The 57,671-nt window shown below is 54.7% G+C and carries 48 protein-coding genes and 1 pseudogene (1 of these 49 running past the window's edge); 26 read left to right on the top strand and 23 right to left on the bottom strand.

From position 1 onward, the window contains the following. Positions 1 to 42: 42 nt before the first annotated feature. From TMES_RS11735 to TMES_RS11700, 9 genes and pseudogenes are all read left to right on the top strand, one after another. Positions 43 to 936 carry an SDR family NAD(P)-dependent oxidoreductase gene (locus TMES_RS11735; RefSeq protein WP_085582665.1) on the top strand — a complete coding sequence of 298 codons (894 nt, stop codon included), beginning with the start codon at positions 43 to 45 and terminating at the stop codon, positions 934 to 936. A gap of 192 nt (positions 937 to 1,128) precedes the next feature. Next, positions 1,129 to 2,376 carry a branched-chain amino acid ABC transporter substrate-binding protein gene (locus TMES_RS11730; protein ID WP_085582664.1) on the top strand — a complete coding sequence of 416 codons (1,248 nt, stop codon included), beginning with the start codon at positions 1,129 to 1,131 and terminating at the stop codon, positions 2,374 to 2,376. Positions 2,377 to 2,473: 97 nt separating this feature from the next. Next, positions 2,474 to 3,424, top strand: coding sequence for a branched-chain amino acid ABC transporter permease (locus TMES_RS11725; RefSeq protein ID WP_085582662.1), 951 nt, complete (start codon positions 2,474 to 2,476; stop codon positions 3,422 to 3,424). Then, positions 3,421 to 4,716, top strand: coding sequence for a branched-chain amino acid ABC transporter permease (locus TMES_RS11720; RefSeq protein ID WP_085582660.1), 1,296 nt, complete (start codon positions 3,421 to 3,423; stop codon positions 4,714 to 4,716). Before TMES_RS11725 ends, TMES_RS11720 begins: the two co-directional genes overlap by 4 nt. 86 nt (positions 4,717 to 4,802) lie before the next feature. After that, positions 4,803 to 5,246 (top strand): annotated as a pseudogene (locus TMES_RS23495) (ATP-binding cassette domain-containing protein); the annotation flags it as partial. 6 nt (positions 5,247 to 5,252) lie between these two features. Beyond that, complete coding sequence (locus TMES_RS23490; RefSeq protein ID WP_425444054.1) at positions 5,253 to 5,480, top strand: ABC transporter ATP-binding protein C-terminal domain-containing protein; 228 nt, start codon at positions 5,253 to 5,255, stop codon at positions 5,478 to 5,480. Then, positions 5,477 to 6,178 carry an ABC transporter ATP-binding protein gene (locus TMES_RS11710; protein WP_245835363.1) on the top strand — a complete coding sequence of 234 codons (702 nt, stop codon included), beginning with the start codon at positions 5,477 to 5,479 and terminating at the stop codon, positions 6,176 to 6,178. Before TMES_RS23490 ends, TMES_RS11710 begins: the two co-directional genes overlap by 4 nt. 279 nt (positions 6,179 to 6,457) lie before the next feature. Beyond that, positions 6,458 to 7,405 (top strand): 2-hydroxyacid dehydrogenase, encoded by a 948-nt coding sequence (locus TMES_RS11705; RefSeq protein WP_085582658.1) that lies wholly within the window; start codon positions 6,458 to 6,460, stop codon positions 7,403 to 7,405. Between the two features lie 235 nt (positions 7,406 to 7,640). Next, on the top strand, positions 7,641 to 8,033 hold the full coding sequence (locus TMES_RS11700) for a winged helix-turn-helix domain-containing protein (RefSeq protein WP_085582657.1): 393 nt from the start codon (positions 7,641 to 7,643) through the stop codon (positions 8,031 to 8,033). A gap of 27 nt (positions 8,034 to 8,060) precedes the next feature. On the opposite strand, the gene modC is transcribed toward TMES_RS11700, so the two are convergent. From modC to TMES_RS11680, 4 genes are all read right to left on the bottom strand, one after another. Continuing rightward, a complete protein-coding gene (gene modC / locus TMES_RS11695) occupies positions 8,061 to 9,227 on the bottom strand; it encodes a molybdenum ABC transporter ATP-binding protein (protein WP_085582655.1) in 1,167 nt (388 codons plus the stop codon). Beyond that, complete coding sequence (gene modB, locus TMES_RS11690) at positions 9,224 to 9,925, bottom strand: molybdate ABC transporter permease subunit (RefSeq protein ID WP_085582653.1); 702 nt, start codon at positions 9,923 to 9,925, stop codon at positions 9,224 to 9,226. The genes modC and modB overlap by 4 nt, the downstream gene beginning before the upstream one ends. A gap of 16 nt (positions 9,926 to 9,941) precedes the next feature. Further along, positions 9,942 to 10,727: a molybdate ABC transporter substrate-binding protein gene (modA, locus tag TMES_RS11685; protein ID WP_085582651.1), complete on the bottom strand. Its 786-nt coding sequence runs from the start codon at positions 10,725 to 10,727 to the stop codon at positions 9,942 to 9,944. Positions 10,728 to 10,947: 220 nt separating this feature from the next. Continuing rightward, complete coding sequence (locus TMES_RS11680; RefSeq protein ID WP_085582649.1) at positions 10,948 to 11,859, bottom strand: LysR family transcriptional regulator; 912 nt, start codon at positions 11,857 to 11,859, stop codon at positions 10,948 to 10,950. 137 nt (positions 11,860 to 11,996) lie between these two features. On the opposite strand from TMES_RS11680, the gene TMES_RS11675 reads away from it, so the two are divergent. Beyond that, entirely contained in the window at positions 11,997 to 13,019 is a 1,023-nt protein-coding gene (locus tag TMES_RS11675) for a zinc-dependent alcohol dehydrogenase family protein (protein WP_211275912.1), read from the top strand. Between the two features lie 30 nt (positions 13,020 to 13,049). Here the strand turns inward: TMES_RS11675 and TMES_RS11670 are convergent, their stop codons facing one another. The 5 genes from TMES_RS11670 to TMES_RS11650 all read right to left on the bottom strand — a co-directional run bounded on the left by TMES_RS11670 (position 13,050) and on the right by TMES_RS11650 (position 18,412). Then, positions 13,050 to 13,568 carry a hypothetical protein gene (locus TMES_RS11670; protein WP_085582647.1) on the bottom strand — a complete coding sequence of 173 codons (519 nt, stop codon included), beginning with the start codon at positions 13,566 to 13,568 and terminating at the stop codon, positions 13,050 to 13,052. 43 nt (positions 13,569 to 13,611) lie between these two features. Beyond that, the gene (locus TMES_RS11665) at positions 13,612 to 14,301 is read right to left on the bottom strand and encodes an exonuclease domain-containing protein (RefSeq protein WP_085582645.1); all 690 of its coding nucleotides are present in this window, start codon (positions 14,299 to 14,301) and stop codon (positions 13,612 to 13,614) included. A 27-nt stretch (positions 14,302 to 14,328) separates the two neighbouring features. Beyond that, the gene (locus tag TMES_RS11660; RefSeq protein WP_085582643.1) at positions 14,329 to 16,203 is read right to left on the bottom strand and encodes a putative nucleotidyltransferase substrate binding domain-containing protein; all 1,875 of its coding nucleotides are present in this window, start codon (positions 16,201 to 16,203) and stop codon (positions 14,329 to 14,331) included. A 146-nt stretch (positions 16,204 to 16,349) separates the two neighbouring features. Beyond that, the gene (locus TMES_RS11655) at positions 16,350 to 18,116 is read right to left on the bottom strand and encodes a sodium:solute symporter family protein (RefSeq protein WP_085582641.1); all 1,767 of its coding nucleotides are present in this window, start codon (positions 18,114 to 18,116) and stop codon (positions 16,350 to 16,352) included. A 35-nt stretch (positions 18,117 to 18,151) separates the two neighbouring features. Further along, positions 18,152 to 18,412, bottom strand: a complete 261-nt coding sequence (locus TMES_RS11650; protein WP_085582639.1) for a DUF4212 domain-containing protein — start codon at positions 18,410 to 18,412, stop codon at positions 18,152 to 18,154. Positions 18,413 to 18,951: 539 nt separating this feature from the next. On the opposite strand from TMES_RS11650, the gene ettA reads away from it, so the two are divergent. Next, positions 18,952 to 20,634 carry an energy-dependent translational throttle protein EttA gene (ettA, locus tag TMES_RS11645; protein WP_085582874.1) on the top strand — a complete coding sequence of 561 codons (1,683 nt, stop codon included), beginning with the start codon at positions 18,952 to 18,954 and terminating at the stop codon, positions 20,632 to 20,634. A gap of 226 nt (positions 20,635 to 20,860) precedes the next feature. Here the strand turns inward: ettA and TMES_RS11640 are convergent, their stop codons facing one another. Together TMES_RS11640 and TMES_RS11635 are read right to left on the bottom strand one after the other, a co-directional pair. Then, the gene (locus TMES_RS11640; protein ID WP_085582637.1) at positions 20,861 to 21,520 is read right to left on the bottom strand and encodes an MlaC/ttg2D family ABC transporter substrate-binding protein; all 660 of its coding nucleotides are present in this window, start codon (positions 21,518 to 21,520) and stop codon (positions 20,861 to 20,863) included. Further along, the gene (locus TMES_RS11635) at positions 21,517 to 22,311 is read right to left on the bottom strand and encodes an MlaA family lipoprotein (RefSeq protein WP_085582635.1); all 795 of its coding nucleotides are present in this window, start codon (positions 22,309 to 22,311) and stop codon (positions 21,517 to 21,519) included. Before TMES_RS11635 ends, TMES_RS11640 begins: the two co-directional genes overlap by 4 nt. A gap of 310 nt (positions 22,312 to 22,621) precedes the next feature. Between TMES_RS11635 and TMES_RS11630 the strand changes: the two genes are divergently transcribed. The 4 genes from TMES_RS11630 (at position 22,622) to metH (ending at position 28,475) form a co-directional block, all read left to right on the top strand. Continuing rightward, on the top strand, positions 22,622 to 23,611 hold the full coding sequence (locus TMES_RS11630) for an ArsR/SmtB family transcription factor (protein WP_085582633.1): 990 nt from the start codon (positions 22,622 to 22,624) through the stop codon (positions 23,609 to 23,611). A 155-nt stretch (positions 23,612 to 23,766) separates the two neighbouring features. Continuing rightward, positions 23,767 to 24,675, top strand: a complete 909-nt coding sequence (metF, locus tag TMES_RS11625) for a methylenetetrahydrofolate reductase (protein WP_085582872.1) — start codon at positions 23,767 to 23,769, stop codon at positions 24,673 to 24,675. A 57-nt stretch (positions 24,676 to 24,732) separates the two neighbouring features. Then, the gene (locus TMES_RS11620) at positions 24,733 to 25,797 is read left to right on the top strand and encodes a homocysteine S-methyltransferase family protein (RefSeq protein WP_085582631.1); all 1,065 of its coding nucleotides are present in this window, start codon (positions 24,733 to 24,735) and stop codon (positions 25,795 to 25,797) included. 26 nt (positions 25,798 to 25,823) lie between these two features. Then, complete coding sequence (metH, locus tag TMES_RS11615) at positions 25,824 to 28,475, top strand: methionine synthase (protein WP_085582629.1); 2,652 nt, start codon at positions 25,824 to 25,826, stop codon at positions 28,473 to 28,475. Positions 28,476 to 28,598: 123 nt separating this feature from the next. Here metH and TMES_RS11610 read toward each other — a convergent pair whose 3' ends face one another. Beyond that, the gene (locus tag TMES_RS11610; protein WP_085582627.1) at positions 28,599 to 29,849 is read right to left on the bottom strand and encodes a multidrug effflux MFS transporter; all 1,251 of its coding nucleotides are present in this window, start codon (positions 29,847 to 29,849) and stop codon (positions 28,599 to 28,601) included. Between the two features lie 278 nt (positions 29,850 to 30,127). Between TMES_RS11610 and TMES_RS11605 the strand changes: the two genes are divergently transcribed. Continuing rightward, positions 30,128 to 31,921 (top strand): chloride channel protein, encoded by a 1,794-nt coding sequence (locus TMES_RS11605; RefSeq protein ID WP_085582625.1) that lies wholly within the window; start codon positions 30,128 to 30,130, stop codon positions 31,919 to 31,921. A gap of 76 nt (positions 31,922 to 31,997) precedes the next feature. Here TMES_RS11605 and TMES_RS11600 read toward each other — a convergent pair whose 3' ends face one another. Then, positions 31,998 to 32,804: an EF-hand domain-containing protein gene (locus TMES_RS11600; protein WP_085582623.1), complete on the bottom strand. Its 807-nt coding sequence runs from the start codon at positions 32,802 to 32,804 to the stop codon at positions 31,998 to 32,000. A gap of 383 nt (positions 32,805 to 33,187) precedes the next feature. Here TMES_RS11600 and TMES_RS11590 point away from each other — a divergent pair, with 383 nt between their 5' ends. Further along, on the top strand, positions 33,188 to 35,557 hold the full coding sequence (locus TMES_RS11590) for an ATP-dependent helicase (RefSeq protein WP_085582619.1): 2,370 nt from the start codon (positions 33,188 to 33,190) through the stop codon (positions 35,555 to 35,557). Between the two features lie 89 nt (positions 35,558 to 35,646). Beyond that, positions 35,647 to 36,528 (top strand): 50S ribosomal protein L11 methyltransferase, encoded by an 882-nt coding sequence (locus TMES_RS11585; protein ID WP_085582617.1) that lies wholly within the window; start codon positions 35,647 to 35,649, stop codon positions 36,526 to 36,528. A 74-nt stretch (positions 36,529 to 36,602) separates the two neighbouring features. Here the strand turns inward: TMES_RS11585 and TMES_RS11580 are convergent, their stop codons facing one another. Together TMES_RS11580 and TMES_RS22630 are read right to left on the bottom strand one after the other, a co-directional pair. After that, complete coding sequence (locus TMES_RS11580) at positions 36,603 to 37,349, bottom strand: SDR family oxidoreductase (RefSeq protein WP_085582615.1); 747 nt, start codon at positions 37,347 to 37,349, stop codon at positions 36,603 to 36,605. A 271-nt stretch (positions 37,350 to 37,620) separates the two neighbouring features. Further along, positions 37,621 to 37,818 carry a hypothetical protein gene (locus tag TMES_RS22630; RefSeq protein WP_143589635.1) on the bottom strand — a complete coding sequence of 66 codons (198 nt, stop codon included), beginning with the start codon at positions 37,816 to 37,818 and terminating at the stop codon, positions 37,621 to 37,623. A 243-nt stretch (positions 37,819 to 38,061) separates the two neighbouring features. On the opposite strand from TMES_RS22630, the gene TMES_RS11570 reads away from it, so the two are divergent. From TMES_RS11570 to TMES_RS11545, 6 genes are all read left to right on the top strand, one after another. Next, complete coding sequence (locus TMES_RS11570) at positions 38,062 to 40,077, top strand: aminopeptidase P family protein (protein WP_085582611.1); 2,016 nt, start codon at positions 38,062 to 38,064, stop codon at positions 40,075 to 40,077. A gap of 530 nt (positions 40,078 to 40,607) precedes the next feature. After that, entirely contained in the window at positions 40,608 to 41,492 is an 885-nt protein-coding gene (locus TMES_RS11565; RefSeq protein ID WP_085582609.1) for an amidohydrolase family protein, read from the top strand. 24 nt (positions 41,493 to 41,516) lie between these two features. Next, positions 41,517 to 42,896 (top strand): MmgE/PrpD family protein, encoded by a 1,380-nt coding sequence (locus TMES_RS11560; RefSeq protein ID WP_085582607.1) that lies wholly within the window; start codon positions 41,517 to 41,519, stop codon positions 42,894 to 42,896. A gap of 43 nt (positions 42,897 to 42,939) precedes the next feature. Further along, complete coding sequence (locus TMES_RS11555) at positions 42,940 to 43,476, top strand: TRAP transporter small permease (protein ID WP_085582605.1); 537 nt, start codon at positions 42,940 to 42,942, stop codon at positions 43,474 to 43,476. Further along, positions 43,473 to 44,792: a TRAP transporter large permease gene (locus tag TMES_RS11550; protein ID WP_085582603.1), complete on the top strand. Its 1,320-nt coding sequence runs from the start codon at positions 43,473 to 43,475 to the stop codon at positions 44,790 to 44,792. The genes TMES_RS11555 and TMES_RS11550 overlap by 4 nt, the downstream gene beginning before the upstream one ends. A 64-nt stretch (positions 44,793 to 44,856) precedes the next feature. Next, complete coding sequence (locus tag TMES_RS11545) at positions 44,857 to 45,876, top strand: TRAP transporter substrate-binding protein (protein ID WP_085582600.1); 1,020 nt, start codon at positions 44,857 to 44,859, stop codon at positions 45,874 to 45,876. Positions 45,877 to 45,940: 64 nt separating this feature from the next. Here the strand turns inward: TMES_RS11545 and TMES_RS11540 are convergent, their stop codons facing one another. Beyond that, complete coding sequence (locus TMES_RS11540; protein WP_158091229.1) at positions 45,941 to 46,840, bottom strand: LysR family transcriptional regulator; 900 nt, start codon at positions 46,838 to 46,840, stop codon at positions 45,941 to 45,943. Between the two features lie 283 nt (positions 46,841 to 47,123). Between TMES_RS11540 and mgrA the strand changes: the two genes are divergently transcribed. Then, positions 47,124 to 48,170 carry an L-glyceraldehyde 3-phosphate reductase gene (gene mgrA, locus TMES_RS11535; RefSeq protein ID WP_085582596.1) on the top strand — a complete coding sequence of 349 codons (1,047 nt, stop codon included), beginning with the start codon at positions 47,124 to 47,126 and terminating at the stop codon, positions 48,168 to 48,170. A 79-nt stretch (positions 48,171 to 48,249) separates the two neighbouring features. Here the strand turns inward: mgrA and TMES_RS11530 are convergent, their stop codons facing one another. Further along, positions 48,250 to 49,152 carry a LysR family transcriptional regulator gene (locus tag TMES_RS11530; RefSeq protein ID WP_085582594.1) on the bottom strand — a complete coding sequence of 301 codons (903 nt, stop codon included), beginning with the start codon at positions 49,150 to 49,152 and terminating at the stop codon, positions 48,250 to 48,252. Between the two features lie 134 nt (positions 49,153 to 49,286). Between TMES_RS11530 and TMES_RS11525 the strand changes: the two genes are divergently transcribed. Beyond that, entirely contained in the window at positions 49,287 to 50,357 is a 1,071-nt protein-coding gene (locus TMES_RS11525; protein WP_085582593.1) for a DMT family transporter, read from the top strand. Positions 50,358 to 50,462: 105 nt separating this feature from the next. Here TMES_RS11525 and TMES_RS11520 read toward each other — a convergent pair whose 3' ends face one another. From TMES_RS11520 to lpxC, 6 genes are all read right to left on the bottom strand, one after another. Next, complete coding sequence (locus TMES_RS11520) at positions 50,463 to 51,098, bottom strand: thermonuclease family protein (protein ID WP_143589634.1); 636 nt, start codon at positions 51,096 to 51,098, stop codon at positions 50,463 to 50,465. Positions 51,099 to 51,144: 46 nt separating this feature from the next. Further along, positions 51,145 to 51,537 carry a hypothetical protein gene (locus TMES_RS11515; protein WP_085582591.1) on the bottom strand — a complete coding sequence of 131 codons (393 nt, stop codon included), beginning with the start codon at positions 51,535 to 51,537 and terminating at the stop codon, positions 51,145 to 51,147. A 42-nt stretch (positions 51,538 to 51,579) separates the two neighbouring features. Further along, positions 51,580 to 53,649 (bottom strand): NAD-dependent DNA ligase LigA, encoded by a 2,070-nt coding sequence (gene ligA, locus TMES_RS11510; RefSeq protein ID WP_085582868.1) that lies wholly within the window; start codon positions 53,647 to 53,649, stop codon positions 51,580 to 51,582. Between the two features lie 245 nt (positions 53,650 to 53,894). Next, positions 53,895 to 55,565 (bottom strand): DNA repair protein RecN, encoded by a 1,671-nt coding sequence (recN, locus tag TMES_RS11505; RefSeq protein WP_085582589.1) that lies wholly within the window; start codon positions 55,563 to 55,565, stop codon positions 53,895 to 53,897. 163 nt (positions 55,566 to 55,728) lie between these two features. Continuing rightward, on the bottom strand, positions 55,729 to 56,553 hold the full coding sequence (locus tag TMES_RS11500) for an outer membrane protein assembly factor BamD (RefSeq protein ID WP_085582587.1): 825 nt from the start codon (positions 56,551 to 56,553) through the stop codon (positions 55,729 to 55,731). A gap of 240 nt (positions 56,554 to 56,793) precedes the next feature. Further along, a protein-coding gene (gene lpxC, locus TMES_RS11490) for a UDP-3-O-acyl-N-acetylglucosamine deacetylase (RefSeq protein WP_085582583.1) crosses the window boundary here: on the bottom strand, positions 56,794 to 57,671 show its 3' portion. It continues 88 nt past the right edge of the window; only the last 878 of its 966 coding nucleotides appear in the window; its start codon lies beyond the right edge, outside the window — the gene reads right to left on this strand; it ends in the stop codon at positions 56,794 to 56,796.

Here is a 57,671-nt window from a genome sequence, read left to right as displayed (position 1 = left end):
TAGTGAGTTAATAAGTTGCCGATGACAATAAGGGATACAAAAATGGAGCTTCGGGATCGTACCGCGATTGTGACCGGCGCGGGTGGCGGATTGGGCAGATGCCATGCACTTTTGCTGGCCAGCCTTGGCGCACGGGTTGTTGTCAATGATATGGACGGCGACAGTGCAACGCGTGTTGCCAACGAAATTAACGCCAATGGCGGCGAGGCAATTGCCTTTGCGGCATCGGTAACCGACGAAGCCCGGATTGGCGAGATGGTTGAACACACCATGGCGACATGGGGCCGTGTTGACATTCTGGTCAATAATGCCGGTATCCTGCGCGACAAAAGCTTTGCCAAGATGGATCTTGCCGATTTCCGTCTGGTTGTTGATGTTCATTTAATGGGCGCTGCCATTTGCACCAAGGCGGTATGGGAAATCATGCGCCAGCAGGGCTATGGCCGCATCGTGATGACCACATCGTCCTCCGGTCTTTATGGCAATTTTGGCCAAGCCAATTACGGGGCTGCCAAAATGGCACTGGTCGGCCTGATGCAGACACTGGCGCTGGAAGGCGAGAAATACAACATTCGCGTTAACTGCCTTGCCCCGACAGCCGCCACCCAAATGACCGATGGCCTGCTGGCCCCTGATGCCCTTGCCAAACTTGCCCCGGACCTTGTCAGCCCCGGCCTTTTGGCGCTGGTGGGCGAAACTGCGCCGACACGGGCCATTATGTGCGCCGGGGCCGGTCATTTTGCCTGTGCAAATGTCACGCTTACCACCGGTGTGCAAATTGGCAGCGCTGAAGATGCGCCTGCGCGTGTGGTGGCACAGTGGGACCAGATCCGCGACCGTCAGGGCGAAATTGTTCCGGGATATGGCTTTGCCCAGGCGGAACGCGAACTGGCCGGAGCCGGTGAAGAACCCTCGGCCCTGTTTTCAAAAGCCTGATAGTTAATTTTGTTAAATTGCGCGGCCTTATGGCGGGCCGCGCATTACGACAACGAACACGAGAAGATACGCAGAAGATACGCAGAAGATACCAAGGGCCGACGTCAATGCCGACGGAACGGTCTGCGTAAAAAGGCAGTAATAACTGCAATAAAGGGGCGGATGACCCGCTTCTTAATCAGGGAGGAACCTATGAAGAAACTTGTTGCTTCGACGGTGCTTGCACTGTCTGTGATCGGGGCATCCGCTGTGCCCGCCGCTGCCGATAATATTAAAATCGGCTATGTTGACCCTCTTTCCGGTGGCGCTGCCAGCATTGGCCAGATCGGCCTTAACCAGCTTAACTTCATCGCCGACACCGCCAATAAAAATGGTGGCATTAATGGCGAACAGGTCGAGGTTATCGGTTACGACAACCAGATCAACCCGCAAACCAGCCTTGTTCAGGTGCAAAAGGCCATTGATGAAGGTGTTCGCATCATCATTCAGGGTAACGGGTCGTCGGTCGGCTCGGCCATCGAAGGGTTTGTTGCCAAATACAACCGCCGTAACCCCGACGCACACATCGTTTATCTAAATTACGGCGCGATCGACCCGGTTATGACCAATGATAATTGCAGCTATTGGCATTTTGGTTTTGATGCCAATACCAATGTCAAAATGGCCGCGTTGACCAATTTCATCAAACAGCGCGCTGAAATCAAAAAAGTCTATCTGATCGATCAGGATTATTCGTTCGGTCATGCGGTTGCCGATGCCGCCGTCAGCATGCTGAAAGAAAAACGTCCCGACATCGAAATCGTCGGTAACGAGTTCCATCCGCTGGTGAAAATTACCGACTTTTCGCCTTACATTGCCAAAATCAAGGCATCTGGTGCTGATACCGTGATCACCAGCAACTGGGGACAGGACTTTTCCCTGTTGATCAAGGCTGCCGGTCAGTCCGGGCTGGATGTGAACTGGTACACCTATTATGCCGGTGCTGCTGGTGGCCCCACCGCGATCAAGCAGGCTGACATGTCGGGTCGGGTTTTTCAGATCAACGAAGGCATCAGCAATCTTGGTTATGAGCCGGCCGAAAAGACCGCACGCGAATATGGCGCGCGTTACAAGGATGCGCCGGTATTGTTCCCGCGTATTTTCAATACGACCGCCATGCTGTTCAAGGCCATCGAAGCTGCCGGCTCGCAAGATCCGGCCGATTTCATCCCCAAGCTTGAAGGCATGAAATATGCCAGCTTCTCGGCCGGGGGGGACAGCTTTATGCGTAAAGATGACCATCAGCTGTTCCAGCCGCTTTATATTTCTTCGTTCGGGCCTCTTGCCAATGACAAGGCATTTGACGAGGAACACACCGGATGGGGCTGGAACAAGGTTGGCGAAATTGCCGCCAAAGATACCGTTGTTCCGACCACTTGCGAAATGAAGCGTCCTGGCTGACGATTGATCAAGCGGCGTTCGGTTATCACTCTGAGCGCCGCCATCTCTCAGCCGGTAACGGCCTCATGACGACGCTCGGAAGCGGGGAAACGCGATCGTGTTCGAAATCCTTTTTATTTCAACTATTAACGGTATCCTTTACGGGATGCTGCTGTTTCTTATGGCCAGCGGACTGACCGTCATCTTCAGTATGATGGGCGTTCTGAACCTGGCCCATGCCAGCTTTTATATGCTGGGCGCCTTTTTTGGTTTTGAAATTACCCAGCATATGGGCTTTTGGGCAGGTCTGGTGTTTGCACCCCTTATCGTTGCCGGTATCGGCATGGTGGTGGAGCGTTATGGCCTGCGCCATGTTCATCGTCACGGCCATGTCGCCGAACTGCTTTTCACCTTTGGTTTGACCTTTGTCATTCAGGAAGTGGTGGAAATGGTATGGGGCAAGCTGCCGGTCGATTATCGCGTGCCCGCATCGCTCGATTTTTCCGCTTTCACGGTTTTTGCCACCACCTATCCCGCCTTCAAAATGTTTGCGTTGCTGGTATCGGTCGTCATTTTCCTGGCACTGTTGCTGGTTATCCGGCGCACGCGTATCGGGCTGATTGTGCAGGCCGCCTTGTCCCACCCCGATATGGTCGGGATGCTGGGCCATAACGTTGATCGCATTTTCATGCTGGTTTTTGGTGTCGGGGTGGCGCTGGCTGCCGTTGCGGGCGTTATCGCCGGTCCGGTGCTGGTCACACAATCGAACATGGCCGGTCTTTTGGGGCCGATCCTGTTTGTTGTGGTTGTGGTGGGCGGCCTGGGCTCGCTGGGCGGGGCGTTTGTGGCATCCTTGCTGATTGGTCTGGTGCAAACCTATGCCGTTGCTTTCAACATATCCCTGGCTGACGTTTTTGGCAGTTCCCCGCTGACCGGCAATGTCGCCTTTTATCTTGACGATCTGTGGAACGTGACGGTCGCCCAGATTGCACCAATTTTGCCTTATCTGCTTTTGGTGCTGATTTTGATCTTTCGGCCGCGCGGATTGATGGGGACGAACAACCGATGAGTCAGAAAACCGATATGAAAATTCCTGCGCTGCCGTCGGGTGCGCGCGAAAGCTTTCTGGCGCGTTTTGGTATCTGGATTGTTGCCGCGATCGTGCTGGCAGGCTTGCCCTATGTTTTCAGTTCAGGGCTGTCTGTATCCACAATGTGCATGATGGGCACCATGATCATCTTTGCGCTGTCCTATAACATGCTGTTGGGGCAAACCGGTTTGCTGTCGTTTGGACATGCGGTGTTTTTTGGTCTGGGCGGTTTTTTAACCGCGTGGGCCATGAATGCCGTGGTTGGCACCGCCAGCCCGGTGCCACTGTTTTTATTTCCCATTATGGGCGGGTTTACCGGGCTTGTTTTTGGCATCATTCTGGGCGCTGTTTCAACCAAACGTTCAGGCACCGCCTTTGCCATGATCACGCTTGGCATTGCCGAACTGGTATCGTCCAGTGCGCTGATCCTGCGTCACTTTTTTGGCGGCGAAGAAGGCATCACGCTTGATCGGACCGATATGGTGCAAGTCTTCGGGTTAAGTTTTGGCCCGCAAATTCAGGTTTATTATCTGATCGCGGTCTGGTGCCTGATTTCGGTTGCGGCGATGTATGCCATAACCTGCACGCCCTTTGGCCGGATATGTAATGCCGTGCGCGATAACCCCGAACGCGTGCGTTTCATTGGCTATAACACCCAAACGGTGCGGTTTATGGCCTTTAGCCTGTCGGGCCTGTTTGCCGGTATTGGCGGCGGTTTGGCAGCGATTAATTTCGAAATCATGAACTCGGCCCAGATGGGCGTCGGGGAATCCGGTGCCGTTATTTTAATGACCTATATCGGCGGGATCGGCAATTTTGCCGGGCCGATCATTGGTGCCGTTGTTGTGACCTATCTGCAATTGATGCTCAGCGATGTTACCGATGTGTGGCAGTTGTATTTCGGGCTGTTGTTTATTGGCATGGTGATGTATGCCCCGCGCGGTTTGGCAGGGTTACTGGCCTTGCAACAGCCGCTGTTGCAAACCCGGCAGTTTCACCGCGTCGCCCCCTATTATGTTTTGGCCCTGCTGCCCGGTCTGGTGGCTATTACCGGGCTTAGCATGGTTATAGAAATGACCTATCAGCTTGCGGTTAAAACCGCCGCCGGGCCGGCCATGGCGTTCTTTTATGTTCCGTTTAATGCCAATTCGCCGCTGCCCTGGATCATTGCCGTTATTTTGTTTGCGGTGGGCACATGGTTGTTTTTGCGCGCCGCCCGCTTGGCCGGGGACGCCTATAGCGAAGCGCTTGCATGGAGGAAATTGCCATGACACAGCCCAAAAATCCCGTGCCGGCCCTTCGCTTGTCCGGGCTTGAAAAAAGCTTCGGTCCAATGAAAATCATTCGGGGGATCGATCTGGATATTCCCGCTGGTGAACGCCACGCCGTGATTGGCCCGAACGGGGCGGGGAAATCGACGCTGTTTCATCTGATCAGCGGCCATTATCAGCCAAGTGGCGGATCGGTGCGCCTGCACGGCGATGACATTACCGGCATGCCGCCGCAATTGATTGCGCGGCGCGGCCTGTCGCGCAGTTTTCAGGTGACCAACCTGTTTCCCCAGCTAACCGTTTGGGAAAATGTGCGCTGTGCGACCCTGTGGGCGCTGGGATACAAATATTCGTTCTGGCGTAATGTGGAACGTCTGGCCGATGCCCGCCAGCGCACCGAAGAAATTCTCCGCGAAATCAACCTGATCGAGCGCTGGAACATGCCCGCTGGGGTGCTGGCCTATGCCGAGCAACGGGCGCTGGAAATTGGCCTTGCCATTGCCAGCAATGCCAACACCCTTTTGCTCGACGAACCGATGGCCGGGATGAGCCACGGCGAAACCGAACATATGGTGGAACTGATCCGCAAGGTCAGTGAAAACAGGACCCTGTTGATGATTGAACACGATATGGGGGTGGTTTTTGATCTGGCCGACCGTATTTCGGTTCTGGTTTACGGCGAAGTTATTGCGTCCGATACCCCCGAACGTATCAAGGCCAATGCTTCTGTTCAGCAGGCCTATCTTGGAACGGAGGTGGCATGACGATGCTAAATGTGCGTGATCTTCATGCCTATTACGGCAAAAGCCATATCCTTCAAGGTGTTAACATGTCTGTTGGCGCCAATGAAATTGTCAGCATTCTGGGCCGCAACGGGGTCGGGCGTTCGACCACGTTAAAGGCCATTATGGGCAACCCGGTTCCGCGCGGCGATATCGAATTCAAACAGCAAAAAATTGCCGGGCGCAAACCCCACGAAATTGCCCGTCTTGGCATTGGCTACGTTCCCGAGGAACGTGCCATTTTCCCGATGCTGACGGTGGAGCAAAACCTGCTGCTTGGCATTAAATCGGGCCAGAAAGAAGCCCGCTGGAGCATCGAGGAAACCTGGAAACTGTTTCCCCAGTTGCGCGAGCGGGCCAATGCGCCGGGCGGTGCCCTTTCAGGCGGCGAGCAACAAATGCTGACCATTTGCCGCACCCTGATGGGAAATCCCGACCTGATCATGATTGACGAACCAACCGAAGGCCTGGCCCCGCAGATGGTCGAACGTATTGGCGATCTGTTGCAAGAAGTCGCCCGACGCGGCATTTCCATTTTGCTGGTCGAACAGCGCCTGGCAATTGCCATGCGTATTTCGCACCGCCTCTACGTTATGGGCCATGGCCAGATGGTGTTCGAAGGAACCCCGGACGAACTCACGGCAAATATGGATATCCGTCGCGAGTGGCTGGAAGTTTAAGGCTGCTTCCCACGATGATATCGGTACTTGTTCCTCTGCAAAACAGGGGATCCCTGCTGCCAAATGCCGGTCCGGACCTATGTTCCGGGCTGGCATTTTTGGGTGAAGACAAATTGTGTTTGATGGCGGATCGAGAAAGCCGGTCATAGCAGTGTGTGATGAAAATTCGTTACAGGGATTGCATCTTGATCCCGGTTCGGGGCATTATTGGTAATACCAATAATATTGGGCGATCCGGTCGGTCTGGCCGTTTGATCGCTTTTTCAGGAGAGTCATAATATGTCTGAAACCCGTGACGTTCTGGTTGTGTCGCCCGCGCGCCCGCACCAGATGGAAAAACTGGCGCAGGACTATAATCTGCACCGCTACGATAAAAGCGATGACCGCGACGCCCTGCTGGCGGAAGTGGCCGACAAAATCCGGCTGGTAATGACCACCGCAGGTGTAGGCATGCCAACTGATCTGCTGGGTCGTTTGCCCAACCTTGAAGTGATTGCCAGTTTCGGGGTTGGGTATGATTCAATCGATATCCCGGCCTGCACCGCGCGCGGGGTCAAGGTCACCAATACCCCCGATGTTTTGAACGATGATGTCGCCGATACCGCCATTATGCTGATGTTGTCCACCTTGCGCCGCCTTGTGGTTGGGGATCGCTGGGCACGCAGTGGCAACTGGTCGAAAAACGGGGCGATGCCGCTGACCACCACCTTGCACAGCAAAAAAGTTGGCATTGTGGGTTTGGGGCGCATTGGCAAAGCCATCGCCAGCCGGGCCGAACCGTTTGGGGTCGAGCTGGGTTATTTTGGCCGGTCGCGCCAAAACGACATTTCCTATCAGTATTTTGACGATCTGATTGCCCTTGCCACGTGGGCCGATGTGCTGGTGGTGGCGTGCCCCGGTGGCAATGCCACCCGCGATCTGATTAATATCGATGTGCTGAAGGCATTGGGTGCAACCGGCTATATCGTTAACATTGCACGGGGCAGCGTCATTGACGAACCCGCCCTGATTACCGCCTTGCAAGATGGTGTGGTTGGCGGCGCCGGGCTGGATGTTTTCCATAACGAACCGCATATGAACCCGGCCTTTGCCGCACTCGATAACGTGGTGATCTACCCGCACCATGCCAGTGGCACCGTCGAAACCCGCGATGCGATGGGGCAACTGGTTGTTGATAATCTGACAGCGTTTTTTGCCGGTCAGCCTTTAATAACGCCGGTTAATTAATCGGGGGCGATCTTGGGCAGCGGGCCGGGAAACCGGCCTTTTGTCATCTGGCTTCTCATACCGGCTTTTTATGAGGATAACTCATGAAGTGCCGGTTAGGTGCAAGGGCAGCGCGCGCGGTCTATGAAACGATTGGCAAGGACTTTTGCAAAGCCCGCCCACCGACTAAGCGCATCAGTGATCGGCTTTGATCAATGATGTTGGGTATAGGCAGGCAATCGGGTAAGCTTGGGGCATGACAAACGCCAGTGATTTGAAAATACGCCTTAAAATCGACCTTCCCGGCGGGGTGCGCCTTGGCTATGGCAAGGTGGATTTGTTGTGCGCGGTCGAGGCAGAAAAATCCATTTCGGCGGCAGCGCGCAAAATGGGCATGTCCTATCGCCGGGCTTGGTTGTTAATTGATGAGCTAAATAAAAGCTTTACCACCCCGGTTATTGCCACCAAAATTGGTGGCAAAGCTCATGGGGGGGCGGAACTCACACCTATGGGCCATAAAGTGATTGCACTTTATATCGCCGCCGAACAACAGGCTAAACAGGCCCTTGGCCCCGTTTTGGGCGACCTGGCGGCTTGTCTGGCTGACCCCGCCTTAAATGATAGCGATGAACAGGCACCGCAAACCTGATGCCAGACCAAATATCACGCGGTCACATCACGCGTCGGTATCGCGCAATTTTCCATCAACAGTTACGGATTTGATCACGGCATAAACCTGCTGCCCCGGTTGCAGGTTTAGCCTGCTGGCGGAATAGCCGGTGATACGGGCATGTATCACCGGGGCATGTTTTTGCGTATTCGCTGTATCTGTCGCCAAATGGCCCAGGTGCAGGGCGACATCCATCCCCGCATGGTCCAGCGGTTGCAAATTGCGGATGGTCACGGGCACAATATTGTTTGCACTGATGCCATCGGGAATGGTCGTGGCGATCATAACGTCGCGGGCGCGAATATGCAGGCGCGTTTGCCGGAGACGCGTGGCGGTGGCGGGTGCGGGGGCTATCGGTGTTGCGGGGCCAAGCAGCGGCACAATTAATTGATGCCCCGCACAATCGAGAAATGTAATGCCCCCGGCGGTGTCATGCCCGGTCACCGTGGCGGGAATAACCGCCCCGGTATCAAATTGCCCGGTCAACGGCGCAAGGTCGGTGCGGGCCAGAATATCAAACACCGACCCGCTGGCGCGCACGGTGCCATTTTCCATCACCACCATATTGTCGGCAAGGCGCGCGACTTCATCAATCGCGTGGCTGACATATAATATCGGCAGGCGGCGCTGATCGCGCAGCGCCTCAAGATAGGGCAGGATTTCGTCTTTGCGGGCCTGATCAAGCGCGGAAAGCGGTTCGTCTAACAACAAAATATCGGGCTTGCCAAGCAGCGCACGGCCCAACGACACCCGTTGTTTTTCTCCGCCCGAAAGTTTTATCGGGCGGCGCGATAGCAACCCGCCGATGCCCAGCATGGCAATGATTGCGTCTATTTCGCCATTTGGCAGCGGGTTTGGCGACCGCCGATGGGCAAAATAAAGGTTTTTACGTACCGTTAAATGCGGAAACAGCCGGGCATCTTGAAAAACATAACCAACACGGCGTTGGCGCGGCGGCAGGTGGATGCTGTTTTTACGGTCAAAAACAGCTGTGCCGTTAATGGTAATGGTGCCGTCATCGGGGCGGATCAACCCGGCAATGGCGTTGATCAGGGTGGTTTTACCGCTGCCCGACGGGCCAAACAGGGCGGTTATGCCGGGGCGTTCAATGGTAAAGCAGGCATCAAGGGCAAGCATCCCGGCCTGATGACGAATATCTATTTCAAGGTTCATGGCCGCACCTGACCGGTCAGTTTGCGACGAATGCCCCGCATCATCATTTCCGAAATAATCAACCCGCACAGCGCCAGCCCGATGGAAAGCATTGCCAGCCTTGCTGCGGCCAATTCACCGCCCGGGGTTTGAATGGCGGTATAAATCGCCAGTGGCAGGGTGCGGGTTTGGCCGGGAATGTTGGAAACAAAGGTAATAATCGCGCCAAATTCGCCCAGACTGGCGCTAAAGGCGGTAATTGCCCCGGCAATGATACCGGGCAGGGCCAGCGGCAAGGTCAGGTTGATAAACCGGTCAATCGGGCCTGCACCCAGCGTTTCGGCTGCCTGATGCAGGCCGGGATCAATATTTTCCAGGGCAATGCGAATGGCGCGCACCTGAAAGGGAAAGCTGACAATCGCCGAGGCCAGTGCCGCCCCCGTCCAGCTAAACACCAGCCGGATGTCAAAGCTGTGAAGCAACCATGCGCCAATCGGGGCCCGTGTGCCAAAGCTGATCAGCAGCAAATATCCCATCACCACCGGCGGTAAAATCAGGGGTAAATGCACGATGGCATCGATTAAAAACCGGCCGGGAAATCGCCCGAATGTCAAAAGGCTGGCGCAGGCGATGGCAAAGGGCAAAGCCCCGGCCACCGCCACCGCTGCAATTTTCAGGCTTAATAACAGGGCATCAATTTCGGCAGGCGACAGCGTCATGGTCGGTATTGGCCCGTTATGCCTTTGGCAGGGTGAAACCGTAATCGCCAAAAATGGCACTTGCGGTGGAGGATTTTAAAAAGTCCATCAGGCGTTGGGACGCCGGGTTTTTCATGCCCTTCATCACCGCGACCGGATAGGTAATGGCAGGATGGCTGTTTGTCGGGAAAGTGGCAACGACTTTAACGCCCTTGCTGATCGCGGCATCGGTGCCGTAAACAATACCCAGCGGGGCTTCGCCGCGTTCGACCAATGCCAGTGCCGCGCGCACATTATCGGCCCGGGCCAGGCGCGGTTCGGTTCTGTCCCACATGCCCAGCTGCGTCAGGGCCTGTTTGCCATAAATGCCTGCCGGAACATGGTCGGGGTCGCCAATGGCAATGCGGTCATCCTTGCCCATCAGCGCTGTCAGGTCGCTGTTTTTATCCAGGGTCACGGTGCCGGTTTTACTGTCTGTCGGGGCAATCAGGACCAGCGAATTACCCAAAAGATCGCTGCGGGTGCCAGCTTCAATCATGTCCTGATCGGAAAGCCAGTCCATCCACTTTTCATTGGCCGATATATAAACCTCTGCCGGGCCGCCCGCCGAAATTTGCCGGGCCAGCGTGGAAGAACTGGCAAATGACAACAGCACATGGTCATCGCCGTGGGTTTTTTCATAAGCCTTGGCGACCTCGCCCATTGCATCGGTCAGGCTGGCGGCTGCAAAAACGGTTATATCTTCGGCATGGGCCAGACCGGGCAGAGCGAACAAACTGGCGACCGCCAGGGACGATAAAATTCGACGAGGGGACAACAGCATCGGGAAGACTCCGTTTGAGGTGAATTATCGCTATATTTCATTGGATATAACGATTGGTCAAGGTCAAACTTGCCATTAAGGCCGGGCAGCGGGAGGCCTCACCCATTTGTTATGTATAGAAAATCGGTGACGGAAGATTTCAGAAGGGCCCGTTATCGTTAAAGTGCGGGTTTGGTTTTTGATTATATGTTGTGGATGATTTTGGCTGTTTTTCCATCTTTTAAAGGGGGCATAGCGCAGGACGCGACGATTTTACAAAATCGATAAAGGCGCGCAAGGCTGCGGGCATATACGGTTTGTCGGGGTAATACAGGTAAAAACCGGCAAAAGGCTGGCACCAGTTTTCAAGCACCCTGACAAGGTGGCCATCGGCTATATGGGGCTGAACGAAACTTTCAGGAAGCAGGGCAAGCCCGACGCCCTGAAGGGCCGCTTCACACAAAATATCGATGTCGTTGACGGTAACCGATTGTGAAATTTTAACCTCGACAGATTGATCACCGTTGCGAAACCGCCATGGAAAAAGAGCGCCGGTTTCGTTCCAGCGATAAGTGACACAGGAATGGTCGCGAAGATCTGCTGGCTTTGCGGGAACGGGGTGGTGCTGAAAATAGGAGGCCGATCCGACAACGGCCATGCGTAAATCCGGTGTCAGTTTAACTGCGATCATGTCTTGCGATATCAGTTCGCCGGACCGAATGCCCGCATCAAACCCCTTTGCCACCACATCCGTGATGTTGTCATCAATGATCAAATCGAGCTGAATATCGGGATATTTCGTTGTAAAATCAGCCAATATGGGCGTGATAACGCGATGAACAGCCAGACGTGGCAGGTTAAGGCGAACCGTCCCACGGGGCTGTGTTTGAAACGCCCCTACGTCTTTAACGGCCCCTTCAATATCTTGAAAGGCAGGGCCCAGTCGCTCAAACAGGGTTTGCCCCGCTTGTGTCGGGGCGACGCTGCGCGTTGTCCGGTTTAGCAGCCTTGCACCAAGGCGTTCCTCCAGTGACCGGATGGTGTGGCTTAACGCGGAGGGTGTCAGGCCAAGCGACTGTGCGGCCCGGCGAAAACTTCTTTCGCGGGTGACCGCCATAAAGGCCGTCAGTTCCGCAAATTCGGTGCCCTTCATATTAATGAATCCTGCTCAGCAAATAATCAAAATTATAACGGATTATCGCCTATAATCAATTGTGCAAAATTGTTCGATCCCTGCTGTTGCCGGCGCAAGACAACGGCATTTCAGTGATTATGAACATGGAGCACCTGATGGCCGAAACAATGAAACGCTGGGAAATGGACGAAATCGGGCGGCAGTTTTTAGAACTGCGCGATGTCCCTGTTCCGCAACCGGCGCGCGGCGAGGTTCTGGTGAAAGTGAAAGCGGTTTCACTGAACTATCGCGATAAAATGGTGATGGAAAATGGCCGGGGATTGCCGCTTTCCTTTCCGTTTACACCGGGGTCCGATATGGCCGGAACCGTTGTTGCGGTGGGCAAAGATGTTGACCGGTTCAAGGTGGGTGAGCCCGTTATTTCCACATTTACGCCAGACTGGATAGACGGCACGCGCAGTGGCAATGCCCGGACACCATCCTATAAAACGCTGGGCGGGTATTATCCCGGTGTGTTGGCGCAATATGTTGCCTTTCCGGCGGACTGGTTTGTGGCCGCGCCCGCCAGCCTTGATCATGCACAGGCCAGCACCTTGCCCTGCGCCGGGCTTACGGCGTGGTTTGCGCTAACGTGCCGGGGGTGCGTAAAGGCTGGCGATATTGTTCTGGTTGAAGGGACTGGCGGGGTGGCCCTGTTTGGTATTCAAATTGCCAAATTACACGGGGCCAATGTCATTGTTTCGGGCAGTGCCAGCAAACTTGCCTGCGCACAGGCATTAGGGGCCGATCACGTTATCGACCGGCACAACGAAGATCTGGTTGAAACGGTGTTGCGGATTACCAGGGATTATGGCGCGGACCATGTGCTGGAACTGGTGGGGGGATCGCATCTTGGCCGTGCAGTGGAACTGGCAGCGGTCGGCGGCCATATTTATCAGATCGGGGCACTGCAAGGGTTCGAGGTTTCATCCCCCCTTATGCCGATTTTGATGAAAGATCTGACACTTCACGGGATAGGCACGGGGCATCGACTTGCATTGGAAAAACTTGTCCGTGCGATCGATCACGCAAAAATCAAACCGGTGATAGATCAACGTTACCCGCTTGAAGATTTACCCGCCGCGCTGGACCGGCTGGATCAAGGGCCGTTTGGCAAAATCGTGATCGAGATGCTGTGAAATCTGGTTGGAACGTAACACCGGCACCTGTTATTCGCAGGCATAAACCATGGCGGGGTCGTTGCTTTCCAACGGTTTCGCATCGTCAATTTGCGTTGGAAAACCATTGCCATCAAGTGCCGTATCGGGGGTGATAAAGCTTGCCAATCGGGTATCGCAATCGATCAGGCGGGTGGTGGCCAAGGTGAGGTGGCTTTTTTGCAGGTAAATTGTGGTGATCTGTTTTTGGGCGGCATTGGCCGGGTTGGTAATGGTTTTATCGCCGTCAATGGCACTAAACCGGTTCACCGGTGCAACCAGCAAGGTCCAGGGTTTGTAAGGTGCGGTGGTGACATAGGTTTGGGTAATTTCCACCTGCGGCGGCAGGCGCGACGACACCCGGTCAAACCAGCTGTAATCATCCCATATCATATAGCCAAACATGCCAAGGGCCGCCGTTAGCGGGATCAGGTATTTCGGGGCTTTACGCCCGGTCAGGCGAAACCCCAGCATGATAAAACCGGCACAGGCAAAGCCAACCACGATGGTGGTAAAGATAAAGACAAACATAATACCGTGCCCTTTGGTGCTGGGGTGAAAGTGCCCTTATGGGTTAGCGCAGGACGCGGTCCAGCTCAAGTTCGCCTTTAGGATCACGCTTGTTGATCTGGGCCAAAAAAAGCTCGGCGGTGGCCATGGCATCGGTCAGGGCATTATGGGCGCGATAGGGCGGTAAATTGTGCAATTTGCGCAGGTTTTGCAGCTTTAACGCCCCGCTTTTAAACGGGATGCCCTGTCGGTGAATATCGCGTAGCGCCAATACCAGTGTATCCACCGTTGGTAATTGCAGCGATGCCCCATACAGTTTTTTGCAGGCCCGGCCCAAAAAGCCCAGTTCAATTGGCGCATGATGGGCCAGCAATACGCGCCCGGCCAACACCGGCAATAACTGGCGCAGCACGGTTTCAATATCGGGGGCATCGGCAACGTGACTGTCAAGAATGCCATGAATAACGGCGGAACTTTCGGTCACGTCTTTGGTCGGGCGGACCAGAAAATGCTGCGCGCTTGAAAAATCAACCCCGCGATTGCGGATCAACACCCAGCCAACACTGATGATTTCGTTGTTTTTCGGGTTTAGTCCGGTGGTTTCCAGATCCAGGGCGACAAACTCTATATCGGAAATATGCCGGTCCGAGGCAACCGGGGCAATATCGTAAAACTGTGCCAGCGGGCCGGTTGCGCGCTTGCGGTTCCAGCGGCGATAAACCTGGCTGTCGAGTATCTTTTCGTGCAGACCCATATTGTATCCTGTGTGCTTTACGCGTCGTCAGGTGCCGCTTTTGCCAAAACTGCTTTCAAGGGCAGTTTGCAATGTCTTTATCACGTTAAAGGCATCTTTGAGGTGGCTTCGCTCGAACGCCGACAGGCTTTCGGGGCGTAAAAAGTTATCGGGCCGTTCGCCCGCGCGAATTTGCGCGACCTGATGTTTTAACCGCGTGATGCTGATAAATTCATAGGCATCCATCAAATCGCGCGCCCCTTGCGCACTGATCGAGGATGTATGAATGGCAGCCTGAAGCCGGTTACTGGTGTTTACCGCGGCAATACCATTGCCCAGTGCATGAATGCGGGCAATATCAACAATTGGCACCACACCACTGTGTTTCATGTCCAAAGTCCGGTCATGTTCGCCGCCCCGGATCATGACGAAGTTGCGAAAAAAGCCCAGCGGCACCTGATGGCTTTGCGCATTGCCGACCATGAAAGCCAGAAAAATGCGGTTGCCCGATGCCATGGTAACAATCTGGCGGTGTAACTGTTCGTAAAGCGATGCCTTGCCATAGATCGGGCGCAAATCAAACCAGACGGAACATAACATCAGGGCTTTGGGTTCGGGGCTTTGGATCCAGTTGGTGAAATACTGGTGCCATGTCGCCGCTGTCTGGCGCCATTTGTCGGTTTTGGCCATCATCTCGCCGGGGCAATAAACGTAGCCTGCGGTGTTAAGTCCGTCGCAGACAAAATCGGCAAGGTCGCGGAAATAATCGCCATGACGTCCGGCGTCATACGAATCATCAAGCATCAGGCAGTTATCCTGATCCGATATTGCCGTTTGTTCCTGTCGCCCTTGCGATCCGCCCGCCAGCCACACATAGGGTACGGGCGGGGGGCCAAATTTCTTTTCACCCAGTTCCAGCAGGCGCGAGGTTACCGTATCGGCCAGGGTGGTGACGATATGCCCGGCATTTTGCGATGTTGCCCCGGCATCAATTAATTGGCGCAGCAATTCGGGAATTTGGGCAATAACACCTGCCATATCCTCGGCCGTGTCCATTTTGCTGATCTCGCCTGCCATATAAACGGCGGATAGCGACTGACGCATTAACAGGTTGGTGGTGGTAATAACCCCGACCGGGGTGTCGGCCCCGGCGGCCACCACCGGCAAATGGCGAATATTATGCCGCGTCATGGTCAGCAACGCATCGAAGGCATAGGCATCGGGGGTGATTGATATCGGGTTGCGGGTCATAATGTTGGCAACCGGGGTGGTATAATCCAGCCCCAGCGCGACAACCCGGTTGCGCAAATCGCGATCGGTGATAATCCCGGCAATTTCACCGCCATCATCGGTTAAAAGCAGGCACGAAACCCGCTCCTTGCTCATATGCTGCCCGGCTTCACGTACGGTTGCGGTTTTGGGCAGGCTGACAACGTCGCGTGCAATCAGGTCGCTGACTTGCAGGCTCATTAATTTTAGCTGGTCTTCGTCGCGTTCTTCGGCCATTTGCATGCCGCCGCGCAGGCGCGCCCCGCCCATCAATTCAAAGAAATAAGCAAATTGCGGATGTTTCCCGGCCAGATCGTGAAAATCGCTTTCAGGAAGCTGGTAAACCAGCGTGTCTTCAATCGCGGTAATGCGGTTGGCGGCCTTGCCACCGCGAAACATGGCGCGCACGCCAAAACATTCGCCTTCCGATAGCCGGGCCAACAACTGCCCGTCGGGGGACTGGGTTTCAACCGCCCCGGTGCGCACAATGTGCAAATGCAGGCACGTAATATCGGGCTGTAAAATAACCGACCCCTTGCGAAAATATCGCGCGGTCAGCCGGGCCGGAATCTGGTCCAGGTCGTCATCGGGCAGCAGGTCAAACGGGTGATGGGCGGCCAGAAAATCGCGGATGTCTTTAAGTTCAAGGCTCATGTCATTCCCCGGTTGCAAAACGGTCGGGCAAGGATGCCAGATTGTGCCGGTAAACCCTAATGTAAAAGACCCCCGGCTGTCTTTGACATGCCGGGGGTCTTGATGGATCTGGTTGAAAAATTTCAGCCAGTCAGATTGCGGCCAGATTAATGATCAACAGCGGCACCGGCCCCTTTGGGAACGCGGATATGTTCGACCATTTCCTGAATACGTTGCGGCGGCTCGGCGGTAACCTTTGATACGGCAAAGGCCACAGCAAAGTTAAGCACCATGCCAACCGCGCCGATGCCTTCGGGGGATATGCCAAACAGCCAGTATTCGGCGGTGTTGGGCAGGATCGGAGCAATGAAAACACCCTTATAGGCAATGATATAGCCCATGGTGAAAACAAGCCCGGTCAGCATCCCGGCAATGGCACCTTCACGGTTAATTTTCTTGGAGAAAATCCCCATGATAATCACCGGGAACAGCGAAGCAGCGGCCAGACCAAAGGCAAAGGCGACCACCTGGGCGACAAAGCCGGGCGGGTTATAGCCCAGATAGCCGGCAATGCCGATGGCAACGGCGGCGGCAATACGCCCGGTTAACAGTTCCTGTTTTTCGGTCATATCGGGGGTGAAGGTGCTTTTAAGCAAGTCATGCGAAATGCTGGACGAAATTACCAGCAACAAACCCGCTGCGGTTGACAGGGCAGCGGCAATACCACCGGCCGCCACCAGGGCAATCACCCAGTTTGGCAATTGGGCTATTTCCGGGTTGGCCAGCACCATAATGTCGTTATCGACCTTTAATTCGTTGCCTTTCCAGCCATATTGTTCGGCTTTGGCGGCAAATTCGGCATTGGCATCGTTGTAATACTGAATTTTGCCATCGCCGTTTTTGTCATCAAAGGACAGAAGACCGGTTGATTCCCAGCGTTTCATCCAGTCCGGGCGCTGTTCAAAAACAAGGTTGCCATCTTCTGCGCCAACCGGGCCGGTTTGCACGGTTTGCGTCAGGTTCAGGCGGGCCATTGCACCCACAGCCGGGGCGGTGGTGTATAAAATGGCAATGAAAACCAGCGCCCAACCGGCCGATGACCGCGCATCGCGCACTTTGGGAACGGTAAAGAAACGCACAATAACGTGGGGCAAACCCGCCGTGCCCACCATCAGCGCCAGGGTAATGGCAAAAATGTCGATCGTGGATTTGCTGGTGGTTGTGTATTCCAGAAAGCCAAGGTCGGTTACAACCTGGTTGAGGCGATCAAGCATAAACTCGCCGGTGCCATTAACGGTGGAACCAAAGGCAAGCTGCGGGATCGGGTTGCCGGTAAGCTGAAAGGCGATGAAAATGGCCGGGACGGTATAGGCAACGATCAGCACGCAATATTGGGCAACCTGGGTGTAGGTCACCCCTTTCATTCCGCCCAGAACGGCGTAAACGAAAACAATGCTCATACCAATGATCAGCCCGGTCAGAATGTCGACCTCAAGGAAGCGCGAAAACACAATGCCGACGCCGCGCATCTGGCCTGCGACATAGGTAAAGGAAATAAAGATCAGGCAGACCACGGCCACGATACGGGCGGTTTTGGAATAAAACCGGTCGCCGATAAATTCGGGCACGGTGAATTTGCCGTATTTGCGCAAATACGGGGCCAGCAACATGGCCAGCAGGCAATAGCCGCCGGTCCAGCCCATCAGATAAACCGACCCGCCATAGCCCAGAAACGCGATCAGGCCGGCCATCGAAATAAACGATGCCGCCGACATCCAGTCGGCCGCGGTGGCCATGCCGTTAACAACCGGGTTTACCCCGGAGCCCGCCACGTAAAACTCACCAGTTGTGCTGGCTTTTGCCCAGATGGCAATGCCGATATAAAGCGCAAAGCTAAGCCCCACGGCAATATATGTCAGGGTCGTAAGATCCATTTGAAAGCTCCCCAATACAAACAGCCGATATGGGCTTATTCGTCTTCTCGAACGTTGAATTCGCGGTCCAGTTTGTTCATTTGCCGGACATAGACAAAAATCAGGATCGCAAACACATAGATCGATCCTTGCTGGGCAAACCAGAAACCAAGCTGAAAACCTGCGAACGTGATGGTATTGAGGGCATCAACAAACAGAATGCCAAAACCGTAAGAGACCACAAACCAGATGACCAGCAGGGTCAGCACCAGTTTGACGTTGCGTCTCCAGTATTCTGCGCCGGATTTGTCGTCCATTGCGCGTCTCCTTCCTCGGATGTGAACCTTCCCGCGCCGGGTTTGATCGCAAAATATTGCGCGCCCGGACTTTTTAAAATTTTCATGGGCAATCGCGCTGGTTGCACGCCATGCCACGAAATTTTCCTATCAGCTTTGATCACCCCTCATAAGATAACCCTTAGTCGAATAGGAGGCGGGGCTGGATTCCTTTGTTGGGCGGAAATGGCGGGATCCTGCGGTTTTGGCGGCATGGTACCGGCGCGGGGTCACTGCGGATGCGACCAAAGTCGGGTGGGGGCCGCGATGGCATGGGGCGGGGTAACGGCGATTGGCGCCGTTGCGGTTGCACATTGGCTGGTAAAACCCAGATCAAGCACTGCGTTATGAGCAATCGGGTTCCGGAATCGGCCTTTTGTCGCCACACATGCCTGCTATGGCGGCGCAAAAGGGCGGTTTTGCTTCTTTGCCGTTGTTTGTCGATGGCAGCTCGGTTACAAACGGCGCACGATATTTGCCCCGCAATTACGGGGCGCGGTTCATTTTGGATGGGGAATTTAATGGCATCCTATCAGTATATCTTCGTCATGAAGGACCTGACCAAAGTCCTTCCTGCCGGGCGTGAATTGTTCAAGGGCATCACGCTGTCCTTCCTGCCGGGCGTCAAAATTGGCGTTTTGGGTAATAACGGTGCCGGTAAATCCACCCTGCTTAAAATCATGGGCGGCATTGAAAAAGAATATGGCGGCGAAGCCTGGGCCGCCGATGGCGTGCGTGTTGGTTACCTTGAACAGGAACCCCATCTGAACCCGGACAAGGATGTTCTGGGGAATGTGATGGAAGGGTGCGGTCAGATTGTTGACGATCTGGCACGTTTCAACGAAATCAGCGGCAAATTCGCCGAGCCGATGGACGACGACGAAATGAACACCCTGCTGACCGAGCAGGGCGAACTTCAGGAACGTATCGATGCCGCCAATGGCTGGGATCTGGAACGGACCCTGGAAATTGCCATGGATGCGTTGCGTTGCCCGCCCAAGGATTCGGATGTCAGCCTGCTTTCGGGTGGTGAACGTCGCCGTGTCGCGCTTTGCCGTTTGTTGCTGTCCAAACCCGACATGCTGCTGCTTGACGAACCGACCAACCACTTGGACGCCGAATCTGTTGCGTGGCTGGAACGTCACCTTGAAGATTACGAAGGCACTGTCGTGCTGGTTACTCATGACCGTTACTTCCTTGATAACGTCACGGGCTGGATCCTCGAGCTTGATCGCGGACAGGGCATTCCCTACGAAGGCAACTATTCTTCGTGGCTGGAACAAAAACAAAAGCGCATGGCGCAGGAAAGCCGTCAGGAAGGCAGCCGTCAAAAACAGCTGGCCGAGGAACTGGACTGGATCCGTCAGAACCCCAAGGGGCGTCAGGCGAAATCCAAGGCCCGTGTCCGTGCCTATGACGATCTGGTCGCGCAGGCTGCCAATGCAGCCCCGGATTCGGCCAAAATCGCCATTCCGATTTCCGAACGTCTGGGCAATGAAGTGATCACCGCCGAAGGCCTGACCAAGGCATTCGAAGACAAATTGCTGTTTGACGGCCTTGATTTCCGCCTGCCGCCTGGCGGCATCGTTGGCGTGATCGGCCCGAACGGGGCGGGTAAAACCACCCTGTTTAAAATGATCACGGGTGCTGAAACCCCGGATTCGGGCACGTTGAAAATCGGCGAAACCGTCAAACTTGGCTATGTTGACCAGTCGCGTGATGCGCTGGACCCCGACAAAACCGTCTGGCAGGAAGTTTCTGACGGGCTTGACGAAATTTTGCTGGGCAAACGCCCGATGAATTCGCGCGCTTATGTTTCGCAGTTTGCCTTCAAGGGGGCAGACCAGCAGAAAAAAGTCGGCCAGCTTTCTGGTGGTGAACGTAACCGCGTTCACCTTGCCAAGATGCTAAAGACCGGCGCGAATGTCTTGCTGCTCGATGAACCGACCAACGATCTCGACGTTGATACCTTGCGTGCGCTTGAAGAAGCCCTGCTGGAATTTGCCGGTTGTGCTGTGGTTATCTCGCATGACCGGTTCTTCCTTGACCGTATTGCTACCCACATCCTGGCCTATGAAGGCAATTCGCATGTCGAATGGTTCGAAGGCAACTATCAGGAATACGAAGCCGATTACAAACGCCGTTACGGTGAAGAGGCATCGCGCCCGCACCGTATTAAATACAAGCCGCTGACCCGGGGTTAATCCCGCGCCGCGTACGACGTTTTGATATCAAAGGGCCACCCGGTTTGCATCGGGTGGCCCTTTTTTGTTCAGCAGTAATGATGGGAGTTGCGGCGTAAACAGGGGAGACAGAGACCATAAAAAGGCCCGCCAGATATTCACTGGCAGGCCTTTTAAAATTTGAAATCCGCGACACCGGGCAGGGCGACAATCGATGCTATTTAGCACACACCGCCGCGCAGCCTTGTTATTTGCCGGTTTTTTGTTTCAGCAAATCGGTCAGGGCTTCAACCTTGCCGCCATTTTGTTGAATGACAGACGCAAATTCGTCGCGCTGGGTAATGCCCATGCTGATGCCTTCAATCGAGACATCGATAATGCGCAACTTGCCGTCAAACTCGCGCATCCGCCAGACGATTTTTACCGGCGGCCCATCGGGACGAACAACCTGGGAATTGACGAAGGTATCTTTTTTGTTTTCGGTGGCTTCGCCGACAACAAATTTTTCGCCGTCAAAATCCTTGAACTTGCTGGCATAATTCAGGGCCAGATATTTTTGCAGCAGGTCGGCAAAATTCGATAATTCCTGATCAGACAGGTTGCGCCAGTACCGTCCCAGAACGAAACGGGCAATCTGATCCATCTGGAAATATTTATCCATCAGGTCGATAAAGCGGGCCTGGCGGCTGCTATCGTCAATTTTGTCGCCAGCCAGTTCCGAAATGGCTTCGTCACCCAGCCCGCGAATGAAATCACTGGGGTCCTGGGCGCTGGCAACTTCAACAATTGCCTGGCTGTTGGCGGCATGCACTGTCGCCGCCCGGGCCATGTGGCCAAAGGGAAGGGCAACCATTGCCGAAGCCGTCATCAGGCTGGCAATCAGAATGCGTCCATGTAAGTGTTTCATTTGTCTCCTGCCGGGGCATTATTTTCATCGTCGAAATCAAACGAAGCATTCATGGCATTATTTTGGCTGTCATCCATGACAGGCCCGCCATTGCGGATCACGCTGTTGCGATGCTGCCGATACAGGCTGCGCAAGGCTGCGTAATAATCCAGCGAGGATTGCTTCAATTGTTCGATATTATCATTGTTACGGTAGCGCGCGTCGAGCGCACCGCCGACCATGCCGCCATAATAGCCAGCAGCGATCTTGTCGCTGTTGTCGGCACCATAGGTAAACGGATTCATCAAATAGTCGCTAACGATCCCGGTGGTATCACGCAGGTTGGACGGGCCAAAAATTGGCAATACCAGATAAGGTCCGGCACCAACCCCGTAATGGGCCAGTGTCTGGCCGAAATCTTCGGAACGGTAGGGAATGCCAAATTCGGTGGCAACGTCGTTAAAGCCCAAAAGGCCGATCGTCGAGTTGACGATGAAACGTTGGAACGACGCGACCGCCTGATCAGGGTCACCCTGAAAAAGCGCATTGATAGCGTTAATCGGTTCGCCGAGGTTGGCGGCGAAACTTCTTACTGAATTTTTCACCGGCTGTGGCGCGATATCGCCATACCACATGGCGGCCGGGTACAGAATCAGGATGTCGACTGCACCGTTTAAGTTGTGAACGACGCGGTTAACCGGTTCGATCGGATCAAATACCGTCTGGTCTTGCGCCGGATGGGTGGATGCGCATGCCGCCAAAACGGACAGAGATGCCCCAACACAAAGTGTCCGTATGCTTTTCAGATTCATTCTTTTCGCCAACGGTTTACAATACCAATTTAAGGCCCCCGGCTGTATCCCCGAATACTGATTTGGGCAAAGTTGTTGCTCTTGCAACCCTGACACCCTTCAAATCTGCATTCCGCGATACCGCATATGCCCCCGCATATCATGTGGTTAGCATATGGAGGCGTCAAACACCAGTCACCAAAAGAAACCGGTGAAGACTATCCATCGGACCATTGTATTTTAGTCACACTGCTTTTGCCTAAGATAAAATTAGCACTTGAATAGACATAAACATATCTTTATATCTGCATAGATTAACCGGGAGGGTGTCGTGGAGCAGGTATTGGCAGGATTGCGCGCAGCGGCAGAAGCCACGCGATTGCGGCTTCTGGCCATTTGTGCGGAATGCGAACTGACAGTAAGCGAGATTACCCAGATTATCGGCCAAAGCCAGCCGCGTGTGTCGCGCCATTTGAAATTGCTGTGCGAGGCAGGTTTGCTGGTGCGATTTCGCGAAGGCACATGGGTGTTTTATCGTACACCGCATAGTGGACCGGGGGCTGAACTGGTGGCACCGGTTTTGCGCCTGTTGCCGCTTGAGGATGAAATTTTGTCGCTTGACCGTACCCGGCTAGAACAGGTGAAAAAGCAGCGCGAACAGGTTGCAACCGAATATTTCCGCGCCAATGCCCACGACTGGGATACGATCCGCTCGCTCCATATTGACGAGGCCGAGGTTGAAACCGCGCTGTTAGCCGCGCTGGGCGACCTTGCCGGGAAACGTATTCTTGATATCGGTACCGGCACCGGCCGGGTTCTGGAATTGCTGGGTAAAACGGCGGCCGAGGGCGTTGGCGTTGATATGTCGCGCGAAATGCTGGCCGTGGCGCGCGCGCGTTTGCAGCGTGCCGAACTGGCCAATTGCCTGGTCCGCCAGGCCGATATGTATCAGTTGCCTTACCCCGACGGGGCGTTTGATGTGATTACGCTGCATCAGGTTTTACATTATGCCGAAAAACCCGAAACCGCCATTGCCGAGGCGGCAAGGTTGCTGGCCCCGGGCGGCACATTGCTGGTGGTTGATTTTGCCCCGCATGATCAGGAAGAACTGCGCGAACAACACGCCCATCGTCGTTTGGGCTTTGATGACGCGGCAATGAACGACTGGTTTGTGGCCTCGGACCTTGCCATGGGCGATGTGGTCAACCTGCCCGGAAAACCGTTGACGGTGCGGTTATGGCGGGGGCAGGCCGGGCCGGAAAAACAGGTGGTTTCTACCGGGAAAACCATTTCAAAAACCACGGGCGAGGCCGCCGAATGACGGGCGGATTTGCCAGGCTATCGCAAAAATAACGATATCGGCCGGTCTGGGGATGAAAGGGGCATTTGCCGGGAATACTTTCCCGTTGCCCTGCCAGTCCGGCAACCAAGACCAACACGGCCCCAAACGGGCGACAGAACACAGGGTAGACGATGATGACGGTCCAGCGCGATAACACACAAACCCCTCCGGCTTCCGGGCGCGATTTGCGGGTTTCCTTTGAATTTTTTCCGCCCAAAACGGAAAAGATGGAAGAAACCATGTGGCGTTCCATTCATCGTCTGGCCCCGCTGGCCCCTTCATTTGTGTCGGTGACCTATGGGGCGGGTGGTTCCACCCGGGATCGCACCCACGCCAGTGTGACCCGCATTCAGCGCGAAACCGGCATTCCTGCCGCCGCCCATTTAACCTGTGTGGGCCATACCCGCGATGAAATTGAACGCATTGCGCGGACCTATTGGGATGAAGGCATTCGCGCGATCGTGGCACTGCGCGGGGATCTGCCCGATGCCGGTGATCGCTATGTGCCAACCCCGGGCGGTTATGATTATGCGGTTGATCTGGTTGAAGGCCTTAAAAAGATCGCGGATTTTGATATTTCGGTATCGGCCTATCCCGAAACCCACCCCGATGCGCCGAATGCCGATTTTGAAATTGATTATCTGAAACGCAAACTGGATGCCGGGGCGAATCGCGCCATTACCCAGTTCTTTTTTGATAACGACGTGTTTTTGCGTTTTCGCGATAAATGCGACAAGGCCGGTATTACCGCTCCGATTGTTCCGGGTATTTTGCCGGTCACCAATTTTAGCGCGCTGTTAAAATTTGCCGGGATGTGCGGGGCCAAGGTGCCAAACCGCATGCATCGCAGTTTTGACGGCCTGGATGAAGACCCCGATACCCGCCGCATGGTGGCGTTTCACGAATCGATTTCGCAGGTTGAAGGCCTGATGGCCGAAGGCGTAACGGATTTTCACTTTTACACCTTGAACCGTGCCGAACTGACCTATGCCATTTGTCACGCGCTCGGCATTCGCGCAACACCGGTTGCCGCCACCGCTTAACGCCCGATATAAAGGTGCTTGTTGCGCCGCCACGACCCAAAGACAGGATGACTTATCATGACTGATCGCTTGCAACGTATTGCCCTGCTTAAACAGCGCGCCGAAAAACAGATCCTGATTCTGGATGGCGCAATGGGCACCATGATCCAGCAACATAAACTCGAAGAAGAAGATTATCGCGGCGAACGTTTTGCTAACTGGAAACAGGATGTCAAAGGCAATAACGACCTTTTGTCGTTAACCCGCCCCGACATCATCAAGGATATCCATCTGCAATATATCGCCGCCGGGGCCGATTTGAACGGCACCAATACTTTTAGTGCCACCACCATCGCCCAGGCCGATTACGGCATGGAAAGCCTGGCTTATGAAATTAATTTCGAAAGTGCCAAAATCGCGCGCCAGGCCTGTGACGAATGGGAAGCCGCCCATCCCGGCGATGTGCGTTTTGTCAATGGTGCCATCGGGCCGACCAACCGTACTGCCTCGATTTCGCCTGATGTGAACAACCCCGGTTATCGCGGTGTTACGTTCGACCAGCTTTGCACGGCTTATAAAGAAGCCGCCAATGGCCTGCTTGATGGCGGGGCCGATACCCTGCTGGTTGAAACGGTTTTTGATACGCTAAACGCCAAGGCCGCCCTGTTTGCGATTTCCGAAGTTTTGGAACAGCGCGGTGAAGATGTGCCTGTGATGATTTCGGGCACCATTACCGATGCCTCGGGCCGGACCCTGTCGGGGCAGACGACCGAAGCCTTTTATAATTCGGTCCGTCATGCCAAACCGTTTTCCATTGGCCTTAATTGCGCCTTGGGCGCAGCCCAGCTTCGCCCCTATGTGGTTGAACTTTCGCGTGTTGCCGAATGCCGTGTTTCGGTTTATCCCAATGCAGGCCTGCCAAATGAATTTGGCGAATATGACCAGACAGACCATGAAATGGCCGAATTGGTACGCGAATGGGCCGAAAGTGGCCTGATCAACCTGCTGGGTGGCTGTTGTGGCACAACACCGGCCCATATTCGTGCCATTACCGATGCCGTTAAGGGGTGCGCGCCGCGCAAGGCCCCGAAATTGACGCCGAAAATGCGTTTGTCCGGGCTCGAACCGTTTGATGCCGCCTGAGTAAGCCGAGAGAGATCGAAAAAACGATGACCCAAATATCCAGATTCATCAATATCGGCGAGCGTACCAACGTCGCAGGTTCGATAAAATTCAAAAAGCTGATCGTCGAGGAAAACTACGAAGCCGCCCTTGATGTGGCCCGCGAGCAGGTTGAAAACGGCGCCCAGATCATCGACATCAATATGGATGATGCGATGCTCGATGCCGAAACGGCGATGGTCAATTTCGTTAATCTGGTCGCCGCCGAGCCCGACATCGCCCGCGTGCCGATCATGATCGACAGTTCCAAATGGAACGTGATCGAAGCCGGTTTGAAATGCCTGCAAGGCAAGGGCATCGTTAATTCGATCAGCCTGAAAGAAGGCGACGAGCCGTTTATTCGTCAGGCCAACCTGTTGCGCCGTTATGGTGCCGCTGTGGTTGTGATGGCGTTTGACGAAAAAGGCCAGGCCGATACGGTAAAACGCAAAATCGACATTTGCGAACGCAGCTATCGGGTGTTGGTCGACAAGGTCGGGTTTCCGCCTGAAGACATTATTTTCGATCCCAATATTTTTGCCATCGCCACCGGGATTGAAGAACACGACAATTATGCTGTCGATTTTATCGAAGCCTGCAAACTGATCAAGGAACGGCTGCCCTACGCCAAAATTTCGGGCGGCGTTTCCAACGTGTCCTTTTCGTTCCGGGGCAATAACCCGGTCCGCGAAGCCATGCATTCGGTGTTTTTATACCATGCCGTGCGGGCGGGCATGGATATGGGCATTGTGAATGCCGGGCAGCTGGTGGTTTACGAAGAAATCCCGGCTGATTTGCGTGAACGCGTTGAAGACGTCATTTTGAACCGCCGCTCCGATGCTACCGACCGGTTGTTGGAAGTTGCCGACAAATACAAGGGGACCGGCGGCCCGGAAAAGAAGGTCGATCAGGAATGGCGCAAAAAGCCGGTTAATGAACGCCTTGCCCACGCCCTGGTCAATGGCATTGCCGAATTTGTTGAAGAAGACACCGAAGAAGCCCGCCAGCAGGCCGACAAGCCCCTTCATGTGATTGAAGGGCCGCTGATGGACGGCATGAACGTTGTTGGCGACCTGTTTGGGGCCGGTAAAATGTTTTTACCCCAGGTGGTGAAATCGGCCCGGGTGATGAAAAAGGCCGTGGCTTATCTGATCCCGTATATCGAGGAAGAAAAGCAGGGCAAACGCGAAACCAACGGCAAAATCCTGCTCGCCACGGTTAAGGGTGACGTTCACGATATTGGCAAAAACATTGTTGGCGTGGTTCTGCAATGTAACAATTTCGAGGTGCTGGACCTTGGCGTGATGGTGCCAACCCAGAAAATTATCGAAACTGCCAAGGCCGAAAATGTCGATATGATCGGCCTGTCCGGGCTGATTACGCCGTCGCTGGAAGAAATGACCTATGTTGCCGCCGAAATGGAGCGCGAAGGGCTGAATATTCCGTTGCTGATTGGCGGGGCCACCACATCAAAGGTGCATACAGCGGTTAAAATTGCCCCCAATTACAACAAGGCCGTGGTTTACGTGATTGATGCGTCGCGCGCGGTGGGGGTTGCCAGCAACCTGGTGTCGGAAACCCGCCGCGATGTGTTTGTCAAAGAATTGCATGATGAATATGTGGCAATGGCCGAACGCCATGCCGCCCAGCAATTGCAGAAAAAACGTTTTGCCCTTGATGCGGCGCGCGCCAACAAAGCGCAGCTTGACTGGGAAAATTACACCCCCGTTGCCCCGGTCAAACCGGGCCTGACCGTGTTTGAAAATTTCGATCTGGCTGAACTGGTTAAACGGTTCGACTGGAAGCCGTTTTTTGAAACCTGGGAATTGCATGGTCGTTTCCCCGCCATTCTTGATGACGAGGTTGTTGGCGAAACGGCACGTAACCTGTTTGCCGATGCCCAGGCGATGTTAAAACGCATTGTCGATGAAAAATGGTTCACGCCGCGTGCCGTGGTTGGCATTTGGCCCGCCAATGGGGTGGGCGATGACATTGAAATAACCCCGGCACCTGATGGCAACGAACCGGTTGTTATTCATACCTTGCGCCAGCAAATGTTTCGCGAAAATAACAAGCGCCCCAACCGCGCCCTTGCCGACTATATCGCGCCCAGGGAAAGCGGCAAAATCGACTATATCGGTGCCTTTGTCGTTACCGCCGGGCCGGAAGTCGAAACCATTGCCAAGGGGCTGGAAGCCGAGAATGACGATTATAACGCCATTCTGGTCAAGGCACTGGGTGACCGCTTTGCCGAAGCTTTTTCCGAAACCATGCACGAAAAAGTCCGTCGCGAATTGTGGGGTTATGCCCGCGACGAGGATTTGGCCAACGAAGACCTGATTGGCGAGAAATATCAGGGTATTCGCCCGGCACCGGGCTATCCGGCCTGCCCGGACCACACCGAAAAAGGCACGCTTTGGCAATTGCTGAATGCGGAAAAACTGACCGGTGTGTCCTTGACCGAAAGCTATGCGATGACGCCAACGGCATCGGTCAGCGGCTTTTATTTCGCCAATCCCGACGCCAAATATTTCGGCCTTGGCAAAATCGAACGCGATCAGGTCGAAGACTATGCCAAACGCAAAGGCATGGATCTGGCCGTGGCTGAACGCTGGCTGGCACCAAACCTGAACTACGATCCGCGCCCGCTTCGGGGCTGATCCGGTGCCTGTTTTGGCATCGTTTCTCGCGGTGTAACGCGCAAAATAAATCCCCCGTCAGGACTATGAACTGACGGGGGATTTTTGTTTGCCGAAACCGGTAAATATCAAGCCCGGTATGCTTTACGATCCATGCGTTGCATGAAACAGTTTGCCGCGTTCGGTTGTCAGCACAATGATCATGCAGATCACACCGAGTGTCAGATATCCGGCCACCAGCGGAATGACGGTGCCGTTAAAGTTTTGCCCGACAATGGCACCGCAAACCACCCCGATCAGGGTGGTGTAAAACCCGATCAGCGACGATGCCGTGCCCGCAATCGCCCCCACCGGTTCCATGGCCAGCGAATTGAAATTCGGCATGGTCAGCATAAAGGCGAAATGCGCAATTGTTAAACCCACGCCAAACATCCAAAGCGGCGGGATACCGTCATAAGACAGGGCCACAACCAGGTTAACCGCGCTGATGGCAATAAAAACGCACAGGCCGAAATGCGATAATTTATGCATGCCAATTTTGCGCACCAGCCGGGCATTAACCAGGGATGCAACACTCATCGCGGCGGCAATCAGGCCAAAGACCACCGGAAACATCGTGCCCAGCCCGTAAATTGATGAGTCAAATATTTGTTCAGCCGAGCCGATATAGGACATCAGGCAGCCAAAACACAGGCCCATCGCACTGGCATAGCCCACTGTCTGGCGGGTGGTGGCGGTAACGCGAAAATCGCGGAAAATGCGCCGGATCGAAAGTTTATGCCGGTATTCCGGGTGCAGGGTTTCGGGCATGCGCAGCTTGTACCAAAGCGCAACCACAATGGCGAGTAACAGCATAAAGCCGAAAATCAGGTGCCAGCCCCCAAACGACAGGATCAACCCGCCACTGGCCGGGGCAAAAACCGGCACAATGATAAATACCATCATCACCAGCGACATCACGCGCGCCATGTCGCGACCATTAAAACAGTCGCGAATGATGGTCAGGGTAAGAACGCGCGGGGCAGCCGCGCCCAGCCCCTGAATAAAACGGGCAATCAGCAAATGTTCAAAACTGTCGGCAAAAAACGCCATCACGGTGCCGATGGTGTAAATGATCAGCCCCAGCATCAGGGTGCGTTTGCGGCCATAGACATCGGCCAGCGGCCCATAGACAATTTGCATCAGGGCAAAGCCGATCATGAAAACGAAAACCAGCAACTGGATTTCGTTGGGATCGGTCAGGCCATAATCACGGGCAATTGGGCCAAAGGCCGGTAACAGGTTATCAATCGAAAGTGCCACCATGCCCATGGTCAGGGCCATTAAGGCGACAAATTCGGCAAAAGCCGGAATGGGACGAGACAAAGATGTGTCCGCCGGTTGACTGCTGGTCATTAACAAAATGTCCTGAAACGAATTATGGGGTGCATATGATATGCATCTGATTTGGTTGCAAGAATGGGGCATCGGCGCGCCAAAGATCAATGATCGTTTTTTTAATTTGCGTCAGGCTGTGTCAGCAGATGGCAAAAAGGCAGGGAATGCCTGCTGTGCGCATTGGGCCGGTGTTAAAAAGGCAATTGAAAATTTGACGGTTATAATGGCGCAGTGCGATATAATCGCCGGGGTTGCGACATGTTTCGCATTAAAAACAGGGCAGGGGACACGGGGCATTGGCAGTCATCAGTTTGCGAAATCCACGCATCTTTGCGGGCTTGCGCCGTGTCTTAAAGGGGGAACAACTGATTTTATCGGTTCTTGCCCTTGTGGTGGGCACGCTGGTGGGGGCGGTGGCAATTGTGTTTCGCGAAGTCCTGTTGTTCATTCAAAAACTGGGGTTTGGATCGTCTGACGAGGCGGTGCATTATTTTTTGCAAAACCTGCCCGCCTGGCATCTTATTTTGGTGCCCACACTGGGCGGGTTGATCATTGGTGTGTTTGTTTATCATTTCATGCCCGAACGCCGGGTTCTGGGCGTTGCCGACGTGATCGATGCCGCTGCCTTTCATGATGGCCGCATGTCGGCAACCGGTGGTATCAAGGCGGCACTGGTGAATGTTGTGTCGCTGGGCTGTGGCGCATCGCTGGGCCGCGAAGGGCCGGTTGTGCATATGGGCGCAACCATTGGCGCATGGTTAACCCGCATTTTGCATTTGCGTCGTAGTGCCGCGCGCACCTTGCTGGGCTGCGGGGTGGCATCGGCGGTGGCGGCATCGTTTAATGCGCCGCTGGCCGGTGCCCTTTTTGCCCATGAAGTGGCCCTGGGCCATTATGCGCTCACGGCATTTGCCCCGATTGTGCTGGCATCGGTTAGCGGTACCATTTTAACCCGGCTGTATTTCGGCCATGATATTTCGTTTCTGATTCCGGCCCACGAAATTGCATCTTTTCTGGAATTTCCCGCTTTTGCGTTGCTTGGTGTGTGCGCCGGTATTCTCAGCATTCTGGTCGTGCGCTCTGTCGGGTTTACGCAAAAGTTTATCGGGTCAACCGGGCTTCCGCTGTGGGCGCGCCCGGCGCTGGCGGGGTTAGCGGTGGGAATAATGGCGGTGGGGTATCCGCAAATTGTTGGCGTTGGTTATGGCGCAATTAACGATGCGCTTTACGAAGTGTATTCCTGGTCGCTGTTAAGTCAGCTTTTGGTGGTTAAGGCAGTGCTGGTTGTGCTGTGCCTTGGTTTGGGGTTTGGCGGTGGTGTGTTTAGCCCGGCTTTGTTTTTAGGGGCCATGCTGGGCGGGTCGTTTGGCCTTACTGCCACGGCCTTGTTGCCACATTTGTCGTCAGGCCACGGGGCCTATACGCTGGTCGGGATGGGGGCGGTGGCCGCGGCCATGTTGGGCGCGCCCATTTCAACCACCCTGATCATTTTCGAACTGACCGGCGATTATGAACTGACCATTGCCGTGATGGTGGCATCGGTTATTGCCTCCATGATTGCCGATCAGGCGCAGGGCGGGTCGTTCTTTGGCTGGCAATTGCGCCAGCGCGGGTTAAGCCATCGCTGGGGGCGCGAGGTTAATTTGCTGCGCAGCCTAAAGGTGGTCGATGTGATGACAAAGCAGTTTGCCACCGTCCTGCCCGACGAGCCGCTAAGCCGGTTGCGCGAAAAGCTGATCAATGCGCCCTATGGCGAATTGTTCGTGCTTGATGCGGAAGGAAAACTGGTCGGCACCATCACTCTGGCCGATTTGCGCCACGCCGCCTTTGACCCCGACATTGGCGACGATGTAACGGCAACCCAACTGGCCCGGGTAGAGCCGCCGGTGGTGTGCCGCGAAGACAGCATCGAACATGCCATTCGGTTAATGGAGCAAACCGGCGATGAACATTTGCCGGTGGTTGCCAGCAACGACGACAAACTGATGATTGGCTTTGTCCATGAAAAGGACGCCATGATGGCCTATAACCGCGCCTTGCTGGAACTGCACAGCGAAGAACGTGGGGACGCGCCACCAAAACTGTTTTAAGCATTTGCATTACCAAGCACAAAGGGCGCAAAAACGCGCCCTTTGTGATAAAAATCAGCAGTTTTACAGCGGTTGCCTAGGCAAGACCCGCACCGGCCTGATAGCTGGCAGAGTTGCCGGTCATCATTTGCGCCAGAACGCGATTGTCAAAATTCACATTCGAACCTGTGGTCCCAAACGTGCTGGCAAACAGGTTGCCCGCATTGCTTGATGCGCTGGTCGATGTGGTGCTGGTTGTGGAACCATCACTGTCAGAATTGATCAGGTTTGCCAGGTCATCATCCGAAACGGATTCCGTGCCCGAACTTGCCGCCATCAATTCCTGCAGGCTGACAACGCCGTCCTTGTTGGTATCAAGGGCGTCATAGCTTTCTTCGCTATCATCGCCCGATCCACCACCACCACCGCCGCCACCGGCGGGCGGGGCTCCGGCACCCGATTGCATGGCGGTGACAAAATCATCCTGGCTCACAGCGTCGCTGCTGCCCCCGGAAATCTGTTCCCACAGATTTTCGGCCTGATCGTCACTGACATCATCGGGCTTGCCCGCGAGGAATTCTTCCTTGCTCAGCGCGCCGTCACCATTGCTGTCAAGTTTGTCAAACATCTGGCTGGCTTCCACCGCGCCATTTGATTGCGAACTTTGGGTCGTTTCCTGCAAACTCACCATAAAGCCTTGAAGGCTGTCGGAAAGTTGCGGGGTATATTTCAACAGATTGTCTAAACCAGACGTACTGTCGCTTGTCGTTGTGTCCTCGGTAGACGCGCTTCCTGCGCTAAAACCTGCGATATCTTCGATAGCACCAAGGGCAGCCGTTTTGTCTGCACTGCGGCTGGAGAATATCTGCCCGCCGAGTCCAAGACCACTTATGCCACTCGTCATTTAAATCTCCCGTTTGACAAGGGAAACACTGCCAGACCCAACCGTTTTCCAACGCCCGCATGCCAAAAGGCGGCATGTTTTGCCGGGTGCCGATAACGATTGCGTTAGGCATTGATTATCCAAGCAATTTTGGGGCCAATGCCCGGTGGGCGCGAATTTGCTGCGATGCGGCGTATCGGTGGGCGCGGTGCGATAAAAAATGTGCGGATTTTCGCGTTTTTATCCGTCATGGCGGGCCAGATTTGCCGCCAGCGGTTGCGGTGGAAATGCCGGGCTTTACCTGTGTGCGACAAGGGCTTAAACCGGGTTGGTGTTCATGATTTGTTTGTCAAAAATACAATCGCGCACTGGTTCATACGCACAGGCATGTTATATAGGTCGCCATGACTGATGATCCCTTTGAAATCGACGAATACAGCTCTGCCCCGGATATGCGCCTGGAAGATGGCCCCGAACCGGGATATCTGACCAGCCTTAATACCGAACAGCGTGACGCCGTTGCGACGCTGGACGGGCCGTTATTGGTGTTGGCCGGGGCCGGTACCGGCAAAACCCGGGTGTTGACCACCCGGTTGGCCTATTTGCTGGAAACAAAAAGTGGCGCGCCGGAATATTTGCATCCCCAGCAAATCCTGACGGTGACCTTTACCAACCGTGCCGCGCGCGAAATGCAGGAACGTGTCGCCGCCACCCTTGGCCGCCCGGTTGAAGGCTGGTGGCTGGGCACGTTCCATTCGCTGGCTGCGCGCCAGTTGCGCCGCCATGCCGAACTGGTCGGGTTGAAATCAAATTTCACCATCCTTGATACCGACGATCAGGTGCGCCTGTTAAAGCAGATCATGGATGCCGAACAAATCGATGTTAAAAAATGGCCTGCCAAACAGTTGATGGGAATTATTCAGCGCTGGAAAGACAAGGGCCTAACCCCGGATCGCGCCACCGAAGGCATGGAATTTGCCAATGGCCGCGCCCAGCAGCTTTACCGGATTTATCAGCAACGGCTGACGGTGCTGAATGCCGCCGATTTTGGCGATTTATTGTTGCATTGCCTGACGATTTTTCAAAAACACCCCGAGGTCTTGCGCCAGTACCAGCAAAGCTTTCGCTATATTCTGGTTGATGAATATCAAGATACCAACGTGGCGCAGTATTTGTGGCTGCGCGCCATGGCGATGGTGCATCGTAATATTTGCTGCGTTGGCGATGATGATCAGGCGATTTATAGCTGGCGCGGGGCCGAGGTTGGCAACATCCTGCGCTTTGAAACCGATTTTCCCGGCGCCCATGTGGTTAAGCTGGAGCAAAATTATCGCTCCACCCCGCATATTCTGGCCGCTGCCTCGCAATTGATTGCGCATAATTCCGGCCGTTTGGGCAAGGAATTGTGGACCGAAATTGACACCGGCGAAAAGGTGCAGGTTAAAGGCGTGTGGGATGGTGAGTCTGAAGCACGTCTGGTCGGCGAGGATATTGAAACCCTGCAAACGCGCGGTATTGGTGCCTCGCAAATGGCCATTCTGGTCCGTGCCGGTTTTCAAACCCGCGAATTTGAAGAGCGGCTGATCACGCTCGGTGTGCCCTATCGGGTTGTTGGCGGCGCGCGGTTTTACGAACGACAGGAAGTTCGCGATGCGCTGGCTTATATCCGGCTGATTGCCCAGCCCGACGACAGTTTGGCGTTTGAACGCATTGTTAATGTGCCCAAGCGCGGGGTTGGCAAGGTGGCCTTGCAAACCCTGCATCAATATTCGCGCGATCAATCGATATCCTTGCCGATGGCAACCCGCGAATTGATCGGGACCGAGGAAATAAAGCCCAGGCTGCGCAAGACGCTGGCCGATTTTATGGGCGATTTTGACCGCTGGCGCGCGCTTTTGGCCGAAAAAAGCCATGTTGAGGTTTTGGAAATAGTCCTGGATGAAAGCGGCTATACCGATATGTGGCGGACATCGAAGGAAATTGACGCACCGGGCCGTTTGGAAAACCTGAAAGAACTTGTTTCCGCAATTGGCGAATTTGAAAACCTGACCACGTTTTTGGAACATGTGTCGCTGGTGATGGAAAATGACCAGTCCGACGAGCGCGAAAAAGTCACCATCATGACCTTGCACGCGGCCAAGGGGCTGGAATTTGATTATGTCTTCTTGCCCGGCTGGGAAGAAGGCGTATTTCCCCATCAGCGCGCCATGGATGAAAGCGGGGTTAAGGGGCTGGAAGAAGAACGCCGCCTGGCCTATGTCGGCATTACCCGGGCGCGCAAGCGGGCCACGGTAAGCTATGCCGCCAACCGGCGTATTTATAACCAGTGGCAAAGTGCCCTGCCATCGCGCTTTGTCGATGAATTACCGGTCGATCATATTGACCGCCTCAGCGATACCGGCCTGTCACAGGGTAAGGGTAATGTATCGCCCGGTGCCTGGGGGTCGGATGACTGGATGAAACCACCCAGTTGGGCCAATGATGGCGATAATAATGGTGGCTATAAATCGCAGAAAAGCACGTTTTCTGACCGCAAATTTGCCAGTTCCGGCTGGCAGGACCGGGTGCGCAAAAACGTGATTGATGTGAAGGCCGATGGCGAAGCCGTGTTTACATCGCGCGGCGGGTCGTCGAAATACAAGGTTGGCGACACGGTGCGCCATCGTAAATTTGGCCCCGGTACCGTGCGATCGGTGGATGGCAACAAGCTGGAAATTCACTTCGACGAGGTTGGCACCAAAAAGGTGGTCGACAGCTTTATTTTGCCGGGTTAAAGCCGGGGATAATATTTTAATCAGGCGCGCAGGAGCGCGACTTTCAAACCGGTTGTGCCGTGGCGCGACTGTGACAAGCGAGAAGCAAAATGACCGAAACTGTGCGCTGCTATAATTTTTCCTTCACCGTCAAAGGCCCCCATGTCGAGGCCTTTGCCGATGCCCTGTCAGATTATTGCGATGCCCTGTCGCATTCCGAACTGACCAGCGAGCCCGATACCGATTGGCGGATCGAAGGTTTTGCTGGTAAAGCCATCGACAAGGTGGCGGTGGAAACCACTGTGTCGCTGATGGCAAGTGCGCTTGGCACCGACACGCCGGAAGTTGAATTTGGCATTTATGAACCCAAGGACTGGGTCAGCGACAATTTGCGCAGCTTCAAACCGATTTCGGTCGGGCGGTTTTATGTCCATGGCTCGCATTGGGAAGGCGATTTGCCATTGGCCAAAACCGCCCTTCAGGTCGATGCCGGGCTGGCGTTCGGGTCGGGCGAACATCAAACCACCAAGGGCTGTTTGGCCGCAATTGACTGGCTGGCAAAATACGGCCCGCGCCGCAATGCGCTCGATATGGGCTGCGGATCGGGCATTTTGGGCATGGCGTGCGCCAAAACATGGCATTGCCCGGTAATGATGGCCGATATTGATGCGCCCTCAGTACGGGTGGCGCGTGAAAATGCCAGAATTAACAAAATCGGCGCCTTGGTAACGGCCCTGCATTCCAACGGTTTTTCCGATGCCCGCATTCGCGATGCCGGATATTACGACGTTGTCTGCGCCAATATCCTGGCCCGCCCGCTGCGCAAAATGGCTTATGAGCTGGCCAACACCCTGTCAGAAGAAGGCGTGGTTATTCTCTCAGGTCTGCTCGCCCATCAGGAACAGTTTGTTTTGTCAGCCTACCGCGATGTCGGCCTGACCTTGCTTAACCGTTTCAAGGTTGAAAACTGGACCACATTGGTGGTGGGCTAACCTCGTTACCGGAATTGAGCAAAACAGGGCGCGTCCGACAGGATTGCGCCCTGTTTTTATTTGAAAAATAAGGCTTACCGCCCGCCTGAAACATCCATAAAAGCGCCGGTGACATAGGATGATGCATCGTCAAGCAACCAGATAATGCTTTCGGCGACTTCTTCGGCCTTGCCTGCCCGGCCCAGCGGGCAGCCCGGGCCAAGATCGGCGGCACGGTTGGGGCGGCCGCCGCTGGCGTGGATGTCGGTTTCGATAATGCCGGGGCGAACGGCGTTTACCCGCACCCCTTCCGGTCCCAGTTCCTTTGACAGGCCAATGGTCATGGCATCCATCGCGCCTTTTGATCCGGCATAATCAACATATTCATTCGGCCCGCCCAGTTTGGCCGCCATTGATGACACATTAACAATGGCACCACCCGCACCCCCGCGAGAACGCACCATATGCCGGGCCGCTTCGCGCGCAACGATATAGGCACCAAGAATATTGGTGTCAAAAATCCGCTGCATGCGGGCAATATCCATGTCGATAATCGGCTGGGGCGAGGCGACAATACCGGCATTGTTAACCACGCCATCAAGGGTGCCAAAGCCATTGATGGCGCTCGCAAACAGGCTGATCACATCTTGTTCACAGGCAACGTCGCAGCGTTCGATAACGCATTTGCCTCCGGCATTTTCACAATCTGCCTGTGTTTGTTCGGCGGCTTCCTTGTTGCCGACATAGCTGATCACGGTGTTCCAGCCGCGTTTGGCACAAAGCAGCGCCGTTGCCCGGCCAATGCCACGCGATCCGCCAGTAATTACGATTGTTTTGGTCATGATACGGCCCCTTGTGGCGATGAAGCCGAAACTATTGCAGTTTCAACCGCCCGCGACAAGACAGGCCAAGGCCAATGGCACGATTGCTGCCAGTGACAGGGCAGGAACGGGGAAAACGGAAAATGTATGGAAAAACGAAACGGCCCCGCCGGGGAAGGGCGGAGCCGTTTCTGAGGGGAAACAAAAATTAACCACAAGGAAAGTGAACCGCAATCCTGCGTGCCATATGTCATGTGCAAAAGACAATCTGGTAACGGGCGGGAAGGTCCAGTCAGTCCCGATCTGCGGTCATGTCGGTGGCGAAATCGCCATCAAGACCCTGCATCCTCAATTCGTCAGACTGGGCACTGCCTGTATCAAAGCCGAGCGCAATGCGATCCTGCAAGGAAAGGCGCTCAAGGCCATCATAGGCTGTCTGGCGACGACGAGACTGGGCAACACTTTGCGCAGTAAATGGAAAACGGACCACCGTTGATTGTCTCCTGCAAATTGACGGCCCGACGGGTCATCTTTTTGTCATTAACATGTCATAGTTAAAAACCGTTAACTTTTGTATTGCGAAGTGCGCAGGGCTTTCATACCAGATCCGCATAATGCACAATTTTGCCTGGAAAAGTCCCTGAATTCAGACTTGTATATAATAGGCAAAAACCCGTAATCTCGCGCTGTTTCACGACCTGTCCCCATTCCAGATCTTGTAAGAGGAAATTTCATGACCTATTCGGGCGATGCGCATCTGGCCGCTTTGTTGAAAAATGATGGCGTCGAAAAGGATCTTGCCTCGGTTACGGAACTGGTTGACGGGGTGCTGGCCGCTGCCAATGGCGACACACGCGCCGACTGGTTTGCGCTGATCGGGCCGAACCTGTCGCCCGAAACAAAGCAAGCCCTTTTGGCCCTGCGCGATGCCCGCAAAGGCGCGTTTTGCAATGCCGCCGACGGGTTTGATGCAAAGGCCCGCATTGATTGCTTGCGTAAATATCTGGCCGCCAGGGGTGTGGATGGTTTTATTGTGCCGCGTGCCGATGAATATCAGGGCGAATATGTGCCCGCCCGCGCCGAACGTCTAACATGGCTGACCGGCTTTACCGGGTCGGCCGGGACGGCGGTTGTCATGCTTGAAAATGCCGCCATTTTTGTTGACGGGCGCTATACCATTCAAGTGCGCCAGCAGGTGAATGGCGACATTTACCAATATCGCCATCTGGTCAATGAACCCGCTGTGGGCTGGATTTACGACCATATCGAAGCCGGGCAAAAACTGGCCTATGACCCGTGGCTTCATACCGTTGCCCATGCCGAGCAATTGCGTGAAGCCTGCGCGGGCGCCGGGGCGGAGCTGGTGGCGATTGACCCCAACCCGATTGATGCCCTGTGGCAAAATCAACCCGCCCAGCCATTGGCCCCGGCACGGCCACATCTGCTGGAACATGCCGGGCAAAGCAGTGCTGATAAACGTGCCGCGATTGCCCGGGCGCTTGAAACGCTGGAATGCGATGCGGCGGTTATTTCAGCCCCTGACAGCCTTGCGTGGCTGTTAAATATTCGCGGTGGCGATGTGCCGCAAACCCCCTTGATGCTGGGCTATGCGATTATTGACCAAAGCGGGAATGTTGATTTGTTTGCCGACGAACGCAAATTTGCGCCCGATACCCGCGACTGGATTGCCAAGGATGCCACCCTGCGCCACCCCGGCGAGCTGGCCGGTGCCCTGCGCGGCCTTGGCAACGGGTCGGTCCGGTTGGATGAAGCAACAGCGTCGGACTGGTTGCGCATGCAGCTTGGCGAAGCCGGGGCGACGGTGCGCATCGGGCGTGACCCGATTGCCATTCCCAAGGCGATTAAAAACAAGGTTGAACTGGAAGGATCGCGCAAGGCGCACAAGCGTGACGGCGAAAAGATTATCCGGTATTTTGCCTGGCTGGAACATGCCGCCGCCGATGGTTCGCTAGATGAAATGACGGCGGCGGATAAATTGTTATCCTTGCGTCAGGAAGACCCGTTATTTCGTGATAGCAGCTTTACCACCATTCCGGGCAGTGGCCCCAACGGGGCGATTTGCCATTATCGCTGCATCCCGGAAACCAACCGAAAATTGCAACCCGGCGAAATTTTCCTGATTGATTCGGGTGGTCAATATATTGACGGCACCACCGACATTACCCGCACCACCATTATTGGCACGCCCAGCGATGAAATGCGCGACCGGTTTACCCGTGTTCTAAAGGGGCATATCGCCCTTGCCACGGCCAAATTCCCGGCGGGCACCACCGGTCAGCAGCTTGATACGCTGGCGCGCAAGCCATTATGGGACGTGGGGCTGGATTTTGACCATGGCACCGGCCACGGGGTGGGCAGTTATCTTGGGGTGCATGAAGGGCCGCAGCGCATTTCCAAGGGGCCAAACAAAATTGCCCTGAAACCGGGCATGGTCCTGTCGAACGAGCCGGGATATTACAAGGAAGGCGAATATGGCATTCGCATTGAAAACCTGATCGCGGTGCGCGAAATTGACGCCCCGGCGGGGGCGGAATTACCGATGCTGGGTTTTGAAACCCTGACATTTTCGCCCATCGAACGCCGTTTGATTGATGCCAGCCTGCTGGATGACGGTGAACTGCAATGGCTGAACGATTATCATGCCCGGGTTTATGCCATCTATGCTGACGAACTTGATGAAACCCATCGTTCATGGCTGCAAAAAGCAACCGCGCCAATGACCCGCTAACGGCGGTTAACCCTTTATCGGGGCGGCGTTATCTCACATTGTTATCGGGACTGCAGGGACCATGCCCTTGCGGTCCCGATATCGTTTCAGCATGTCGCATATATTGGCGTAAACGCGCTGTTTGGGACGTGTTTTCACGGTGGATCATGGCCAGAATCATGACGTGCGAGTGTTTTAATCGCCGCCGTGCCTGCGCATCGTGTGATGCTAAGCCGGGTATGGATTTTCAGGTATACGTAAACTATCCAATTGTATTTATTTCTAATAAATCATTGATAAATAATCATTTTGTTCGATGCTGTCGGGGTATCGAAAAACTTTGTATGGGTCACAGGAAAACCGATTTGAAAAAGCCTCAAAATTTGGCGGATACTTGTTCCAACAGCTTAATCTGAGACACCTGCCGGTCGAAGGGTTTTGAAGGGTCATTGCGCGACAATATATGAACCGCTCAGACCTTGAGGCCGATCATCAGGAAGTTTATCAGCCCGTCGGCAGTGGCCGAAGGAACAGGAACGTCCGAGTGTAATATGACCCAGACTTATCAGGCGTCGGCTTTTGCCATGCCAGACAATGCATGCGATTGCCATGTTCATATATTTGATGCAGACCGGTTTCCGTTATCGGCAGACCGGATTTACACCCCGGACCACGCCCCGGTTGCCGCGTTGAAACATCATTTGGCGCAATTATCGTTTCGCCGGGCGGTGCTGGTTCAGGCCAGCCCCTATGGCACCGATAACAACTGCATCCTTGATGGCGTTGCCCAACTGGGCCAGGACCGGGCGCGCGCCGTTGCCGTTATTGATGACAGCTTTTCAGACGATGATCTGGCCCGCATGCACGATGCCGGGGTGCGCGGTATTCGCCTTAACTTGCGCACCCACGGCGATGTTGATGCCAAGACCATTGCCGCGCAGCTTGATCACGCGGTTAAACGCATTGCTCATCTGGGCTGGCATATTCAGGTTTTCACGACACTGGCCAACATTGCCCTGCTGTCTGATCAGCTTGCCGCCCTGCCGGTGACACTGGTACTTGATCATATGTGTTGTCTGGATGCGGCGGGGGATGTGACCCAGCCCGGTTTTGCCCAGCTGTGTGACTTGCTGGCCTGTGACCATGTTTATTTAAAGCTGTCGGCCTTGTACCGGGTTTCAACGGCGCCGGGTTATGGCGATGCGCAGCCCTTTGTGCAGGCCCTGTTTGCCGCGCGCCCCGACCGCATGTTGTGGGGAAGCGACTGGCCGCACACCATGCCCGCCGCAGGCACGGTGCGTTCGCCCGATAAAATTGAATATTTCCGACCCGAAGATAACGGTCGGGCCTTGAACCTTGTCGCACAATGGGCGGGCGATCCCGCAATCGTCAACGCCATGCTGGTAGATAATCCCGAACGGCTTTACTGGCGCTAGCGCCCGGATTTCGGAAAAAAAAGAATGACATTGATTACAGACCTTGCCGAGCGCATTTGCGCGTTGGGAAAAAATGATTTAACGCCGGTTGCGATTGCAAATGCCAAAACCGTTATCCTTGATACGGTGGGATGCACCCTTGCCGGAACCCACGAGCCGGTGGTTGAAACCATGTTGCAAACCGAAGGGCTGGCAACGCCGGGGCATGTATCGCTGGTCGGACGGACCGAAAAACTCGACATTTTATGTGCCGCGCTGATCAACGGGGCGGCTGCCCACGCGCTTGATTTTGACGATGTAAATATCGCCATGGGCGGGCATCCATCCGCCCCGATTTTACCAGCCCTGTTTGCCATTGCCGAAAGTCAGCCGGTTTCCGGGATTGATTTTATGGTGGCCTTTATTGCCGGTTTTGAAACCGAAACCCGCATGGCACGCGCGGTTAATTTTCATCATTATGATCTGGGCTGGCATCCAACCGCGACCATGGGTGTGTTTGGGGCTGCTGCGGCATCGGCCAAACTTCTGGGGCTTGATCGCGATCAAACCGCCCTTGCCCTGTCGCTGTCGGCCAGTCTGGCCAGTGGGGTCAAGGCCAATTTTGGCACCATGACCAAACCCTATCATGTCGGCCATGCCGCCCGCCACGGGCTGATGGCGGCCAAGCTTGCCCAAAACGGGTTTACCGCCAGCCTTGATGTGCTTGAAGCCAAACAGGGGTTTTTGAACGTCTATAACGGCAAAGGCAATTATCAGGCCGAGCTGATGACCAAAGACTGGGCCAACCCGCTTGATATCGTCGAGCCGGGAATTGGCATCAAGCTTTATCCCTGTTGCGACAGCACCCATGCCACGGTCGATGCCCTGTTTTCCTTGCAAAAACAGTACGGGTTTGGCGCAAGCGACGTTGCAAAAATTAACACCCGCATTCATCCGCTGCGTTTAACCCATGTTAACCGCCCGGAACTGCGTAACAGCCTTGATGCCAAATTCAGTGTGCAATATTGCGCGGCCCGGGCCTTGCTGGAAGGCGGGCTGAGTTTCGCAAGCTTTGATGCCCAAGCCTATAACGACCCGGTTGCGCAGGAATTGATGGGGCGTGTATATGCGGCCCCGCATGATGATTTGTCATTAACCCGGCCGGGCAATTACCTGACCGAAATTGATGTGACATTGCGCGATGGCCGTCAGCTTAACAAACGGCTGGACCGCCCGTTTGGACGCCACGCCGATGAACCGGCACCGCGCGAACTGATCCGTGCCAAATACGACGATTGCGCGGCACGGGTGCTGTCTGCTGTGGAAGCGGCCCGTTTGCACGATGCCATTATGGCAATGGAAACCCTGACCAGTCTTTCCGGGTTAAGCATGTTGTGGACGCCGTCAAACGACATGGCCGCATAATGTTAACAGGGAAAAAAACAAAAATGCCTGGGAGTGAAACGCAATGATCCGGCGACTTGACCTTTTGTTGTGCGGGTTTGAAAAAGTGATGATGGTTGGCCTGACCCTGCTTGGGGTGTGCATGGGCCTTCTGCAAATCATTCTGCGCTATGTCTTTAATTCCGGCATTCACTGGCTGGAAAGTGTGCTGGTGATGTCACTGGTATGGGCCATGCTGTTTGGGGCCAGCCGCGCGGTACGCGAAGGTTTTCATCCCCGCGTCGACCTGCTGGCAATGACTGTCGGGCCGAAAGTCCGCGCGGTGCTGAATATTCTGGCTTACGGCGCCACATTGGCGCTGTGCCTGTATTATGCCTATGACAGCATTTTTTACGCCCACTTCCTGTCCATGATTGGTGCTGTCAATCAGGAAACCGATATCCCGGAAGTTTACTTCTTCCTGGTTGTGCCCATCACCATGGTGTTTTTCAGCCTGCGTTATCTGATGCTGCTGATCAAACTGGGCACGGACATTGGCGCGTTAAAACCCGAAGAAACCTATCTTGCCAAACTGGCCGCAGAAAAGGGGCAGGGCAAATGACTGTTGCATTTTTAGCCATTGTTTTCTTTGCCCTGATCGTTATCGGTGCCCCGATTGCCGTGGCACTGGGCGGCGCGGCTGTGGTGTCGGCGATGATTTTTTCGCCAATCCCGACCGGCATTGTTGGTCAAAAACTTCTCAGCAACCTTGATCATTTCACCTTGATGGCGGTGCCGTTTTTCTTTTTGGCAGCGGCATTGATGGAAAATGGCGGGCTGGTCAAACGTCTGGTCGATCTGGCCCGTGCCCTGCTGGGGCATTTCAAGGCCGGTTTGGGCATGGCAACGGTTTTAACCTGCATTTTCTTTGCCGCTATTTCCGGGTCCAGCCCGGCAACGGTGGCGGCGGTAGGCAACATTTTGTATCCCGCCCTGCTTAAGGAAGGTTATTCCAAGCGGTTTTCGATTGGGGCAATTTGCACATCGGGGTCCATCGGCATTCTGTTGCCGCCCAGTATTCCGTTAATCCTGTATGGTTTTGTGACGGAGACTTCGATCCCCAAACTGTTTTTGGCGGGCATTGTTCCGGGCGTTATTTACGGTGCCTTGCTGCTGTTAACCGCGCGTTTCCTTGCCGTGCGCGAAGGGGTGCAGGTGCGTGAACGTGCCTCGGCTGGCGACATGGGACGGGCCATTCGTGTCAGTTTCCCGGCGTTGCTGTTGCCCATCATCATTATCGTGGGCATTTATGGTTTCCCCGGGTTTGACCTGTTTGGCATGCAGTTTAGTGGCGGTGCCATTTTCACCCCGACCGAGGCGGCCCTGGTGGCCATTGCCCTGGCCGTTGTGATTGGCATGCTGATTTATCGCGAACTTAAAATACGCGATGTGTTTGCTGTTGTTGCCAATACGGTGCCGCGCGTTGGCATGATTTTCTGGGTGACGGCCAATGCCCTGATGTTTGGCTATTTCATTACCAAAATCGGTGTGCCGTCCCAACTGGCGCAATTTGTTCTCGATGCCGGGCTGTCGCCGGTTGAATTCCTTTTGTGTGTCAATGTCTTGCTGGTGGTTGTCGGTTTCTTCCTTGAAGGGGTTCCAACCATCCTGATCTTTGCGCCCTTGCTGGAACCAGCGGCACGCTCGCTTGGCATCGACCCGATCCATTTTGCCATCATCATGGTGGTGAATATCGAGCTGGGGCTGATCACCCCGCCCGTTGGCATGAACCTTTTTGTTGCAAGCAGTATTTCCGGCATGTCGGTCCTGAATGTTTTTCGGGCAGCCTTGCCGTGGATACTTGCGACGATAACGGCGCTGATGCTTGTAACTTTCGTGCCGCAAATTTCGCTTTATCTGCCGGCTTTGATGAAGTGATGCACACAAATTTCCGGGGACGGAATGGTGTGACGACCAAAACGATAAACAGTGGAGAAAACAGATGAAATATACCGGGAAATTGCGTTTGACGCTTGCTGGCGTTCTGATGGCCGGGGTGGCCTTCGGGGCGACAGTGGCACAGGCCGCACCGATTAAAATTATCATGTCCGATGATTCGGCAAAAGTCAGTCTGAAGGGGCAGACCTTTGAAAAATTTGCCGAAGAAATAAGAAATCGCCTTGGCGACAAGGTGGTTGTTGATCTGCAGCATTCCAGCACCCTGTTTGCACAAAGCGAACAGGTGCAGGGCTTGCAGTTAAACGCGGTGAATTTTATCGCGCCGACAACCGGCACCTATGCCAGCCTGGCAAAGGGCATGAATGCCTTTAACCTGCCGTTCTTGCTCGATACGCCGGAAAAGTTTTCGGCAGCGATGAAGGACGAAACCATCCGCAACATGTTTGTGCCCGCCCTTGAAGCCAAAAACGTCGAGCCGGTTGCCTTCTGGATCAATGGTCCGCGTGTTTTGGGCTATACCGGGACCAAGGCTGTGCTGACCCCGGCTGATATTGCCGGTATGAAAATTCGCGTTCAGTCGGCACCGGTTTATGTCAAAACCTTTGCGGCTGTGGGTGCCAACCCGGTCAGCGTGAACTGGGGTGAAGCCCCGACCGCCTTGCAGACCGGCGTGATTGACGGTGCCGAAGTGACCCCGAATGCGTGGAAGGGGTCTGGCATGTACGAAATGATCGATCATTTGACCCTGACCAACCACATGTATTCATACTACATGGTTGGCACCAGCAAAAGCTGGTGGGATGGCCTGCCCGATGATGTGCGGACCGGCATTGCCGACGCCCTGAAAGCAGCCACCGACTGGAACATTGAAAACGGCCTGAAAATGAACAGCGACGATGTCGAGTTCATGCGTCAGAAGGGTGTTGAAATTCATACCCTTGATGATGCCCAGCACGCACAGTGGGTGAGCAAGATGAAGCCGGTCTGGAAAGAACTTGGCGAACCGCTGGTCGGCAAGGAAGTGATGACCCGCCTGAAAGAAATTGCCGGCGCTGCCGACTAGTTCTTTTAACCATCACGATGATTTATGCAGCGACCCGGTTTTGCCGGGTCGTTTTGCGTTTGGGTTATCCGGCTTTGGGTGCGGCGTTAAAAAAGTCCTGAACGATTGTCAGATACTGGTGCGCGATCCGCGACAACGGTGTGGCCTTGTTGAAAATGGCGCAGGCTTCCACCTCGATATTCATAAAGGTCGGTACGGCGATCAGGTCGGGGTAATGGTTGTCTGATAAAAGCGAGGTATCAAGAATGCCAATGCCGATGCCCGAATTGATCAGGTCATAGGCCTGCAAAGTGCCGGTTTCGACCTTTGGCGATACCGGAATATCATGCTGGCGCAGCGCACGATTAAGGGCATTGCGCAAATAGGTGCCCGACCGGTTCAGGATCAGGTTTTCGTCGCGCAGGTCTTCGGGTTCCACGCGGGATTTTTGCGCCAGACAATGATCAGCGCGAACCACACATTCGAACTTTATTTTCTTAAGTGCGATATATTCCAGCGTCGAATTTTCGCGCGCACCATAGACAAACCCCACATCAAATGCCCCCATACGGATGCTGTTGACCACTTGGGATGATTGCCCGGAATGGATTGAAACCGTGGCCTTGGGGAAATGTTCGCATAACAGTTTGATCGTCGGGGCAACAAAATGCTGCGACATCGAGGGCAGGGACTGAACCGACAGAAAAGCAGAATCCCCTTCGGCGATATTGACGATTTTTGTTTGCACATGATCAAGATGCTGAAACATCCTGTCGACCTCGGGCAACAGCTTGATGGCCTCGGGCGTGGGTGACAGGCCAAAGGCACTGCGTTCAAACAGGATCAGGCCAATGGAATCTTCTAACCGTTTTAAAAGACCGCTGGCGGTGGGCTGTGAAATGGCAAGTTCGATCGACGATTTGCTGATCGACCCGGTCAGCATGATCGAGCGAAACAGCTCTAATCCGCGAATGCTTGCCTTCATCTGCCGTTCCCCGTTCATACCCGTTAGGGCGCATATACACCGATATTGGCCCAAAACCAATTTATCGAACCTGGCCGCGGGCCGCAAATGCCCTTTGTTTGGCATTTTGTGCGCAAGGGGCTTGATAAGACAAAGGGAATTTATTTGAAAAACCGGCGTGCAATGGCCCGTTTTTTTGATTTCAGGCCTGACAGGGCAGGTGAAAATAACGTATCCTTCGTCGCATTGGATCGATTCAAATTCGGGCATGCCCCGAATTAAAAAAATCATCAGGAGGAAGACCATGTCATCGGACTGGATGCCTGACGCATCGCGTTATGAACAGATGGCCTATCGTCGTTCGGGCCATAGCGGCCTGCAATTGCCGCAAATTACCCTTGGCCTTTGGCAAAATTTTGGCGGGGTTGATGTTTACGAAACCCAGCGCGCCATGATCCGCCGTGCCTTTGATCGCGGGGTAACGCATTTTGATCTGGCCAACAATTATGGCCCGCCCCCCGGTTCGGCCGAGGAAAACTTTGGCCGCATCCTGGATCAGGATTTGCGCGCACATCGCGACGAACTGATCATTTCAACCAAGGCCGGTTATCGCATGTGGCCCGGCCCCTATGGTGAATGGGGATCACGCAAATATCTGATTTCCAGCCTTGATCAAAGCCTTAAGCGGATGGGGCTGGATTATGTCGATATTTTCTATTCCCACCGGGTAGACCCCGACACCCCGCTTTATGAAACCATGAGCGCGCTAGACCAGGTTGTCCGTCAGGGCAAGGCGCTTTATGTTGGCATTTCGTCCTATTCGGCTGAAATGACGCGTAAAGCGCAGGCGATTTTGAAAGAACTGGGCACACCCTGTGTTATTCATCAACCCAGTTATTCAATGCTGAACCGCTGGGTCGAGGAAGAAGGGTTGCTTGATACCCTGTCCGAACTTGGCATTGGTTGCATTGCCTTTTCGCCGATGGCACAGGGGCTTTTGACCAACAAATACCTCAACGGTGTGCCAGAAAACTCCCGTGCGGCCCAAGGGGGCTCGTTCCAGTCATCGATGTTGACGGACGATAATATTTCACGGGTGAAGGCGTTAAACGACATTGCCCAGCGCCGTGGGCAGACCTTGGCGCAAATGGCCATTGCATGGGTGCTGCGTCGCCCTGAAATTACCTCGGCACTGATTGGGGCGCGTCATGTCGAACAGCTTGATAACAGCCTTGATGCCCTTAAAAATCTGGATTTCAGCACCGAAGAACTGGTGGAAATTGACAAATACGCCACCGATGGCGGGTTGAACCTGTGGAAACGTTCGTCTGATTCCGCTGTTGATGCCTGATCAGCTGATTGTCGTAATTTGACAGAACCGGCATTCCTTCACGGGATGCCGGTTTTTCTTTGCTTGGCCGGTTTTTAAATCAATCGCCCATCGGTACGGTTCCGGCCAGTTCGCGCAGGGTATCAATCACGGCTTTGGCCCCCGCACTTAGCGGCCGGTCTTGCAACCATGACAGCATAACCGTGCGCGCCATGCCGGGCTGCACAATGCGCCGGGCTTTCAAACGCCCGGTCGACAATTCCGCCACCAGCGATGATCGGGGCAACACCGTATGCCCCAACCCGCGATGCACCAGATCGACCAGAACCCGCAGGGCATCGGCCTCAACCACGGGCATCAGGGGTCGACCGGCACGAAAGGCGGCTTCCTGCATTTTGGCGCGCAAGCCGTGTTTTGGGGTGGGCATAATCAGCGGCAGGCGCACCACATCTTCAAAGGCAATTTCGGTGGCATTTTCGGGCACCTGGGACGGATGCGAAATTAAAAACAGGTCTTCACGCCATAAGGGTTCGGAATGCAGGCTGCGCGAAATCATGCCATCATGCAATGCCCCCACATCAAGCCGCCCCGAAAGCAACCCTTCCTGTATATCGCCAGTTAAATCTTCGGCAATTGACAGGCTGAGTTCGGGGTAACGCTCGCGTACCGCTTCGACCAGCGCGCCGGTAATCACGATGCCCGCACTGGGTGGCAGGCCAATATTGACATGGCCCGTTACATGGTCGCGCCGCTCGCTTAAATCGGCTTCGAGGCGGGCCAGATCGCCCAAAATTACCCGGGCGCGTTCGGCAAGGATCCGCCCGGCCTCGGTCAGTTTAACCCCGCGTCCGGTGCGTTCGAGCAACTGGGTGTTCAGGTTTTCTTCAAGCAGGTTCAACTGGCGGCTCAGGGCCGGTTGCGACAGGTTTAACCGGTCTGCCGCGCGCGACAGGCTACCCAGTTCGGCAATGTGAATAAAACTGCGAAGCTGTTTGATGTCCATGATGTGCGGCTTATGGTGAACGGGATCGGATTTTACTAATGATATCAACAAAACTGATATCTGCTAACATTTTATTCGAATTGAATAATGTCTGTACCGGCGTAGGATAAGGCCAGAGAGAGATCGGAGCCCCCATGACCCCCACATCATCCACATTGACAGGTAAAACGCCTGCCAGTGATGTTTCTGCGTCGTCGTTAACTGCCGCCGCGAATGTTACCGATGCCCAAAATGCCGCCCGTGTGCAGCGCGATGCCGAGGCGGCAAAGGCCAAAGTGGCACGATCAGCCCTGATTTTGGTGTTGCTGGCGACCTGTGCGCTGGCGATGAAGGGGCTTTTGGCCAAATTTGTTTATGCCACCGGCATGACGGTCGACGGGCTGTTGCTGCTGCGGTTTTTAATCGCCATGCCGTTTTTCTGGTTCGGCGTGTGGATGTTTGGCAAAAACCGCCCCGGTGAACGGGCCATGCGCCCCGCTGATATGATTTGGGGGGCCGCCTATGGCGGGTTGTTCTTTTCGGCCTCCCTGTGCGATTTTACTGCCGTATCGATCATTGATGTCACGGTATCGCGAATTGTTTTGTTCAGCTTTCCCGCCATTGTCATGATTTTGGAAGCCCTGCATCGCTGGCGGTTTCCACCCTTGCGCCAGATATTCTGTTTTCTGATCACGTATTGCGGGCTGATTTTGGTGGTCGCCCCCAACGGGGTGTCGCTGGTGTCGGACCATGTATGGCAGGGGGTGTTCTGGTCGTTTGCATCGGCATTGACCTATGCCTGCTATCTGTATTTCAGCCAGCGTAAAATCAATGTCATCGGCTCGATGCATTTTTCGGCCCTGATCAATACCGTGGCCGGAATATCGATGGTGATTTACGAATTGATTGTCGAAAAACCGCTGCATTTGAACATGAGCGGCGTTTTGTGGACGGCAGGGATTTCGATTTTCTGCACCGTTATTCCGTTTTTCCTGCTGTTTGAAGGCATTCGCCGCATTGGCGCAACACAGGCGTCGCTTATTTCGCTTTCCGGCCCGGCATTGACATTTTTTGCCGCTTGGCTGTTTTTGGGCGAAACCCTAAGCCCCATACAATTGGCGGGCTTTGCTGTGGTGATGGTTGGTGTGGCGTCGCTTAAAAACAAAATGACACTGGCCGGGTTCGGGCGCTTGCTGGCACGGCCCTTTCAAGGGCCTGCTGCATAATCGGTCGGCCAAAATTCGCATGATTTAAGCAAACAGGCCATCTGGTAACGGGGGCCTGTTTGTTTGATTTTGGCGACTGGCGGTTGCCGGAAAATGCGGCAAATTTCAATAAATGCTAATCGCATGTTCGGGCAGGCGTTCGCCGCGCCGCCATTTTAACGGGTCGATAAATTTACCGGCCCATGCCCCTTTGCGTGCGGCCTTGGCGGCTTGTTGGGCGGCGGTATAGGCCGGCATGTTATCGTCGCGTGCCACAGCCCAGCCCATGCTGATCAATTGCAGGCCAATGTCGACACCATTGGCATTGCGGCAAATCGCCATGTTGCGTTTATAGCGGTTAATCGCTTTCATTTCGCACTGGATCGGCGTTTTGGTGATCAGGTTAACAATGGCTTCCCATGCATCGGCACCGCACGCGGTACTTTGCCCGCCAATCACGCATTTCTGAAAACGCTCCAGGCTATCTGCACCATATAAATCCACCCGCTTGAAACCAAATTCCAGCGTATCGCCATCAACCGCGCGCGGTTTGCCCGACAGCGGGCCAAAATGGCTGTCCGCCTGTGCGCAAACGCCGGGCAGGGCGATAAGTGATACAGTCGCGATCAGGGCCATTGCAGCCCGCACTGTGCTGCGCCCCATACCATTGCCGCGCATCCGCGATGCTTGATCGCAGCGGGTGGCAAGTAATGTGCCGGTTATGGCGGTTTGGCGGGTGGGGGGCGTGCTGCCTTTTGGCATTTGCAGTTTCCTGATTGCGGCCGATACGGGGGCGGCAGTGATGTCTTTAATAAAGGTCGCTGTAGCGGATTTCGCCAAGTTGGGCGAAAATAATTTTCCAGTCCTGATCCACACGCAACAGGGAAAAGGCATAGTCGCAATCAAAAATAAGATCGTTGTTTTCGTTGCCGAAACGAAAAGACACCACGGCCCGTGCGCCGCCGGGCAGGGCGGAATGTTGCTCAATCAGCATGGCCTTGCACATGGCAAGGCGCGCCTGTTTAAGTTCGGCAATAAACGGTGTGTGGTATTTGGCAAGGTCATCGGCGCTGGCAATGGCATGCACACCGCCCAGATCATTGATCAGGCAGGGAAGATGAAAAAACGGTTCCAGCGTTTCGGGGCTCAGCTTTAAGTGGGCATCGCCATAGCGGTGAAAAAAACTCGTCAGGTCTTCCATGGGCGTTTTCCTTTTTCCTCACCGCCATGCCCGATCATTACCCTATGTGGCAATCAAATCAAGCCAGCCTTGTTCGTCCAATACCGTAACGCCAGCTTCTGCTGCCTTCTTTAGTTTGGAACCCGCACCCGGTCCTGCAACCAGATAATCGGTTTTTGCCGAAACCGACCCGGCAACCTTCGCCCCCAGGCTTTCGGCCTTAACCTTGGCTTCGTTGCGCGAAAACAGTTCCAGCTTGCCGGTAAAAACCACGGTTTTGCCACTTACCGGGCTGTCCACATTGGCCGGGGCCTCTACATCGGTGATGGTCAGTTCCGATTGCAAATCGTCCAATACATCGCGGTTATGGCTTTCGGCGGCAAATTCCAGCAAATCATGGGCCACACCAGGGCCGATCTGGTCAATATTGATCAATTCGCGCAGGGCATCGCTATCGGCAGTCTGGGCATCGACCATTGCCTGTCGCCATGCCGTGATCGATCCATAATGCCGGGCCAGCAATTTGGCCGTTGCCTGGCCAATCTGGCGAATACCCAGCGCATAAATAAAGCGGTCAAGCGCAATGGTGCGGCGTTCTTCAATACTGGCAAACAGTTTTTCGGCCGACTTTGGCCCCCAGCCTTCGCGTTTGGCCAGTTCTTCGCCGTGATTGGCTTGCAGGCGGAAAATATCGGCCGGTTGTTTCACCCAGCCCAGATCGTGAAACGCTTCAATATGTTTGCCGCCCATGCCCTCAATATCAAAGGCGTTGCGCGAGACAAAATGTTTAAGCCGTTCCACCGCCTGTGCCGGGCAAACCAGCCCGCCGCTACACCGGGTAACAACTTCGCCTTCTTCGCGCATGGCGTGGCTGCCGCATTTGGGGCAGGTATCGGGGAAGTGAAATTCCGCACTGTCGTTCGGGCGTTCTTCGGGCACATAGCCCAGAATTTGCGGAATAACATCGCCCGCACGTTGAACCGTAACCAGATCACCAACCCGCACGCCCAGCCGTTCAATTTCATCGCGGTTATGCAAGGTGGCGCGCGATACCACAACACCGCCCACAGTCACCGGTTCCAGATGGGCAACCGGGGTAAGTGCGCCGGTGCGGCCAACCTGAATTTCAATCGCGTTCAGGCGGGTTTTGGCCTTTTCCGCCGGAAATTTATGGGCAATCGCCCAGCGCGGCGAGCGGCTGACAAAACCAAGGCGCAGTTGCAGCTCAAAATCGTTGATTTTGTATACAATGCCATCAATATCGTAATCAAGCTCGGGCCGCTGATTACCCAGTTCTTCATAAAACGCCATAATTTCATCGGCATCATGCAGCATCCGGGTAAAGGGATTGGTGACAAAACCCCAGCCTTTGATCTTTTCGATAAAGTGCCAGTGGGTGTCGGCCAGGCTTTCGGATAACTCGCCGAAGCTATAGGCAAAAAAGCGCAACGGGCGTTTGGCGCTAATCGCGGGGTCAAGCTGGCGCAGTGACCCGGCGGCGGCATTGCGCGGGTTGGCAAAGGTTTTGTTACCCGCCTCGCTTTGGGTTTGGTTCAGTTTTTGAAAATCCGACCGCGACATATAAACTTCGCCGCGAATTTCCACTACGGCCTCGGGGGCATCATCGGGCAGGGTACGCGGGATATCGCCAATATGGGCGACATTGGCGGTAACATCTTCGCCCTCGGTGCCATCGCCGCGGGTGGCGGCACTGACCAGTTGCCGGTTTTCATAGCGCAGCGATAGTGACAGGCCGTCAATTTTCGGCTCGCCGACCAGTTCAACCGGGCTGTGTGCGCTCAGGCTTAAAAAACGGCGAATACGGGCCAGAAAATCAACAATATCCTCGCGCGAAAAGGCATTGGCCAGCGACAGCATCGGGCGCGCATGTTTAACCTTGGCAAAACCTTCGGCGGGGGATGCGCCCACTTCCTGTGTCGGGCTGTTTTTTTTCAGGGTCGGATAATGGCGTTCAAGATCGATCAGGCGGCTAAACAGCGCGTCATATTCCGCATCGGGCACCAGCGGTTCGTCGTTAACGTAATAGGCGGCGTTAAACGAGCGGATATTTTCGGCAATTTCCGCATGCTGGCGGCGGGCTTCGCCGCTGGTTTCGGGCATATCGGGCAAAATGCCGGTGCTGCTGTTGCCGGTTTTTTCCGGGGTGCCTTGGGCGGTTTCGGACGCTGTTTTATCGGCGCTCATGTCGTGTTTTTTCCGTTCCAGATTGCGGGCCGTCGGGTGCCGGTGGATTTGCTCTTTTAAAATACAGGGGCGTTTCTGGCGAGGGGTAGTTCCCGGTTTTTAAGCCCTGCTGACAAATGTGGGTACAAGCCTGACCGGGGGGCAAGCACCGCCCCCGGTCAGGCTTACCGTTATCAGGCAGGCAGGCCCAGCAAACTATCGGCGGCGGCGCGGGCCTCGGCGGTAATGGAATGACCGGCCAGCATCCGGGCGATTTCTTCGCGCCTTGCATCCTGTACCAGTTCGTTTACCCGTGTCACCATGCTGCCCCCGTCTTCGCGTTTGGCGATGTTAAGGTGCGTGCGCCCACGGGCGGCCACCTGCGGGCTGTGGGTAATCACCAGAATTTGGCGTTCCTGTGCCAGCAAATGCAACCGTTCGCCAATTGCGGCGGCTGTTGCCCCACCCACACCGCTGTCGACTTCGTCAAACACCAGGCTGGGCACGGCTGATACACGGGCCAGAACCACTTTTAACGCCAGCAAAAAACGCGATAATTCGCCGCCCGATGCAATTTTGTTAAGTGGTCCTGCCGGGCTGCCGGGGTTGGTCGAAACGGTAAATTGCACCCGATCCAGCCCGTCTGGACCCCATTCTTTTTCGTCAAGTGCGACAATGTCGGTAATAAAACGGGCCTTGTCCATGCGCAGGGGCGGTAATTCGGCGTTGATGGCACCATCCATTTTGGCGGCGGCCTTTTGGCGGGCGTCATGCAGTTTTTGTGCAGCCTCGATATAGGACTGTCGGTATTTTTCCCCGGCCAGTTTAAGGCGGTCGAGTTCCTGTTCGCCAAATTCCAGTTGTTCAATCTGGCGGCGGAAATCCTTCATCAAATTATGCAGGCCATCGGCGGGGACATTGTATTTGCGCGCGGCGGCACGCAAGGCAAACAACCGTTCTTCGACACTTTCCTGATGGCCCGAATCAAGGTTTAAATCGGCCTTGGCGGCCGAAATGGCCCGCATGGCTTCTTCCAGCTCAATCGCGGCCCGGTCCAGCGCCTCGATAATCGGTTCAAACCGGCCTTCAGCCTTTTCCAGTTCGCGTTCAAGATGGCGCTGTGCCGATCGAATGGCACTTTCGGCCCCTTTGCCGCGCGACAAATCGTTTTCGGCATCGCCCAGTGCGGCAACCAGTTTTTCGCCATGCATTAAAAACTGGCGTTCTTCGGCCAGCTGTTGTTCTTCGCCTTCTTGCGGGGCCAGTTTTTCAAGCTCGTCTACCGCATGGCGCAACCATTCTTCTTCTTCGCGGGCCTTGGTAATGCGGCTTTGAGCAGCGGTGAATTCTTTTTGGGTGGCACGCCAGTTGCGCCAATGGTCGCGCACTTTAAGGGCTGCCTGCGACAGGTTGCCGTGGGCATCGAGCGTTGCGCGATGGGTGGTCGGGTCCAGCAAACCATGCTGGTCAAACTGGCCCTGAATTTCGACGCAAAAATCGCCAACATCGCGCAGCACCCCAATCGAAACCGACTGGTCGTTAATATAGGCGCGCGACCGGCCATCGGCGGTGACGACCCGGCGAACGACCAGATCATCGTCTTCGATGTCGATATCATGCTGGTGCAACAGGCCAAAAACCGGGTGCCCGGCGGGAAGAGTGAAGGTGGCGGTGACGCTGGCTTTGTCATTGCCGTGGCGCACAAGGCCGCTATCGGCGCGCGCGCCAAGGGCCAGTCCCAAAGAATCGAGCAAAATCGACTTCCCGGCCCCTGTTTCCCCCGTCAGAACACTTAGCCCTTCATGGAAATCGAGGTCCAGTTTATCGATCAGGACGACATTGCGAATGCTAAGGCGTCGAAGCATGTTGGCATACTGGCGTTGTTTCAACGAGACGCAGAACAGGACGAGAACATTGCGTCAAATGCACAGTGCCGAAACATTGACACGCTTGCAAGCCCTGCGCGCTAAATATGTGTGCAGGGCCGTAAAATTTCGCTGTTTTCGGCGTTAAAAAACGTGAAATTGCTTAGAACAGGCTGGAAATTGCGCCGGTGGTGGCATCCCACCAGCCTTCGTCGGCACCATCAGCGGTTTTCTTGTCCAGCACCAGATCATACGAATCCTTGTACCATTCACTTCCGGGGAAGTTATAGCCAAGAACCGAAGCCGTTTTCTGGGCTTCGCCGGTCAGGCCCAAGGCAAGATAGCACTCTGTCAAGCGTGACAGGGCTTCGGGCACATGGGTTGTCGTCTGATAGTCGCTGACAACCTTTTTAAACCGGTTGATTGCGGGTAAAAAGTCGCCGCGATCCTGATAATAGCGGCCAACGCTCATTTCCTTGCCCGCCATATGGTCGACGGTGAGGTCTTTTTTCAGCTTGGCGTCGCGGGCATATTTGCTGTCAGGAAAACGACGAATAACGTCGTCCAGACTTTGCATGGCGTTTTCGGTCATCTGCTGATCGCGGCGCACATCTGAAATCTGTTCGTAATACGACAGGGCTTTCAGGTAATAGGCATAGGCGGCGTCGGCATTGGCAGGGTGCAACGAAATAAAACGATCCAGCGCGCTGATCGCGTCGTCATATTTGTTGTTCTGATAATAGGAATAAGCCGACATCAAGGTCGCTTTGGTCGCCCAGACCGAATAGGGGTGCTGGCGCTCAACCTCGTCAAAGGCCTTGGCGGCTTTCTGGTATTCCTTTTGGTCCAGCAAATTCTGAGCGGTATTGTAAAGTTCCGCCACAGGTCTTTCGACATATTCCGGTTCTTTGGTGCTCGAACACGCAGCCAGCATAAAAGCCAGGCCGCAAACGGCAATCAGATGTTTCGCGTGAGCCGAACGAGGCAAGGTTGCAATCCTTAATTCTGTCTGCGGTCGTGCTGAAACCCATCGGATTTCGCTGGTGTGGCCGGACTATATCACGCCAATACCGCCTGTGGGCAAGTGCTTGAATCACTGATTTTGCCATTTTCCGTGCTTTTCTGAAAAATGCCGCGCGACGAGGGCGGTTTTATGGGCGCGAAACAGGCAGAAAAAAGCAGGCAAGCCGCAAAAGCGACTGCCTGCCAAATGCCTGCATCATGGTTTTCAGGCAGAAGCACGTACCGGTTCGCTGGCGGTCAGCGATGCGGTGCGCATCGGCACCAGACGCCACGCGGTCGAATCGGCGAACAGGGCCTTTAACAACATGTTATTGACCATATGGCCCGATTTATAGGCGGTAACCTTGCCCTGCAACTGGTGCCCGGCGGCATAAAGGTCGCCAAGGGCATCCAGAATTTTATGACGGACAAATTCGTTTTCGTAACGAAGGCCTTCTTCGTTCATGACCGAATCACCCGACAGCACAACAGCATTTTCAAGCGAGCCGCCAAGGGCGAGGCCGGCACTGCGCATGGCTTCAACTTCATGCAGGAAGCCAAATGTGCGCGCACGCGCGATGGAGCTGACAAACACACCGTCATCAAAGGCAACCGACAGGCGCTGGTTGGCAATCGCCTTGCTGGCAAAGTCGATTTCAAAATCGATCGCGAACCCGTCAGCAGGTTCTACCATGGCGCGGCAACCGTTATGTTCGACTTCAACCGTTTTTAAAACTTCAACCACCATGCGCGGGGCATTTTGTTCTTCAATGCCAACGCAATCGATCAGGAAGGTAAACGGGGCCGAACTGCCATCCATCACCGGAACTTCGTCAGCATCAATATCGATCAGGATATTGTCAATCCGCTGTCCGGCAAGGGCGGCCATCAGATGTTCAATCGTGCCAATCTTGATCCCGGCGTCAAGGTCGCCAAGGCAGGTGCAAAGACGGGTATCGATGACTTCATCATACAGGGCGGCAAATTGCGGCTTGCCCGGCAAATCAACCCGGCGAAAAACCACGCCGTGGTCAACCGGGGCCGGGTGCAATGTGATCTGGATTTTCTGACCGGAATGCAAGCCCACACCGGCGCAACCGATTG

This window comes from Thalassospira mesophila, assembly GCF_002115755.1.
Classification (GTDB): Bacteria; Pseudomonadota; Alphaproteobacteria; order Rhodospirillales; family Thalassospiraceae; genus Thalassospira; species Thalassospira mesophila.
The sequence above is the reverse complement of the archived record's forward strand: the minus strand, read 5'-3'. Positions and strand labels throughout refer to the sequence as shown.

Excerpts from the sequence above, each read along its gene's own strand:
- TMES_RS11635 (WP_085582635.1), bottom strand. The coding sequence starts at position 22,311 with ATGAATCTGAAAAGCATACGGACACTTTGTGTTGGGGCATCTCTGTCC.
- TMES_RS11600 (WP_085582623.1), bottom strand. The coding sequence starts at position 32,804 with ATGACGAGTGGCATAAGTGGTCTTGGACTCGGCGGGCAGATATTCTCC.
- TMES_RS11620 (WP_085582631.1), top strand. The coding sequence starts at position 24,733 with ATGACTGATCGCTTGCAACGTATTGCCCTGCTTAAACAGCGCGCCGAA.
- modB (WP_085582653.1), bottom strand. The coding sequence starts at position 9,925 with ATGACGCTGTCGCCTGCCGAAATTGATGCCCTGTTATTAAGCCTGAAA.
- TMES_RS11545 (WP_085582600.1), top strand. The coding sequence starts at position 44,857 with ATGAAATATACCGGGAAATTGCGTTTGACGCTTGCTGGCGTTCTGATG.
- TMES_RS11670 (WP_085582647.1), bottom strand. The coding sequence starts at position 13,568 with ATGTTTGTCTTTATCTTTACCACCATCGTGGTTGGCTTTGCCTGTGCC.
- modC (WP_085582655.1), bottom strand. The coding sequence starts at position 9,227 with ATGAACCTTGAAATAGATATTCGTCATCAGGCCGGGATGCTTGCCCTT.
- TMES_RS11560 (WP_085582607.1), top strand. The coding sequence starts at position 41,517 with ATGACATTGATTACAGACCTTGCCGAGCGCATTTGCGCGTTGGGAAAA.
- TMES_RS11660 (WP_085582643.1), bottom strand. The coding sequence starts at position 16,203 with ATGAGCCTTGAACTTAAAGACATCCGCGATTTTCTGGCCGCCCATCAC.
- metF (WP_085582872.1), top strand. The coding sequence starts at position 23,767 with ATGACGGTCCAGCGCGATAACACACAAACCCCTCCGGCTTCCGGGCGC.
- TMES_RS11585 (WP_085582617.1), top strand. The coding sequence starts at position 35,647 with ATGACCGAAACTGTGCGCTGCTATAATTTTTCCTTCACCGTCAAAGGC.
- TMES_RS11650 (WP_085582639.1), bottom strand. The coding sequence starts at position 18,412 with ATGGACGACAAATCCGGCGCAGAATACTGGAGACGCAACGTCAAACTG.
- TMES_RS11655 (WP_085582641.1), bottom strand. The coding sequence starts at position 18,116 with ATGGATCTTACGACCCTGACATATATTGCCGTGGGGCTTAGCTTTGCG.
- TMES_RS11675 (WP_211275912.1), top strand. The coding sequence starts at position 11,997 with ATGGCCGAAACAATGAAACGCTGGGAAATGGACGAAATCGGGCGGCAG.
- TMES_RS11610 (WP_085582627.1), bottom strand. The coding sequence starts at position 29,849 with ATGACCAGCAGTCAACCGGCGGACACATCTTTGTCTCGTCCCATTCCG.
- TMES_RS23490 (WP_425444054.1), top strand. The coding sequence starts at position 5,253 with ATGGCCGGGATGAGCCACGGCGAAACCGAACATATGGTGGAACTGATC.
- TMES_RS11540 (WP_158091229.1), bottom strand. The coding sequence starts at position 46,840 with ATGAAGGCAAGCATTCGCGGATTAGAGCTGTTTCGCTCGATCATGCTG.
- metH (WP_085582629.1), top strand. The coding sequence starts at position 25,824 with ATGACCCAAATATCCAGATTCATCAATATCGGCGAGCGTACCAACGTC.
- TMES_RS11705 (WP_085582658.1), top strand. The coding sequence starts at position 6,458 with ATGTCTGAAACCCGTGACGTTCTGGTTGTGTCGCCCGCGCGCCCGCAC.
- TMES_RS11730 (WP_085582664.1), top strand. The coding sequence starts at position 1,129 with ATGAAGAAACTTGTTGCTTCGACGGTGCTTGCACTGTCTGTGATCGGG.
- TMES_RS11665 (WP_085582645.1), bottom strand. The coding sequence starts at position 14,301 with ATGGGTCTGCACGAAAAGATACTCGACAGCCAGGTTTATCGCCGCTGG.
- TMES_RS11590 (WP_085582619.1), top strand. The coding sequence starts at position 33,188 with ATGACTGATGATCCCTTTGAAATCGACGAATACAGCTCTGCCCCGGAT.
- TMES_RS11680 (WP_085582649.1), bottom strand. The coding sequence starts at position 11,859 with ATGAAGGGCACCGAATTTGCGGAACTGACGGCCTTTATGGCGGTCACC.
- TMES_RS11530 (WP_085582594.1), bottom strand. The coding sequence starts at position 49,152 with ATGGACATCAAACAGCTTCGCAGTTTTATTCACATTGCCGAACTGGGT.
- TMES_RS11640 (WP_085582637.1), bottom strand. The coding sequence starts at position 21,520 with ATGAAACACTTACATGGACGCATTCTGATTGCCAGCCTGATGACGGCT.
- TMES_RS11515 (WP_085582591.1), bottom strand. The coding sequence starts at position 51,537 with ATGGAAGACCTGACGAGTTTTTTTCACCGCTATGGCGATGCCCACTTA.
- TMES_RS11525 (WP_085582593.1), top strand. The coding sequence starts at position 49,287 with ATGACCCCCACATCATCCACATTGACAGGTAAAACGCCTGCCAGTGAT.
- recN (WP_085582589.1), bottom strand. The coding sequence starts at position 55,565 with ATGCTTCGACGCCTTAGCATTCGCAATGTCGTCCTGATCGATAAACTG.
- TMES_RS11565 (WP_085582609.1), top strand. The coding sequence starts at position 40,608 with ATGACCCAGACTTATCAGGCGTCGGCTTTTGCCATGCCAGACAATGCA.
- TMES_RS11710 (WP_245835363.1), top strand. The coding sequence starts at position 5,477 with ATGACGATGCTAAATGTGCGTGATCTTCATGCCTATTACGGCAAAAGC.
- ettA (WP_085582874.1), top strand. The coding sequence starts at position 18,952 with ATGGCATCCTATCAGTATATCTTCGTCATGAAGGACCTGACCAAAGTC.
- mgrA (WP_085582596.1), top strand. The coding sequence starts at position 47,124 with ATGTCATCGGACTGGATGCCTGACGCATCGCGTTATGAACAGATGGCC.
- TMES_RS11550 (WP_085582603.1), top strand. The coding sequence starts at position 43,473 with ATGACTGTTGCATTTTTAGCCATTGTTTTCTTTGCCCTGATCGTTATC.
- TMES_RS11570 (WP_085582611.1), top strand. The coding sequence starts at position 38,062 with ATGACCTATTCGGGCGATGCGCATCTGGCCGCTTTGTTGAAAAATGAT.
- TMES_RS11735 (WP_085582665.1), top strand. The coding sequence starts at position 43 with ATGGAGCTTCGGGATCGTACCGCGATTGTGACCGGCGCGGGTGGCGGA.
- TMES_RS11520 (WP_143589634.1), bottom strand. The coding sequence starts at position 51,098 with ATGCCAAAAGGCAGCACGCCCCCCACCCGCCAAACCGCCATAACCGGC.
- TMES_RS11720 (WP_085582660.1), top strand. The coding sequence starts at position 3,421 with ATGAGTCAGAAAACCGATATGAAAATTCCTGCGCTGCCGTCGGGTGCG.
- TMES_RS11555 (WP_085582605.1), top strand. The coding sequence starts at position 42,940 with ATGATCCGGCGACTTGACCTTTTGTTGTGCGGGTTTGAAAAAGTGATG.
- TMES_RS11580 (WP_085582615.1), bottom strand. The coding sequence starts at position 37,349 with ATGACCAAAACAATCGTAATTACTGGCGGATCGCGTGGCATTGGCCGG.
- modA (WP_085582651.1), bottom strand. The coding sequence starts at position 10,727 with ATGCTGTTGTCCCCTCGTCGAATTTTATCGTCCCTGGCGGTCGCCAGT.
- TMES_RS11700 (WP_085582657.1), top strand. The coding sequence starts at position 7,641 with ATGACAAACGCCAGTGATTTGAAAATACGCCTTAAAATCGACCTTCCC.